We start from the raw sequence: 56,016 nt of genomic DNA, 5'->3' as shown, positions 1-56,016 counted from the left end.
CCTAACCAGCGCAATTTGCGATTTGCTTCTACTGTAATCACCGTAGGTCGAAAGATCATAATATCTGTACCCGGAGGCTGAAAGTGAACAGTTAGCTGTGCCCCTTCACTCAGCGAACCACTAATTTGACGAATAAACAGATTCCAATGTGGAAAACTGGCGAAATCAGTAAGTAAGTTCCATACCTGCTTATCAGATGCCTGAATTTCGATTTCAGTGTAGATTTTCATGGGTATGAGTTGATAGAAAAACCACAATTAAAACGGTTATTCCTGCTAAAAACAACCCCATGTATTCTAGTCCTAATAATCGACAAACCCAAAAATTACGAGTGAAGCCAGGCAGATAAAGCAGGGGAAGCAGGGGGAGAAAATAACTTGATTTTCCTACCATAAAATAAACCATGCAAAGTTTCTTTGGCGGACTACAAGAAAACTAGATTGTTTCTTGTAAAACATAATGAATACTATTGGTGGAAAACTCACGTTTTAACAGCAAAATTATGGCGGTTGGTAGACAGTTCTGAAGCAACTACTGACCTTGAACTACCAGGACGGAACATGGAGCATGATGAACGACGTGATTGCTCACACTTCCTGCTAAAAATTCGGCAAATCCTTTAAGTCCTCTCCGACCAAGCACAATCAAATCTGCTCCCCAACTCTGGGCTAAATCACAGATGTTAGTCCCAGGATCTCCTGTTTGATAACTGAATTCTGCCAGAATGCCTTGTGCTTTTGCTTTCTGATAGTAGAACCGCAGTAAACCCTGTGCCTGTTCTGTTTGTATTTTCAGTTCTACTAAGTTCATAGTAGCTTGACTAGAAACTACTAGCTCAATGCTGTGACTAATCATTAACTGAGCAGTTTCTCTTTGGGCTAATTCAAGTGCTTTTGTGAACACTGTTGCAGTTGCAGGTGAATCATCGACCGCCACCAAAATCTTCTTAAAGCTCATACACATATCCAATAATCAATTACTTCATTCATCCCTGTTGCCTTTTAGCTTGAGGGATAAATGTGATTCAAAAGTGAAAGGTGAGTAGGATAAATGATTTATTCACTTTTCATTCACATTTATCAGTAATCCTGAAATAGAAGCAGATAAGCGTAACTAATAGGCTCACAATCAAACTCAAGAACTCTAGTTTTTATTGTTTAGATATTAATAAAGTTTTGTTTTCAATTTACTTATTTTTATAGGAGATATTGTGATGAATTTCCATCCTTTTAAAAATGCCATAGGCATCATTTCTACCCGTGAAGCTGCAACACAGGTGCTTGATGAACTCAGAGCAATTGACTTTCCTATGCAGAAAATTTCTGTGTTTACTTTAGACTTTGAACACGAAAAGTTGCACGAAGATGCTAATACAGATAAACATCCCATAACTCCGATCGAAGGTGCTAAAGCTGGCGCAATTACAGGAGGAACAGCCGGGGGCTTCCTGGCACTCACAGCCGGACTTGGCGTATTAGTGATTCCCGGTTTTGGCACGGCATTAGCGGTTGAGTCTGTGCTGGGTACACTGCTGGCGGGTGGAGCGAGTGCAATTTTTGGCAGTGTGTATGGTGCTTTTCAAGGTTGGTTTGCTCCCGAAAGGCAACCTAGACTCTGTGAGCCAACTACCTTACAAGAAGAATTTTTGGTGAAGCTAGAGGGAACAGTAGATGAAATATGGCAAGCAGAATCGATTCTCCGTTACTGGGGTGTGCGAGAGTGGCATATTTATGAACTTAGCAAAAGATTCTCGTAATAACACCAATTTGAAAAAAAGAAAAGTACAGATTCAAACAGAGAAATCCAGATTAAATCTGATGATTCTTAATTACGAATTCGTTTAACGGTTACTGCATGGAGACAAAGATGGCAACAAATACGATCGCTACAAATACTTTTGCTGATTCCACAAAAGATTTACTCAACTATGAATGGCATACTCTGGCAGAACAGCAGATTGTGCAAATGTTAGCCAGCCATCCAGAAGCAGGTTTGACTCATAAAGAAGCTACCACGCGGCATCAACAGATGGGTGCAAATCAACTAACTACTAAAGATGGTAAAAGTCCTTGGCTAAAATTTTTAGAGCAATTTAATCAACCACTACTATATATTTTGCTGACGGCAGGAGTAGTAACGCTGCTATTGCAAGATTGGATAGATGCCGGAGTAATTTTTGGTGTCACCCTAATTAATGTCATCATTGGCTACATTCAAGAATCGAAAGCAGAAGGTGCGATCGCAGCTCTATCCAAAGCTGTCACTACCGAAGCAACTGTGATTCGCGATGGTCAAAAAACCCGTCTGGCTTCGATAGAACTTGTTCCGGGTGATTTGGTACTGCTAGCATCTGGGGATAAAGTACCTGCGGATCTGCGGCTATTAAGTGTGCGTGGGTTACAAGTTGACGAGTCTGGTTTAACAGGTGAATCCGTTCCGGTGGAGAAAGCAACTCCATCGCTGGCTGTCGAAACCCCATTAGCCGAACGGAGCAATATGGCGTATGCAGGAAGTTTCGTCACCTTCGGACAAGCAGAAGGGATTGTAGTAGCGATCGCAGATGCCACTGAAACCGGTCGGATATCACAGTTAATTGAAAGCAGCACAGGGTTAAAAACACCACTGACGCGAAATATTGACAAGTTTAGCAAAACCTTGTTGTATGTGATCTTAGGTTTGGCTGCCCTGACATTTGCAGTCGGATTAGGACAGGGCGAATCTTGGATTAATGTTTTCAAAGCAGCTGTGGCTCTGGTAGTCAGCGCGGTTCCCGAAGGATTACCTGTAATTGTCACAGTCACGTTGGCGATCGGGGTTTCCCGGATGGCACGACGTAACGCGATTATTCGCAAGTTACCTGCTGTGGAAACATTGGGAAGTACAACTATTATTTGCTCTGACAAAACTGGCACGTTGACCGAAAATCAGATGACAGTTCAGAATATTTATGCAGGTGGGCAACACTACACCGTTAGCGGTATTGGTTATGCCCCAGAGGGTGAAATCCTCATGAATCAGCAGCCTATTGATTTCAATGCAGATGGACATGTTGCTCTTTGGGAATCTTTGGAAGCGGGATTACTATGCAATGATTCTCACATCGAATGGCGAGACGGACAGTGGAACTTAGTCGGAACCCCAACCGAGGGAGCATTGATTACGGCCGCTAATAAAGCAGAATTGACGCAAGAGAATCTAGAGCAAGAATTACCCAGAATCGACACTATTCCCTTTGAGTCCCAATTCCAATACATGGCGACTTTGCATGAATTGGATATAAAGCGCTCGCTCAATGTGATTTATCTCAAAGGTTCTGTGGAAGCAATTCTCCAACGATGCGATCGCATGTTCGATGCTCAAGGGCAACAGGCTGCGCTCAATCCAGCCACAGTAGAACAGGAAGTTGCTGGCATGGCAAACCAAAGATTACGAGTGCTAGCTTTTGCTAGAAAAGAAGTTGCGGCTAAACGCTCTTTAAATCGCCACGATCTCGAGCAAGGACTGGTGTTTTTAGGACTTCAAGGCATAATCGATCCGCCCCGTGAGGAAGCGATCGCTGCTGTGGGTGCCTGTCAATCTGCTGGGATTCAGGTGAAGATGATCACTGGAGATCATGCACTAACGGCAGCTGCGATCGCTCGCCAAATGGGAATTTGCTCGACTGAAGAACAGGTTTTCACCGGACAGCAATTAACTCAGATGGATGAAAAAGAATTCGCCCAAGCGGCTGATCGAGGCATGGTATTTGCGCGAGTTGCTCCAGAACAAAAGTTGCGTCTGGTGAAAGCATTGCAACTCAAGGGCGAAATTGTGGCAATGACTGGAGATGGTGTCAACGATGCTCCCGCTCTCAAGCAGGCAGATATTGGTGTAGCGATGGGCATAGCCGGAGCAGAGGTTGCCAAAGAATCGGCGGATATGCTTCTAACTGACGATAACTTCGCCTCAATTGAAGCTGTTGTGGAGGAAGGGCGCGGGGTTTACCGCAACTTGCGAAAAGCGATCGCTTTCTTGCTGCCGATCAACGTCGGAGAATCGATGACGATTTTAATTGCCATTCTCCTGTCTACTGCACTTCCCATCTTACCAATCCAAATTCTCTGGCTGAACATGGTCAGTTCAGTAGGGTTGATTGCTCCTTTAGCCTTTGAGCCAAAATCTGGACAAGTGATGCAGCAACCACCGCGCAATCCTAGAGAAAAGCTTTTATCAGGTAGTTTACTCCAGCGCATCTTAGCGATTTCCGCCTTCAATTGGCTAGTAATTTTTGGGGTATTTCAATGGATACTTCAAACTACAGACAATCAAGCCTTGGCACGCACGATGGCGATTAATGGGTTAGTGGCAGCAGAAATCTTTTACCTATTAAGCATTACCCAGCTTTTACCATCTCTAGTTGCCAAAATCCAAGGTAAACGCACACGCATAGCCTATGCACCTGCGATCGGAATTGTGGTTGTGGTGATTTTACAATGTCTGTTTAGTCAGTGGAGCATGATGAATCAAGTATTTAACACCACACCTTTGACATTTACCCAAGCTCTCATTTGTATGGGTGTAGGTTTGCCAGTGGTGTTTATAGCTCTCATCTTGCAGCGTTTCGATCCGCTCAACTAAGGATAGTGCTAGAGAAGCTAGGAAAATTTAGATGAAGTCAAACAACCATCACTCTTTGTGGTGGTGTGGTAGGACAACTAGCTTGGGTAAAACTTTTCACTAAAGGAATAGCAGTTTCATACAACATCAGATGATTACGTTGGAGCCATACCTTAATAGATTAAAAATTCCATCGGTACATTTTGCTAGGTATGATATTTAATCTGTAAGCATTTACCTAGTAATAATCAGCTATGACCCAGAACTACCGCATTACTCTACTCCCCGGCGATGGCATTGGCCCTGAAATTATGGCAGTGGCGGTAGATGTGCTGAAAGTCGTAGGGAAGCAATTTGATCTAAAGTTTGAATTCCAAGAAGCTCTCATCGGTGGTGCAGCAATTGATGCCACAGGCGAACCCCTACCATCTGCCACTCTAGATACCTGCCGTAACAGTGATGCTGTATTACTTGCTGCCATTGGTGGTTATAAGTGGGATTCCCTGCCATCCAATTTACGCCCAGAAGCAGGTTTGTTAGGGCTACGTGCAGGTTTGGGATTATTTGCCAATTTGCGCCCAGCGAAAATTTTGCCCCAGCTAATCGACGCCTCGACTTTGAAACGCGAAGTTGTGGAAGGCGTGGATATTATGGTAGTGCGTGAACTCACTGGTGGGATTTACTTCGGTAAACCTAAAGGGATTTTTGCCACAGAAACTGGTGAAAAACGCGGTGTAAATACAATGGTTTACAGCGAATCGGAAATCGAACGCATTGGACGAGTGGCGTTTGAAGCAGCCCGCAAACGTGGCGGAAAACTTTGTTCGGTGGATAAAGCCAACGTATTAGAAGTATCTCAGTTGTGGCGCGATCGCATCACCCAACTTTCACAAGAATATCCAGATATCGAACTGTCTCATTTATATGTAGACAATGCTGCTATGCAGTTAGTACGCGCTCCCCAGCAGTTCGATACTATTGTCACAGGCAATTTGTTTGGTGATATTCTTTCTGATGCTGCTGCCATGCTCACAGGTAGTATTGGAATGTTGCCCTCGGCTAGTTTGGGTGCTTCTGGGCCTGGTGTATTTGAACCAGTTCATGGTTCCGCCCCGGATATTGCCGGACAGGATAAGGCAAATCCTCTGGCACAGGTTTTGAGTGTGGCGATGATGTTACGTTACGGTTTAGACCAACCACAAGCAGCAGATAACATCGAACAAGCCGTATTGCAAGTTTTAGAACAAGGCGATCGCACCGGGGATATAATTTCTCCAGGAAAAAACCTTTTAGGCTGCCGTGCTATGGGCGATGCACTGATTTTAGCTCTTGAAAAAAAATAATTAAAATGCCACTTGGGCAATTTGGCAACCTTTGCCATAAGTTTCGGGTAGACTAAAGGGAAATCTAGCAATCAAATAACAGTCGATAGTGTACGCATTACGACAAGGTCAAGTAAATTTTACCGCCCCGAAGAACCAATCGCCTTTGATTGATCCTGCTGTAATCAGAGCCGCCGGGCAGATATACTATACTCACTGTGAAGTACATCCCGAAATAGCTGGGCAACCTTCCGGTGTAGCAATTAATCGTGTGACTCATCGAGGTAAGGTTATTTTCACTAACCAACCAGTTCTTTTACCTCAAGAATGTTTTGTCCCCTTGAGTCAAATAGAATCGCACATGTATTAGTTATTGGTCAGTAGAGACGCGATTAACCCTTGTCTGTACATTGGTCATTGGTCATTAGTTCTCGACAAAGGACAAAAGATAAACGACAAATGACACAGGACAAATGACAAAGGACAAATGATTGTATGGACATTTTGTTCGCCATTTTGGCGAGTGTAATGGTCTTTGCTTTAGGTGCATCTATTGGCAGTTTTATCAACGTTATTGTTTATCGGCTACCTGCTGGGTTGTCAATTCTTTGGCCGCCCTCTCGTTGTCCTAAATGCTTAAACCAGCTAAAAGCTTACGACAATGTACCAGTATTTGGTTGGATTTCGTTAAGAGGGCGCTGTCGATACTGCAAAAGCAAAATTTCTGTCCGTTATCCTGTGGTAGAAGGGGTAACGGGCATAATTTTTTTATTAGTTTTTTTGGTATTCCAACTTTCGACTTTAACAATAGGCTATTGGGCTTTTTGTAGCTGGTTATTGGCACTATCGCTTATCGACCTAGATACAATGACCTTACCCAATCCACTTACTCAGTCGGGTTTGGTGGTGGGGATTTTGTTTCAAATGGTGGTTGGTTTTTTACCAGAGGATAGTTTCGTGGCATTGGTAAATCACCTGATGATGGCAATAGTCGGTGCAGTATTGGGCTTATGGTTATTTGATGCGATCGCTCTATTGGGTTCAATTGCCTTTGGTAAAACTGCAATGGGTGCAGGTGATGCCAAGTTAGCAGCTATGATGGGAGCCTGGTTAGGCTGGAAATATTTGCTCTTAGCTAGTTTTATTGCTTGTGTGCTAGGAGCGTTAATTGGCAGCAGTGTCATTATTATGCGTAGACGCAAAGCCGCGAGTCAAGAGACATCGCTACCAAAATTAGGACAAAAGATGCCTTTTGGCCCTTTTCTGGCTTTGGGATCTGTAATTACTCTATTTAGCGGCGAAGCCCTTTTGTCTAGCTACCTGCGGTTATTCTTCGCAGCATCTTGAACTGGGTGGGGAAGAGGCAGGGGAGCAGGGGGCACGGGAGACAAGGGGACAAGGGGACAAGGGGACTTAAATCAGAACTTGCAACAAGTGTTTCCCATTGTCCCCAATTCTCCTTGTCCCCAAGTCCTTTTCTCAATGCCCAATGCCCATTCATAATAAATATTTATAATTCGTGACTGTAACCAGCATTACCCCATCTACCCTTGATATTTTGATAATATTCAGCTTGTGACTTGTATTACCCTTATTAACTACCCGCCTGTCTAGACAGATGTAGTTCTTCCAATTCATCGGGAATACCCAAGAGAACTCCGTAGTTCTATTGGTCTAACATCCGTCCAAAGGCAGAAATTCTGATTCCCAAGACTCAAATCTTTTACCCATAGCTCTGCCCTACTCTTTCGGAGAAGCAAGCTACGCGTAGCGTCCCGTAGGGAAGGGTTTTCTTGCAACACATACCTGTAGGCTTGGTTTTCGCTTGTGGCATTGATGGTCAAGACACTAACTATAATATCCGAGAAATCGGTATTCCTTATATATCCTAGATGCAATCGTCATCAGCCGCTCATAATCTCCACCTTATGAATACATTGTTCGCGTTAGCGTCTTGCAGAGAAGGTGGGGACTTCCGTAATCCGTTAACGACGATTAACCGTTGGCAATCACAACTAGTGCAACAGATGCTGATTGGTCATAACCTAGCAATACAAATCATTGATTTGGGTAGGAGGGGGAAAGCATCTTATTTGGAGGTTGGTATTCTCATGGCTTTGTCAGTATGTCCATATAATTAAGTCTGCTGAAAAAAGAGCAAGGACTTGTATTGGCATAAGTATTTTCGTTAAGCTGGCAACCAAAGATGAAAATTAAAGTCTGAATTGCTTAAAAGCTTACTTTGACGATGTAGCTATTAGTCATTAATAAAGACAAATGACGAAAGGCTAAGGATAATTCGATACGGCTTGGCATGTTTTCGACCTCATACCCACTTAAAATAAAATAAAAAATGGCTAACAACGAAGAATCACGCGGTTTAAAGTCTCTATTTGATTGGTTTGCAAATCGACGGAAGTCAGGATCTACCAGCCTCGAACGCCAAGAACGCGAAATTGCTGATGGACTATGGCATAAATGTTCTAAGTGCAGTGTGTTGGCATATACAAAAGACCTGAAAGCCAACCAGATGGTTTGTACTGAATGTGGTCATCACAATCGGGTAGACAGCGATGAGCGCATCCGTCAATTGATAGATCATAATACCTGGAAACCGCTAGACGAGCATTTGCGTCCAACCGATCCGCTCGAATTTCGCGATCGCAAACCCTACAGCGATCGCCTGCGGGAAATGCAGGAAAAAATTGGCTTAATAGACGCGGTTAAAACTGGTTTAGGTCAAATCAATGGTTTGCCCATTGCCCTTGGGGTTATGGACTTCCGCTTCATGGGTGGTAGCATGGGTTCAGTCGTGGGAGAAAGACTCACCCGCATGATTGAGCAAGCCACTCAACGACGCTATCCTGTGGTTATCGTCTGCACTTCTGGTGGCGCGAGAATGCAAGAAGGAATGCTCTCCCTGATGCAGATGGCGAAAATCTCCGCAGCCCTACAGCGCCATAAAGATGCGCGATTATTATATATTCCTGTTTTAACCAATCCCACAACAGGCGGCGTTACCGCTAGCTTTGCGATGTTAGGCGATATCATTTTGGCAGAACCCAAGGCAACCATTGGTTTTGCCGGTCGGCGAGTGATTGAGCAAACCCTGCGGGAAAAACTACCCGATGATTTTCAGACTGCTGAAGATTTACTCCTGCACGGTTTTGTTGATGATATCGTACCCCGTACCCAATTAAAGAACACCCTAGCCCAGCTGATTGCCCTACACCAGCCTGTACTAACAACACCTCAGATGGTGTTGTGGGAAACAATGTCCTTGACTTCTACTGCCGCCGAATAAAGCAGGGGGAGCAAGGGGAGCAGGGGGAGCAGAGGGAGAAAATGCTACCTTATCCCCCTATCCTCCTCATGCTCTCTCCGGCTCTTTGACAAAAAGCAATGGAACAAGGGCTGCTAGTCGAAATAGACTAGAGAGGGCGAACAACCCCAGTAAGCCTCCAAACTGAGCAAATTGGATGATGAAGCTGCCTATAGTTGTGCCTAAAGCACCACTCCCTCCAGCAACGGCAGCTGCGATCGCAAAATAGATAGACTGATTTTTAACTGGTGCGATCGCTAACTGTATATTGTTGTTACACAAGTCAATCGCCGCCCAAGTACCTCCAGCCAAGATGTGTAACAGGGGTAACCACAACCAAATGTCAAGGCGATCAGCACCAATCCCCAGCCAAAGCAGTGGTGTGGCTGCAACTAAAATCCCAATACAGATCAGGATGGGACGATTGCCTATCTTGTCTGCTAATTTGCCCCACACGATGAGCATCACCAGAGTCGCCGCCGCTTGAAGGCTATTGTAGATAGTCACATAGCTCACGTCTAAATCGAGCGTGTCGAGCATATAGAGGTTGAAAAAAGGACTGCTGATATTAACAGCAAGCGCCCAGAAGCTGAAATACAGCAGAAATTTCAAAAAGTTAGAGTTTTTCCAGATGCTAGAAGCTGGCGCAACAGGGGGGGCCAAATCCTCATCTGAATTATCCCCCTTGCTCTCTACTCCCTGCTCCTTTGCCTCTTGTTCAATCTCATTTGTTTGAGGTAACTTGCCATAATAAGTGTTTTGCGATCGCGGATTCATATCCACCTGGAAATATTGACAGCCCAATCCCATAATCCCAAACACTATACCTATCAGCAGAACCACCCCATAGCCTTGAATACTTCCACCATACCAATGTGATACAACTAGACCGGCTATTGGTACGCAAACCAAATTGGTGAGACTAGCAGCACTATTGCGTATCCCAAAATACCTGCCTCGTAATTGCCGGGGAACTATCATTGCTACCCAACTTAGCCATGATGCCGCTCCTAGTCCTCCCAAAAGATTGCTGAATAGAACAATCAAGAGTGTCAATATCACTAACTGGTGAGTATTAATCACCCCCAAGTTGAGGCCGATAATACTGATTACTAGAACCAGCCATAGCAGCCGACCAATTCCGTGTGTCCGAAGAGAATATTGAAAGCGGCTAGTACTACGTTCAGACAAGTAAGCACCCAACGGCTGAATAAGATTGACCAACATGGGGATAGAGCAAAGCATCCCAAATACCACTGGACTAGCACCCAATTCCACCAAAAAATTGCTGAGTAAAATTCCGCCAGTTCCAAGGGAGTAAATCGCTGCTAAGACAGAATCTGTAGTGGAGGCTTTTAAACTAGTGCGAATCGCATCCTTGGGAATTCGAGAGGTTGGAGAAAGTGCTGTAGGCGGTAAGGCAATCTGGGGAATTTCTAGAGTCCGTGATGCAGTTGTTTCAACCTGAACAAAATCCATAATGTATGTTTATGAGTAAAACATCCTGACATAAATCCAGTTGTTGAGATCAGTATGCTTCCATCAGCATTTTTGATAAGTTTTTGTTATTTTAGCTTGCAATTTTCAACCAAAATTTCAAATAAGTAAAATATCACTCCTTAATAACACAAGGTACAAGTAATAAGAGAGACTGTTATTTGTCTGTGGTCAAGAAAAGATTACTTAATTTTTTGGGATTGGCGATCGCGATCGTCATTAGACCTCTTGCAAAAGTCCCTAACACCCCACCCCCAACCCCTCCCCGCTCTTCGGGCTACGGTGTACACACAAGTCTAATAACCCCCCTTAATCCCCCCTTATTAAGGGGGGAAAGAAGAAATCTAGTTCCCTCACGCCACATGCTTCAAGTCGGGCATTGCCCGCCCAACGCAGTGGCTCCCCTTTATAAAGGGAGGGTTAGGGTGGGGTAAAACCTTGGGTTTTTCAACTATTTCAGACTTGTGTATACACCGTAGGCTCTTCGGGAGGGGAGCGTTTGCCTCAGCAAATGCGGGGTGGGGTTCTTTATTTTTGATTTATGCAAGAGGTCTATTATTGGCGGTAGTTAACTACGCTACACCGTGATAGGTACACATTTTTGTTAGCAGTAGCGACTTTTCAAAGACGAACGGATTTGGGCAAAGGATGATTGCCCATAGCATAGTTCATGCCCCTTTCATCTTCATGATGCAGCAGTTTTTCGTTAATTTTCCTAAATGTAATTAATTAAGAGTTAAAAGTTCTTCCCCTGCTCTCCCTGCTCCCTCTGCTCCCCCCACTCCCCTTCCCGATTCCCAAACAGTATTTTGGGCAACAAATTGCACTCCTAACGTGATATTGGTATTACAGCGACTCAATCTCTATCTATCAGTTAACAAGCATTATGGGTTTTGCAGACCTATCAATCGCAGAGATAGCAGCCGACTACAGCGTTCCTGTAGAAAAAGTGTTTTCTCTGTGCAACCAACTGGGAATTCCTTACAAACACCAAAAGACTCGTTTGGCGTTAGAAGATGCAAAGGCAATTATTTCCCAAATATCGTCTGAAATAGGCCCAAAAGGTACTAGCGACTCGATGGACGATGATCGCGAGGATACCTGAAGGGTTATCTCGGACTTTGGCTAATCACTGATAACTAATGATAAAAAACAAAGAGTCATTAGCAATTAGCAGCTTGGAGATTGAGAATCGCTTTCTTAGCTGTGTTGAGCGTCAAAATCTTTAAGGGGAAACATGTTTAGAAGACTAATTGGCGTTGTTGTGGCTACTGTTTTACTCTCGTTTCAGTTGCTTGTTGGTAGCGCGACAGCAGTGGAACTCGACAAAGCTACCCGGACAGTGCCATTAAATGCTCAGGGTGATACTGTCGTACTTAGCCTTAAACAAGTCAAAGAAGGCAAACGCTTATTTAATTACGCTTGCGCCCAATGTCATGCTGGGGGAGTTACCAAAACAAATCAGAACGTAGGACTCACTCCAGAAGACCTGGCACTGGCAACACCCAACCGTAATAACATTGAAGGCTTGGTGGATTATCTGAAAAATCCCACTACTTACGACGGAGAAGAAGAGATTTCCGAAATCCACCCTAGTATCAAAAGTGCAGATATTTTCACAGCAATGCGAAATCTGACAGATGATGACTTGGAGGCGGTCGCCGGTCATATTCTTTTACAACCCAAAATCGTCGGCACTAAGTGGGGAGGTGGAAAAATCTATTACTAAATCCTGGAATTAGTGCTGAGTCATTGGGGCATAGGGCATAGGGCATAGGGTATGGCATTCCTTATTCCCCATTCCCCATTCCCCAGTTTTCACCAAAGTTTAGCTGCTTTCGTTCTTGCAGCAGCACAAAATATTCTTGTTTGGGTCACAAAAAATTCTTCAAAAGTCAAAATCTTCCTAAAGAAAAATAAAAATCTTTTATTTTACCGTTTGCCTTTATTCACAGGCTTTTTGGGCTATGGCAGTCTAGTATTTATTACTGATTGCCCAACTTTTTGCAATAAATTGCTCCCTATTTTGAAAAAAAAATTGTATCTATGACAGATTGTCATACTTTGGCGTTGATTTTATTTAAAATGAGAAAGGAAAAAAAAATTGTTTCTTAGGAGAGAGCCATGAAATTGATCTCGGCAAGCTGGAGACGTCTTAGTTTAGCTGTGTTGACAATCCTTTTAGTTGTTAGCAGCTTTGCTGTTTTTACTCCCAGTGCTTCGGCTGAAACCTACAAGGTGAAATTGGGTAGCGATAAAGGAATGCTGGCATTTGAACCGAAAAAGCTGACAATTAAACCAGGTGACACAATTGAATGGGTCAACAATAAAGTTCCTCCCCATAATGTTGTGTTTGATGCTGCCAAAAACCCCGCCAAGGATGCCGCTTTAGCAAAATCTCTGTCTCATAAGAATTTGCTGATGAGTGCTGGTCAAAAAGAAACAACCACCTTCCCCGCAGACGCACCTGCTGGTGACTACACCTTCTACTGCGAACCCCACCGTGGTGCTGGCATGGTTGGTACAATCACTGTCCAAGGCTAGAAACATCCTCATTCACACGAGATGATTTTCTGAGCTTTTATTCTCTGAAATTAGCTCATAGCAACACATCACACTCCTAGAGTGACGCATACAATGGATAAATGGTGGTAACGAGTCTTATCCTCCCTTAAGATGCTAAGTAACCTGTGGCAATAGAGGGGTAAACTCGTTACCGCCAATTTTGATCAAACTTGACTTAATCAGGCATTAATCGCGTTTATACTCTTGCTGGAGGCTTGTTGCGAGGAAATTCTGTTGAGAATACTTTTATTAATTCTACTGTTGGCGATCGCTCTATTCAACTTGATATTCATTAGTCCAGCACTAGCTGCCGAAATATCTAACGGTGCTAAAATTTTCGAGGCTAACTGTGCTTCTTGCCATATAGGTGGCGGTAATATCCTTATTAGCCAGAAAACTTTGAAAAAGGAAGCATTGTTAAAGTACTTAGAAAATTATGATAGCGACTCAATCGAGGCGATTATCCACCAAGTGCAAAATGGGAAAAATGCCATGCCTGCCTTCAGAGGCAAGTTGAGTTCTGAGGAGATTCTGGAGGTAGCTGGTTACGTTTTTCAGAATGCAGAACAAGGCTGGTAAAGAATGTTCCCGAATCCGCTTCAGTTTAGTTGCCAATAAAAATCAGCCTATCCCGCACTTTATTACTTGGGATGGGCTGAATAAAAGGTAACAATGCCAATGATTAGAAAGCACCAGCTTTCAAATAGCTATCTGGCGATTATTTTTCTGGATTAGACTTTTCTCTTTTTTCCTTCAACTCACGCAACCGTTCTACTAATTTTCCATCTGATTCGGTAGAGGGTGTCAGCTGACTCTTATTGACTCTTGGCAGCAATAATGATTCGGAAGTAGTAGCCGCCGATGAAGGCGTAAGCTGGTTATTTTTAATTTGCAGTTCAGGGAATGGTTTAGAAGTAATTGCTGGTGAAGTTGTAGGTTGATTGCTATTGTCTCCCGTTGCAGATAATGGTTTAAGAGTGCCTGTTGAAAAGGATGCAGGCTGGTTATTTCTGATTCGTAGTTCAGATAATGGTTTGGGAGCAGATGTTGGTGAGAACTTAGGCTGATTGCCATTAACTTCTGGTGCAGTTAATGGTTTAAGAATACCTGTAGATGAGGAACCAGGTTGATTATTTCTGATTCGCAATTCAGGAAATGGTTTGGGGGTAAGCTGATTGTTATTGATTCCCGGTGCAGATAATTGAGTAGCCCCAGTAGTATTGCTAATATTGTTTTGGAAACTTAGGTTAAATGGATAGGAACTAATCCGTTTATCTCCCTTGGGGGATTGCTTGTTAAAGTATTCTCTTGCTTCTGATTTCAATTCCGGGGAAACTAACTTGTCTTGAAACTTGATATCTAAGACTTTACCATCAGGATCTACCACTAATACACCCAAAACAGCACCTTCAAGATTCGGCTTCTTGGTGGGTAATGTTTGGCGGATGACTGGTTTTTGTTCAGCATTGGGGTATTGTTGCTGGACTTCTTTTCTCAGGTTTGCGTAGGAGTCTAGCTGTGCTATGGCCAGTTGAGTTCCTTTGGCAGATAAATCGGGTGCTTGTGACGCGGTTCCCCTCATTAAAGTTAAGCTATCCCCAGCCCTTGGAGCTTGTTTTAAAGAAGTTATCAACGGGTTTTGAGCAATTCTAGACGCATTATTAACCGATTGCGCCAATTGTGCTGTTGTAATGGGGTTAGTATCAGATAAGTTTGGAGATTGAGCACTCCGCAGAATATCATCAGGTATTTGCTGCGACTGCAATTGTGGCAATCTATTGACACCCAACGGTTTTTGCAGACTATCATCAGCTATTTTCTGCGATTGCAATTCTGGTAATCTATTTACACCCAACGGCACAGGTGCTTCGTATTTGGTATTACTGACATTTACACTAGGAACTGATCGAGAAAATTTAGGGCTGTTATTGAATTTAGAACTATCAAATTTAGAGGCGTCAAATCCCAAATTCCCACTAGGAATCATTCGCAAAGACTGCCTTGTAGGTAAGGAGGAAACTCGATAGTTATTCGATGATGCGGGTAGCGGAGGCAGTACTAGCTGACTGGATGGCGCTGGTGCCACTGGGGGCAATAGAGTTTGGGCGCTAAAGTTGGGGGCAGAAAGTGGCGCTATTGGAGGAAGTTGCTGTAAACCAACTTGGGGTGTGCTTTGTGGCAAACGGCTTTGGTCGGCTTGGCTCAATTCCAAAAGTCCGACGGTTTTTGATGATGCTGTATCTTTGGGTTTGCTAGAATCCATAGGCATCAATGGCACAATCATCGCGATCGCACCGTGGATGCCAAGAGAAGCTATAGCTGCTATCCCAATTGGCTGGCTTAAAAGTTCTGGTATATTTCTAAACAGGGAGACGTAAGACATAGCTGTTATCGTTCACTCTACTCAGTTGCAGTTGACTAGCGTTTTATCTTTTTGATTATCTTGCAAGATATTGCGAGATATGCATCCCACTAAAGAAATAATAACTTCATATCCTGGCAATAAAAACGCCAAAATTGCCATTTATTCAAGTTTTTAATCGATCAATGACGCTGTATCATGTGTTCCAATTTGAGCTTGCTAAAGAAATATTTTAAAAACTACTACTTTTGATTTCTTTTCTTATTGTTATGACGCACACAATTAGAATTAATATCTCGGATATTTATTAAAGTTTAACTGAAAGCAAGTTTGAGCAGATAACAACATCTCTTGAAGTTGCTTTGTTTTTTCTCCTGTTTTCTACTCAACTACACTTCTGTAACAGATGCCACACTTACTTAATCCTATGACTAGCCCCTATGTGAAAATACTACCACATCAGCAGTCCCTAAATCTGTTGCAAATTGTACAATTTTACTGAAATTTTAGCCCTAACCCCACCAAAGCTATTTGGGTTTTTATAAAAAGAGTCAGTTGTGTGATCGCAATTCTAACTTTTGACTACTTCTTCGTCAAAAAAGTTCAAACCCTTATCAATACATTGCATCCAAAATTTAAAATGCCGTTACCAACAGTTATTGTACCTGGATATCTAGAAAGCGCGATCGCTTACCACCAACTAGAACAATCCCTACAACAGTTAGATTTTCCAACTGTTACAGTACCACTGCGACGGCGTGACTGGCTACCCACTATTGGAGGAAGACCTGTAACGCCAATTTTGCAACAACTTGATCTTACAATCAAGCAGACATTAGAGCAACATAATGCTACTCAAATTAACTTAATTGCTCACTCAGCAGGAGGTTGGATATCCCGCATCTACATGGGAGAAAAGCCTTATTTAGGGCGCGGTAATGTCAAACCATCTCTCTGGGAAGGTCATCCACTGATTGCTACTCTCATCACCTTGGGTACACCCCATATTAGTCAAGAACGCTGGACGCGCTCTAATCTAGATTTTGTCACCAATAACTACCCAGGAGCTTTTTACAAAAACGTTAATTACGTTTGTGTGGCTGGCAAAACTATCTTTGGACAAAGGCGACGCGGTAGTTGGTTAGCTTACAATAGTTACCAATTAACTTGTGGTAAGGGCAACACTTGGGGAGATGGAATCACACCCATTGAAGCTGCTCACCTGGAAGGGGCAGAAAATCTGGTGATTGAAGGTGTGAGGCATTCTCCCAGAAGTCCCGGGATTTGGTATGGTTCCGCAGAACCCTTAAAAACTTGGGCGCAATATTTGATTTAACTGATATCTGATGCTAGTCCCAACAATCGCCTAGTAATTCATTGCTAGGCTATGTATAAAAATAACTAGTAAACAATTTCAGTCCACTTGAGTGGACTTGGGCTATTAGCCTCAGACTTGAGTTTGAGGCAAGCTAGTTAGCTCATCAAGAATTGTTTAATATATTTAATTTAAAAATTTGAGTAGTGCAACATTTATTAATATTTATTAGCTAAAATTGTAATAGTAATAAATACTTACTTAAGAACAGGAGGGGTGAACTATGCAAAGCACCCAGTTCGATAGGATTCTGCGACGAGTAGCAACGATAATATCGGTCGTGATTCTGACTTTTTGCTTAATTTATATCTCTACCGGAGTTCTGCTGTCTTTTTACTATGAACCAACAGCAGGCGGAGCTTATAACTCATTGAAGATGATTAATACACAACTGCCATACGGGTGGTTGTTTTGGAGAGCGCATGATATTGCTGGTAACGCGGTAATTGCGATCGCTCTGATTCAAATTGTAGTGATGTTTTTAGGTCGGCAATTTCGCAAGAGTTGGTTGGCTGCTTGGATTAGTGGGATTTTGTTGACCCTAAGTGCGATCGCACTGAATTGGACAGCGATGATTCTAGATTGGACTCAGGAGGGATACTGGCGTTTTAACATTGAACTAGGAACCATCGAAGCCATTCCTTTTATTGGTGGGCAACTCCGCGAAATCCTAACTGGCGGTGGAGCCATTAACACAACTACTATCCAACACCTTTACACAATTCACAGTTATCTGATTTCGGTGGCGACCCTAATTCTTGCCATAGTGCATTTATCTGCTTTACTGTGGCAAGAATGGGAAGTGTATCAAGAAACGCCCAGACCAGAAATTGATAATTCGCAACAATCACCAGGAAGCGAATTTATTCCTTCCCAAAGCTAATAAAGAGGAAAGGGGGCAGGGGGCAGAGGAAGAAGGCTCTAAATTTATTTATGGGCTTGATCTTGGACGCATTATTTCTTGTGCTATCCATCTTGAAATAAATTTATTTGCTTTAAAATCCCTATTGCGTGGAAATTACAGCATTTTCTCCCCTGCTCCCTGCTCCCCTGCCTCCCCTGCCTCCCCTGCCTCCCCTGCCTCATCCCCCAGGAGCCTCACTAGCTGACAATTGAGGTAATTGGGAAAGGGATAGGTCTTCAACCTCTGGTAGCTTTTCTAGAGCGAGGGGAGTGGATTGGGTAGCACCAGATAAGCGTTTTAAAAGGCTAGGTCTGGGGTCATGCAACAGGTAAATAATGCGATCGCCAATTTCCCACTCTTGGTTAGCTGGCATTACCTGTAAGCGTTCTTCTCGTTCTATCAATAGCGGTATTAATACTCCAGTCCGAATTTTTTCTTGGATGCGATCGCATTGAGTAGAAAACTCCAACTCATCTAGCGTAGTTGTCCCTAGCTTGACGCGCCCATCATTCAAATATTCATTCCAAGTTTTAATTGCTAAATCTGGGATAAAAGCTTGATTAACTTTATTACTAACCGAAATATTCGCTTGCGGATCGCGGGGGAAAACAGCTAAGACGCGCGGCGGCTTAAATTCCTCAGCTGCTCGTTGAGCCAAAACAAAATTCACCTCGCCATTACTAGTCATAGCCAAAAAAGTACCGATAGAGGCAAGTCCTGCCTCTTCCAAAACAGCAGCATCTAGCCCACTGCTAGCAATCACCCGCAGATTTTGCGCCTCGGCTTGTACAAGACATTCAGGGTCAGTATCAATCATGACCACGTTTTCCCCCCGTTCTTGAAAGAAGCGGGCAATCAAAAGACTTAACGGATTACAACCTACAATCACCGCCCCAGTTACGTCTTTGGAAGTGATTTGCAGCCATTTAGCAACCCAGCCAGCTGTTAGTCCTTGGCAGACAACAGTCATGATAATTGTCAAGAAAACTAAAGCTTTGATGGAATCACCGCCGTTAATGCCTCGCTGTGTCAGCGAAATTGCAAAAAAAGAAGCAACAGAGGCAGCAACAATTCCTCTAGGAGCAACCCAGCTTAAAAACAGTTTTTGTCTCCAGTTTAAGTCACTGTTCCAGGTACACAAGAGGATATTAATTGGGCGAACGACAAACATTAATACCAAAACAGTGAATAAACTACCCCAACCCAAAGCCAACACACTGGCAATAGATAAATCAGCAGCTAATAAGATGAACAGCACCGAGACGCTGAGAATTGTCAGCTGACCCTTAAAGCTCCTTAACAGGCGTTCTTCTGGGACTGAGGAGTTAGCAAAAACTGCTCCTGCAACTACCGTTGTCATTACTCCCGATTCACTGCGGATTATTTGCGATAAGGTAAATAGGCTCCAAAGTATCGCCAATACCACTAAGTTTTTTAGCTCGAATGACAGAAAACTGGCGCGTTTGAAAATCAAACTCATCAGATAACCGCCAGCACCACCAATTGCTGCACCAACACCCAGACGTATCAACAAACCGACGATCGCATTAATGGGGTCAGCATCGCCGTTTAAAATCGTGTCAAGGACGACGAAGGCGAGGATAGCCCCTACAGGGTCAATTAAAACCCCTTCTCCTTCCAAGAGTGTTGCTACTTGCCGATCTACATTGATTTGTTTGAGCAACGGCCCAACAACAGTTGGGCCTGTTACCACAACAATAGAAGCATAGAGAAAAGCTATCTTCCAGGGGAATTCACCCAGCCAGTGAGCAGCCATACTTCCACCAACCAATGTGATCAGTGTTCCTAGAGTGACGAGCAATTGCAGGCTAACTGAAACTCTACCTAACTCTCGCAGATCCAAGTTAAGTCCGCCTTCAAACAAAATGATTGCCGTTGCTAGGGCAACAATAACTTCTAGTCCAGTGCCTAGTAAATGGGGATGCAACAGCCCGATGCCATCAGAACCAAAGAGAATGCCCAACAACAATAACAAAACGATGCTGGGTATCCGAAAGTATGCAGCCAGCACTTGAGCGCTAATGCCTGCAAGGACGGCGATCGCCATCTGTAAGGTAATTTCAAAAGATGCTTCCATGTTGGAGATTTTGAGCGATTTATTTCAAAATCTTTTATAAAAAACCGTAGATATTAACTTTACACGGTACAACATCATACCCTCTGCCATTGCTGAATTTAGCTTTTCTATTTAAGCGTCTCTTTAAATTCCCAATGCCGGACGCTGATGAACCCTGCGGCTTGCCACAAAAGTATCTACAGAATTCTTTTGGTATCTCCATGTATTTCTATCCTCTTCAAGCTCTTGCCTCCACCCAGTTTAGCCGCCACAAACTTTTTTTGGCAAAAGCTATTGACAAAGGCTAAGAAATTAGTTACCTTATAAAAGGTCTGAGTCCGATGCCCCCATCGTCTAGAGGCCTAGGACACCTCCCTTTCACGGAGGTAACGGGGATTCGAATTCCCCTGGGGGTACTTAAAAACAATCAAAAAGCAAAAATACTTTTTGCGAGAAATGTATAAATTAAATCATCATCCAGAGAAAAGACTGGATGATGATTTAACTATACATAAGGTTCTTTGCTGGCTAACTCTTCTACACGTTGGTGAATAGCGAGAAGATTTAACTGTAAATCTTTGCTCAGTCGGTTTTCAATGATTCCCACTGGCATAGTGAGTTTAGGCCAAACTTGAATTGTGTAGCATAGATTTGTTCCGACATACTCACCGAAAGAATAAGGCTCTAAGCACCAGCTACCAGAAAAGCCTTTAAAATCTCCCTCCACCATGCGGAAGTTAATTTCCTTGGGAAAGTATTCTTCCAAATCCAGAACTACCCGCGCACTAAAATTGAAACTTAGTAAGCGCTGGGAGCCTACTTGCTCTAGTCGAATACCACCATTAGGATGCTCGATTAGACGACTTTTGGCGAGGTTGGGGAGAAAGTCAGGTAAGGCTTCATAATCTGTCAGAACCTTCCAGATTTGTTCTACTGGTTGGGGAATTTGGACTTTGGCGGTGATTTGTCGCTGTCGCTCTGCTATTTTCTCAATTTGAACTTCTACCTTAGCTGCCACGACTGCATCAGCAGTCAAATCCCCTTCGAGGTTGATGTCATCACTAGGAGACTGGAAATCAAGGTTCTCTGTTGTGTTCTGTTGTTTAGTCACTTTCAGGATTATGATTTGCTTTCGTCAGAAAATTGGGGCAGAGTTAGGGTGAAGCAAATTTCGCTCTGTTCAGAATCCGAAATTGGGAGACTTTCAACTGCGATCGCTCCATTCAAATGCTGCACTAAAGACTTGACTAAAGCAAGTCCCAAGCCAGTCCCTGGAGTCCAGCGCCCTTTTCCGCGACGGAACTTGTCAAAGATATAAGTCGCTTCTTCTTGAGAGATGGCATGCCCTGTATTCGTCACCTTCATGATAACTTGATCAATTTGTCGATCAACTTGGTGAGAGGCTTTCAGGTGGACAATGGTATCATGCTCTGAATATTTACAGGCATTTGTTAACAATTCTTGCAGGATGCGGTCAAAACTCTCCAGTTCCGTTTGCAGTTTTAGTGATTCCTCTGGTAAATCTATAGAAATCTTTAATCCTTTCTCTGCGAGTTTTTTCTCGAAAGATGCTGCTATATTCTGAATTCTAGTATTTAAATCTATAGATTCTAATTGCGGGGCTTCGTGAGACGACTCTAGTTTCTGGAGTGTTAACAAGTCATTAATCAAGTTAATTTCTTTTGTACATTCCTGCTCTAAGATATCCATGTATCGAACCTGACGCTCTGGCGCAATTCCTGGCAAACGTAAGTTCCGAATTGACATCAGCATGTTTGTCAAAGGATAGCGTAAGCGATCGCTCATGTTGCTCAAGAATTCATCTTTGAGTTCATTGAGTTTCTGTAGTTGCTCTACATACTGCCGGGTTCTTTCATGCAACTTTGCCTGGAGTTCCAGACTACTCTGTAGTTTCGCTGTCCGCTCATCTACCAAAGTTTGCACTTGGCGCAATGTCTGTGACTGAATTATGGCATTACTTACTTGAGCACAAACCAGTTCCACAAGATTTAATTCTGCTGCTTGCCAACCGCGAGTTACAGCTTGCTGTAGCACCAAGAATCCTAAAATTTTACCTTGGTTCTCTAATGGTACTAATAAGACCGCAGGGAATTGCTCTACTGCAAATAATGCAGCAGATGAGGAAGTATCATTTTGCTCTGTGTAATTATCAAAGATTACTGGTTTAGCAGAATCTATGAAGGCACGCTGGCATAAACCACACTCTGAAAGCAAGAAAGACTCATCTTCTAAGGTATCTGGTTTAGTAGTGCGAGAAATTTGTGTTTCCTTAGCCCATTCACCAACCACTCTAGCCTTCGCTTTCGGAATTTGTTTTTTAGCTTGAGTTCTAAATAGTGGGTCTGTATATTTTAGTAATATAAGCAAACCCCGATCTGCCTGTAGAGATTCGGCAGTAGAGGCGATAACTAACTGGAGCATTTGGTTAAGCTCCAAGTTGCTACGGTTCAGTAATGTTAGTTGCTTGATCAAGCTTTGATACTGATTGCTCTTTTGCAGATACTCTTGTTGATGAGCAATTAGTTGGGCTTGTGCTACGCGAGAAAAAGCGATCGCGCAAGCCGATTCCACCTGTTTTAGCAGTTGTTTTTCTGATTCACTCCAATCATAGGGTTGGAATTTTATCAGATTAATCACGCCATTATTATTGTCACCAAACCGGGTGGGAATTGCCAAAACTGCTTTTATCGGTAGTGGCAAATATTGACACCCAATTACCAGACTGTTCTGAATGATGGAAATATCTTCAATAGTCAATGGTTCAGCAGCACATTGCAGCACTGGCGAGTGCATAAGCAACTGTTCCATCGAAAACATCTGTTCTTGTTGTGGTAACGCTAGATATTCATCAGCACACCAATTACTAGTAATCGCTTCGTCGGATGTCTCACCCGTTATTGAAACTAAGCAGCAGCAATCTACTTGAAAGACAACTCCTAGCAATTTGGCAATATCATGCAGCATCAAGGCCGTAGTGGAGCTATTGGCAATGATTTGGTTAATCTTTTCTACCAACTTGTGGGCAGGTTCTTCCTGATGCTGCATCAGCTTGACTTGGTAAGGTTGTAGTCGATCTATGTCATCTACATAATGTGGCGGCGACGATAAAGGCTTTTTCATTCTTGGCACGCCCTCAGATAATAACTCCATTGTTTTTGCACCCAACTGGTTGGCATATTCTTCACCGTTAGTTGTGTTGCTCCACCTTGATAATTGACAATTCTTGTATGAATACTTTCTCTCACCTGTTATAGCCCTTTTCTATAGAAGATGGCCAAGTTCTCGTTATATTAAGCAAATTGCTACATAGGTAGTGAGACACTTAGGATATTCTAAAATGTCCCAGCCTGATTATTTTGGCTGGTTTATCTTATTAATATTGAGATAATTAACTAACTGTGACTTAGAATATCCTGTCTGTAAGTATACATAAACCGTAATTTCTCTGGAATCTCAGGGAAAATCACTAAAATATAACCGTAAAAATACTGGAGCTATTTTAAATATTTTGTAAAATTTTATTTTTCTCTTAATTTGAACATTCTTAACAATAAGTTTTATTTCTTAGATAAAATCAAGCTAAATACTGAATGCAGCCCAATTATTTAGCAAAAATAACTGAGCTGCATTGCCTGAATATAAGACTATCCAGCCAAACTTTCGACACTCAGAGGAACCATATCGCCATTCCTGGTCAGCCCTAACAACATCGGTTCTTGGGGTTGAATTAGTTGACCTGTGAGTACACAGCGTTCTTCTTGCTGAGCTGTGGCAGCGATGCTAGCTCGAATGTCGGTTCGGGAAAATCGAGGCTTCCATTCACCTGATTTTTGCTGGACATAATTCCAAAGGATATCTCGGATCAAAGCTTGATATCCCTGATTGCCAGCTATTTCTTTGAGCTTATCTTTTAGTTCCCGTTCTAGGCGGATGCTGGTAACTTCCATATCGGTGGTTGGGGTGCGAGCGATCGTATGCATCACTATTTCTCCTTAAAGGTATAGACAAGATAGTAATACAAGTGTAGTATGTTTAAAGCGATATTCAATAGGTGAAATTTTCTGTGAAATCCATTTACCCCATCTCTACTTCAATTTTGTGTGCCACCAATTGCCGAACCGGTTGGGAATCGGCTGCTATGGAAGTGGAGTATTTATTTATGGGCGATGGTAGCCGAAATCAGGGGCAAATCACAGAGGGTAATTATGACTTTAGACATCTCAGCATTAGTGCGCTGATTGCAAAACCAGAACTAGATCAACAAAGCGGGGGGTACAGACAAAGGAATACTGTACCGATATAAGACCAGAAAATTTTCTGGTCAATTCTAACCCCCGCTTCACCGAAAACTTGAAGCGGGGGTTTTTTTATAAGGAGTTAAGCTGTGACGATATCTTCAATGCGCGGCGCGAACGCAATGCAAGTGTTAGAGCAATCTGTGGTGGTGTTTTCTCAAAATTACTTGCCACTATGTCGGATCAATATCAAGCGGGCGATTGTGCTGTTACTAACAGACAAAGCTCAACCGCTAGGTTTTACAACAGAAGGCGGATGGCGAGTTCACTCACCTAGTTTGGTAATTGATGTGCCAAAACACATTCGCTTAACAGTTACTTCTAATGAGCGGATGTGGAAAGTTCCGCCAGTGAATCGCCGGGAAGTGTTGCGACGAGATCATCACACTTGCCAATACTGCGGTAGCGGCAAATATCTAACGCTAGATCATGTGATGCCGCGATCAAGAGGCGGTTCTCACACTTGGGATAACGTAGTCACAGCTTGTGAGAGATGTAACTCCCGTAAAGGCGATCGCACCCTGTTTGAGGCTGGTATGCAACTGCGTACCAAGCTAAAAGCACCAATCCACCCTGCGATTTCTTTTGCCGAACAGTTTTGGATAGATATGCAAGGAAGCCTGGAATAACAGGAGAGCATAAGGAATGCTGAAATTAACTTACACCGAAAGTAGTTTTTATTTGGAATGTCTCACTCTGTCGCTAGAAGAATGGGTAGCGCAGCGAGTGATTTTAGCCCTGCGAGTTGGGCAAAGTTTATGCATTGAACCCAGTACCGCTTCCTTTTTGCTTCCTATCGATTTGCCAGGAGTAGAAGTGCTTAAGGCTGAGGTAAAAAGGGATGACGGAGAAATTATTGCCCTCTCTGCCTGCGATGCCGAATATATGGAAGTCACCCTACGGGGTTCTTGGCTATTAGATAGCTCTAAGGATGCTGTAGGTGTGTTTTTCACCACTATGAGCGATCGCGCTGAGTTCTTTTTGCACAAACTCTGGCAGGAATCTCAAGCTTGTGCTTCTGTCATGAGCGAATAAATGAAATAGTAGGGTGGGTTAATTTTGGATTTTAGATTGAATAATCCAAAATCCAAAATTTAAAATCTAAAATTCGGGGAGTAATTATTTCTCCCCATTTATTGCGCCATTTTTAACAATTCGGGAATTGTCACAAATCGGTAGCCTTGCTGTTTGAGTCCACTGATGATTTGTGGCAATGCTTGTACAGTTCTTTGGCGATCGCCACCACCGTCATGCATCAAAACAATAGAACCTGGTTTTGCACCTTTCAATACATTATTGACAAATGCTTGCGGTTTGGCATGAGGATCTGTATCGGCTGAAGTTAGCGACCACATAATTACAGCGTCTTTCTGGCTTTTGGCGTAAGCGGCTAGTCCGTTGTTTAAAAAGCCTCCAGGAGGACGAAACAGAGCAGTTTTGACTCCTGTAGTTTTGTATATCAGATCGGCTGTGCGATCAATTTCACTCTTAGCTGTGGCTTCATCCATTCGTCGATACCAATGATGCCAAGTATGGTTGCCAATGGCGTGTCCCTCAGCTACCTCACGCTTGGCTAGGTCGGGATTTGCTTGTAAAGCTTGTCCTACCCAAAAAAATGTTACCTTAACATCATTTTGCTTCAGGATATCCAGCATTTCTAGGGTTGTCTTCGGCCAGGGCCCATCATCAATGCCTAGAGCAATAACCTTCTCGTTATTCCTGGGATGCACCTGATAAACTGTTTTTCCCTGAAATTTAGCTGGGACTGTAAAGGTAGGGTTTTCTACTTTGGCTGGCGGTAGTTGGGCATTAATTTGGCCCTTTGCTGGATGAGCTTGAACTTGTGCAATAGGGATTTTGCTTAAAGGCTTGTTCAAACCCAATTCTGGGGTCATACTACAAGCTGTAATCGTAGAGGCGATCGCAACAAAACCAATTATCTGTTGTCGCTTGAGGAAGTTGTTTGTCACGTCAGGCTTTTCAGGCTTTTAAAGATTCACCCAATCATAAACTGTAGTTTGACTTTTCAGAGGGTTTAGCAAGCTCAAATATAAGTGCAAAAGCTTTTATAGACAATTTCAAAAAATTTTTCTGAAACCCCTTGACACCTTTTGTAGTATTTTGTAGTATAAATGTAGTGAAGCCAAAGACAAAGCTTCTCAAGGGTCAAAGTCATGTTCTACATACAATTAAAAGACAGGCGTTGGAATAAACCACAGTCCCCAGTCAACAAAGCTGTTCCTACTTGCAAACCATCGGTAGTAGAGGCAAAAAACGAAAAAAGCTCTAAATTTGCACTCATCAAAACCACTGAGTACATCCGTAATACACAACAGGTTTGCTACCTAGAATTTTGGTTGTTTTCCTAACAGTTAAAAGTCAATTATCTGAACCTTGAAAACTAAATAAGAAATGGGCAAGTTCACCAAAATTCTGTGCCTAAAAACCTAAAAGTTTAGGCACAGATTCCAAAAAATCGGGGTGTAGCTCAACTGGCTAGAGCTTTCCGTTGTCTGCGGAAATGTTGCGGGTTCAAATCCTGTCACCCTGGTTGTAGTCCTGTAGGCGAATAGTTGAAGCCGTCAGTTTCTCAAACTGAAGATTGCGAGTGCGAATCTCGTCAGGACTCCCAAATGGTCAGGTAGCCAAGTGGTTGAAGGCGTTGGTCTGCAAAACCGATTAGCGCGGGTTCAAATCCCGCTCTGACCTCTGTCGCAGTGTAGCTTAACCAGCAAAGCCCCAGGTTCATACCCTGGTATATGCGGGTGCAAATCCCGCCACTGCCACCAAATGCAGGGATGGTGTAACGGCAACACCTCGTGACTCCAAATCCGATGTTCTGGGTTCAAATCCTAGTCCCTGCGTCAATCATGCCCCTGTGGACGAATGGTTAAGTCGCTGTTCTTTCAAAGCAGAAATTGCGGGTTCAAGTCCCGTCAGGGGAATCATTATGGGTCGGTGGCCGAGTCTGGTTGAAGGCGACAGTCTGTAAAACTGTTCTTTTTTGCACGCAGGTTCAAATCCTGCTCGACCCACTGTGGAGAGGTGGCTGAGTGGCTCAAAGCGTCCTCCTGCTAAGAGGAAACGGGTAGTTAATATCCGTCGCAGGTTCAAATCCTGTTCTCTCCGTTTTGAGAGTGTGGTGTAACTGGATAACATCTCAGTCTACGAAACTGAAGACGTGAGGGTTCAAATCCCTCCACTCTCGTTACATGGGAGAGATGATGGAGTGGCTGATTCGAGTTGAATTAAACCAGTCCACTGGGTAAAACCCATCTCTCCTCCTCATACCAATTCTCCTCTCATCAAACAACAGATATAAACCCTCAAACCCTGGTATTATCTGAATTTCTTAATTTTGAATTTTGAATTGATATTATCCCCCGGTAGCTCAGTTGGTAGTAGCGCCTGTCTGAAGAACAGGAGGTCGTCGGTTCGATTCCGACCTGGGGGGCTTCGTTGCCTCATAGCTCAATGGTAGAGCAAGCGGCTGTTAACCGCGCGATTGTAGGTTCGAGTCCTACTGAGGCAGCCATTCATTGCCGGGTGGACGAATTGGTAAGTCGCATCGCTCTGAACGATGAGGTTGCAGGTTCAAACCCTGCCCTGGCAATAAAGCCCTGTGGTGTAATTGGCAACATAGCGCCCTTTGAAGGCGAAGATTCCAGGTTCGACCCCTGGTGGGGCTGCCAAACTCTGCTCTTGTAGCCCAATTGGAAGAGGTGGCAAACTTAAAATCTGTTTGCTTGTGGGTTCGACTCCCACCAGGAGTACTAACGGGATGTAATTCAGTGGCCAGAAGCCATGCTTTGGGAGCATGGAGTCGCAGGTTCAAATCCTGCCATCCCGATATGCCCTTGTAGCCCAACGGAAGAGGCGCTTCGCTTAGAACGAAGAGGTTGCTGGTTCAAATCCAGTCAAGGGTATTGGTGAATATGCGGGGATAGAGCAACGGTGGCTCGTCAGACTCATAACCTGAACATCGGCAGGTTCAACTCCTGCCCCCGTCACCAAAACAGTGCTGGTGTAGCTCAATTGGCAGAGCAACTGACTTGTAATCAGTAGGTTACAGGTTTAATTCCTGTTACCAGCTTGATGCGGGTGTGATGTAATCGGTAGCATCTGAGTGCGCCATACTCAGCGCGTGGGTTCAAGTCCCTCCACTCGCTTGCGTAGTCCTGTAGCTCAACGGTAGAGCAGTTGCCCTACAAGCAAAGGGTTGCAGGTTCAATTCCTGCCAGGACTACCAAATATTGGGAGTGTAGCTCAATGGAATAGAGCTTCGAGCTTCTACCTCGAAAGTTGTGGGTTCAAGTCCTACCATTCCCGCCTAAACAAGTCAAAAGTCAAAAGAATGAATTTAATTATTTTTGTTTCTTTTTAGTTTTTACTTGTTTGATGGGGTCATAGCTCAAATGGCTAGAGCGCCTGCCTTGCAAGCAGGAGGTTATGGGTTCAAGTCCCATTGATTCCACTGATGGTGTCTGAAGCCAAAGTGGTCGAGGCGCTGGTTTGTGGAACCAGTCATAGCGGGTTCAAGCCCCGTCAGATACCTTTGAATTAATAATGGAGGTTATGATATCAAGATATTTTTGAGAGCTAGATTTATTAAATTTTTTTTGTTGAGAAGAGTTGATAAAAGTTAATTCAATTTTATTTTCTAAACAGGCTTGAAACTTGTGTTTATCATTATTTTGAATAGACGCTAGTTTTTCGGCTCCGTAAATTGGCTCGTAATGGAAAATGCCATTTAACTCAAAAGCTAAATTTAGGGAGGGTATGTATATATCAAGCTCTGCATTGATGGCATCTCTTCGATTGAAATGAATTTCCAACTCTGGATAAAGCTTTGAAAGCTGCTCGTCAAGACAATATTCAAGCTTAGATCGTCTATTCCCATGATTCTTATGGAAATTTCTATAAGTGGCTGCACAAGAATTTGAACAAAAATCAAGTTTACCTTGTTTTATGCGATGCCTTTGTTTAGAAAAAAATTTCCTACAGTTACAACAAATTACTTCTTTCGCTAGGATGGGTTTTACAAATAACGGTAAGCCAGAAACTTTCAAAGCATTATTCCAACTTCCAAACTTTCTAATAATTGTATTATGCGCTACTGGGCAAGGAATACTTTTATCTCTAACTTTATTTAATGCAGGAATCTTACCATGAGACTGATAGTATTCTTGGAACCATTCTATTAATTTTTCTTCAGTGATTTGCATGAAAATTATACGCCCTTCAATGGAAGATGCTGCTGAATGGACGGCAACCAAGCTTGAACCTTGGAGTACGGGCAACTGTAGGGGTACCCTACGGGAAGCAAGCTACAATTCCTCCATCTTCCTCTTTTCCACCTGAAGCCGAAAAGCGAGGCGCTGTGCTGATAACACAGAAATAGGAGGGGCAGTACCTCCCCGGTGGATTTATATCTAGTGTTGGTGTTAACAACGCTTGCGATCTAAATGTACGATCGCACTTGCTCATTTCTTATTTAAATTAACTAGGGTGGTTGGCATAACGGCTGTGCAGCGAGCTTTTAACTCGCAGAAATAGGTTCGACCCCTATACCACCCATTAAGCAATTCAAAATTCAAATTAAGAAATGCAATCCTAGCCAGCCTTTTGACAATTACTAATATGCAAATTGAACGCATTAGGTTATGAATAGGAACTAGCGATCGCTAGTTGAGCATGTTGCAATAATATATCTTTATCCAAAGCATTTACGGGATATTGCGGTGTTACTGCCAGCAGTTTATCGATTCTTTCTTTGGCTGCTTCCACTACTGATTCGTCTAAGCTACCCTTGCTAAGGGAATCAACAAAATCTTCAGCAATCTGATAAGTTCTTTCAATAGATGATGAATTAATATTGCGCGAGACAATAAATAGGTCACAACCTGCATGAAATGACCGCGCCACAGTTCCAGATTTCATAAACATATCTGAAATTGCTTTCATATCCAAGTCGTCAGATACAACTACTCCCTCAAAGCCAAGTTCCTCCCTAAGTATGTTTTTCAGAATAGCCTGGGAAAGCGTTGCTGGCACATCAGCATCTATCTTAGGAAATAAAATATGGGCAGTCATGATTAAAGGAATCTGTACTTCGATTAGGGCTTTGAAAGGTATGAGTTCTCGAAGTCGCAGTTCATCTAAAGTTAGATTCAGTATTGGTAGCTCAATATGAGAGTCTTTGCTGGTGTCTCCATGTCCGGGAAAGTGTTTGGCGCATCCTAAAATTCCTGACTCTTGAAGTCCAAGGTAATACTCACGCGCATCTTTTGCAGCAATTTCGGGAGTGTTACCAAAGGCACGAGATCCAATAACGGGGTTGTGGGGATAGGAAAAAATATCTGCTACAGGTGCCCAAGATAAATTTATTCCTAGTGATTTAAGTTCTACTGCTGTGGCTTTTGCTACTTCGCGGGCGTGCGATCGCAGCAATAACGCATGAGGAAATCGCGTAATCGGCAGTGGTGTACGAATGACACGACCTCCTTCATGATCCAAAGTCATAAACATCGAATCACGTTCAGTATATTCTCGTATCTGATTGTTTAAATCTTTGAAGCTTTCTAGCCAAACCTGATATGGGGTGCTATCCAAAAAGTTTTTAGCAAAAAAGATCGCCCCAATCGGCTTTAATTCATTGAGTGCGCGTTTATCATCATCGCTTAATGTCGTGCCGGAAATACCCAAAATCAGGTGATGTCCAAAGCGTTTTAGCTCTTGCGATACACTCATAATTTTTTACCTATAAGTTCTGCGGTAAACAACTAAGTTGTTCAACCTAAAGCATATAAACTTTTATCCTACATCCTTATGGGGAGTGAAAAGCTTTCAAAGGAAGGTTTTGATTCTGGTTGGGGAAAGTAGGTAAGCTCTAAATTTGCCTTGATTTTTACATTGTCAATTTATCCATAGAAGGAAATTTTATAGGAATTAACTAGTAATTTTTAAGCACTACCTTAGATATTTTTCAGAGTAGATACACTGATTAGCAAAGAAATCAACTAGTTTAGTACCACGTTTGAGATTACTTATTTTCAGTCAAAGGAATTACTTTTGTTTCCCTAAATTTCCTGCATATAAATCTAGATGAAATGTTCGCCAAAACCTATTATCAACAATGGTGTTGGCAATTTTGTTGGGTAGGTGCGCGTAGGTAAAATTCCCTTTGGCAAAAGTTTTTTGGGAGAGCGATCGCACAATAAATGCCAAATGTTACGGTTTGCAACGTATAATGAGAATCGACAAAACCATTAAGAAATATTGAAGGGCATTAGGGTTAAATGCGAGTAGCGATCGCGGGTGCTGGTCTAGCAGGACTTTCCTGCGCGAAATATCTCACGGACGCAGGTCATACTCCCATTGTCTTGGAAAGCCGGGACGTACTGGGTGGTCTGGTTGCGGCGTGGAAAGACTCTGACGGCGACTGGTACGAAACCGGGTTACACGCCTTCTTTGGGGCATATCCGAATATGCTCCAAATGCTCAAGGAGTTGGGCATTGAAGATAGACTCCAGTGGAAAGAGCATACACTGATTTTCAATCAACCAGACAAGCCTGGAACACTCTCACGTTTTGATGTTCCAGATATTCCATCTCCTTTCAACGTCATTGCATCGATTCTTCGCAACAAAGACATGTTGACTTGGGAGCAGAAGATTCGATTTGCAGTTGGACTCCTTCCGGCAGTAGTTAGGGGTCAGAAGTATGTCGAAGACATGGATAAGTACAGCTTCTTAGAGTGGTTGAAAAGGCAAGGTGTTGGCGAGCGGGTGACTAGTGACGTTTTTATCGCCGCGTGTAAAGCACTTACCTTTATCAATCCTGATGAAGTTTCGTCAACGATTCTCCTAACTGCACTGAATCGCTTTTTGCAAGAACGATATGGCTCCAAGATTGCATTTTTAGATGGTTCTCCCACAGAACGTCTATGCACCCCAATCGTAGATTACATCACAGAACGCGGTGGAGAAGTACGATTGAATGCCCCCTTGAAAGAGATTTTGCTCAACGCCGATGGCACGGTAAAAGGATACTTGATTCGAGGGTTGAATGGGGCAGAAGATGAAGTTATCACAGCAGATGCTTATGTATCTGCCATGTCGGTTGACCCCTTGAAGGTCATGTTGCCTAAACCTTGGAAGCTTATGGAGTTTTTCCAGAAGCTAGACGGTTTGGAAGGAGTACCAGTGATTAACCTGCATCTGTGGTTTGACCGGAAACTTACAGAAATTGATCACTTGCTTTTTTCGCGATCGCCCCTCCTAAGCGTTTATGCTGATATGAGCAATACCTGCCGTGAATACGCCAACCCCAATCGCTCAATGCTGGAATTAGTTCTAGCTCCGGCAAAAGATTGGATTGCCAAATCTGATGAGGAGATTGTGGCTGCAACGCTTGCTGAATTGGAAAAACTTTTCCCCGATCACTTTGGGGGAGACAATCCAGCAACATTGCTAAAATCTCATGTGGTGAAAACGCCGCGTTCAGTTTACAAAGCGACACCTGGCCGCCAACAGTACCGCCCCGCACAAGTTACGCCCATTGCCAACTTCTATCTCGCCGGAAGTTATACCATGCAACGCTACTTAGGCAGTATGGAAGGTGCCGTACTTTCTGGTAAGCTGACAGCGCAGGCCATTTCTGAGGCTCTCCCGGTAGCAAATTCCTCAAACCTGCAAACGCTCACCCGACCGCCCGCAACGAATGCTGCAACTGCCTGATTCCCCCCCGCGCATGAAAACGCTGGTCTCTGTAGACGAGTCATACAAACTTTGCCGACATCTCACAGCAAAGTATGCCAAGACTTTTTACCTGGGTACTTTGCTCATGAGTCCGGTAAAACGTCAATCTATTTGGTCAATTTACGCTTGGTGTCGCCGTACAGATGAATTGGTGGATGGGCCCGCATCTGCTATTACCACGCCAGAAACCCTAGACCTATGGGAACAGCAGCTGGAATCGATTTTTGCGGGACAGCCATTAGAAAATTACGATGTCGCTTTAGTTGATACCCTCCAGCGCTTTCCGATGGACATTCAGCCCTTTCGGGATATGATTGCCGGTCAGCGCATGGATTTATATCGCAGCCGTTATGAAACCTTTGAGGACTTATACCTCTACTGTTACCGCGTTGCTGGCACTGTTGGCTTAATGTCAACAGCCGTTATGGGTGTAGATAGCACCATATACACCGCTCCGTGGCAGCAGAACAAACAACCTTATGTTCCCATAGAAGAAGCGATCGCTTTGGGAATTGCCAATCAACTCACCAACATCCTGCGGGATGTAGGAGAAGATGCCAAACGGGGGCGAATCTACATTCCCCTTGAGGACTTGGAAAAATTCAACTACACCGAGCAAGACTTCTTCAAAGGTGTGGTAGATGATCGTTGGCGGGCGCTGATGTGCTTTCAAATCGAACGGGCCCGCCAATTCTATAGCAAATCCGACCAGGGAATTACTTATTTAGCATCCGATGCTCGTTGGCCTGTGTGGGCAGCATCAATGCTATACGGTCAGATCCTGGAGGTGATTGAACGCAACGATTATGATGTGTTCAGTCAACGGGCTTACGTTCCCCAGTGGAAAAAGTTACGCACTTTGCCCCTGGCTTGGATGCGATCGCAAGTCCTTTAAAAAATTAGTCATTTGTCCCTAATCCTTAGTCCTTAGTGTTTCATAAATAACTAACGGCTAATGACAAATGACTATTGACTCCCCCAAACAAATCTGATAACATTGATATTCGTGAGTCATGGAGAGGTGGCTGAGTGGTCGAAAGCGGCAGATTGCTAATCTGTTGTACGGCAGGCAACTCCGTACCGAGGGTTCGAATCCCTCCCTCTCCGTTTTCCAGTTTTTGATAGATACTTTTGATACACAGACTATGTTCTGTGTCGAAAAATAATACTAATCTAGTGTAAATATTTCTACTCCCAAAGATGGATGATATGATTTATCTTTTGGAGTCCTGATAAGATAAAGCTAATTTAAAAATCTAGTTTGAATCTTACTTTTAGGCTCCTAAATATCTGAGGAGTCAAAGTTACTTATGAAAAAGATTAGCGCCGCCTTAACCTTCAGTATAGCTACCCTAGCAATTGGGTTCCTAGTTGGGGCTTGTGGTGATAATAGTACCCCCAATGGCACAGCTAACACAGGAAATACCGCTACTCCAGCAGCAAACTCAACTACTACAAGCACTGCTCAAGGGCTAAAAATTGGTTCTCTACTACCGACAACAGGCGATTTAGCTTCTGTTGGACAGCAAATGTTAGGTTCTGTCCCTTTACTTGTTGATACCGTCAACGCCTGCGGTGGGGTGAATGGCGAACCAGTTACCTTGGTGCAAGTAGACGACCAAACCGACCCTAGAGCGGGTGCAGCCGGTATGACCAAACTAGCAACTTTAGATAAAGTAGCAGGTGTAGTTGGTTCCTTTGCTAGTAGCGTTTCTAGTGCAGCAGTCTCCATTGCCACACCGAATAAAGTCATGCTGGTTTCCCCTGGTAGTACCAGTCCTGTCTTTACTGAAAAGGCCCAAAAAGGCGACTATAAAGGCTTTTGGGCGCGTACTGCTCCCCCTGATACTTACCAAGCACTAGCTTTAGCTCAACTTGCCAATAAAAAAGGTTTTAAGCGAGTTTCTACAGTCGTAATTAATAACGACTATGGCGTTGGCTTTGAAAAGGCATTTGTGCAAACTTTTGAAAAATTGGGTGGAACCATCGTTAATAAAGATAAGCCTGTCCGCTATGACCCGAAAGCCCAAACATTTGATACAGAAGCGGCGGCTGCTTTTGCTGGTAAACCAGATGCAGTCCTAGCTGTACTGTATGCTGAAACTGGTAGTTTGTTCCTGAAAGCAGCCTATCAGCAAGGTGTGACGAAGGGAGTGCAAATTTTACTGACAGATGGAGTTAAATCACCTACTTTTCCTGAACAAGTTGGCAAAGATGGTGATAAGTATATTTTAACCGGAGCGATCGGTACAGTACCTGGTTCTGATGGTAAAGCACTAGAAGCTTTTAACAAGCTGTGGAAGGATAAAAAGGGTGGTGCGCCAGGAGAATACGCTCCTCAAGCTTGGGATGCGGCTGCTTTATTGACGTTGGCTGCACAAGCTGCTAAACAAAATACAGGTGTTGGTATAGCTAGCAAAATCCGTGAAGTGGCTGATGGGCCTGGTACGGAAGTTACCGATGTCTGCGAAGGATTAAAGTTGCTTAAAGATGGTAAAAAGATTAACTATCAAGGAGCCAGTGGCAACGTAGATGTTGATGCTAACGGCGATGTAGTCGGTGTTTATGATGTTTGGACAGTAGGAGACGATGGGAAAATCAAGGTAATTGATAAAGTTACCCCCAAATAGAAAATTAGGAGAGACGCGATTAATCGCGTCTGTACAGGAGTTATCAGTGAAACATTACTAACTCATAACTCCTAACTCTTAAAAGCCAGTGAAGTTGTAACCAACTCCTAACAATAAGCCTATATCAGTTTGATCAAAAAATCCGGCATTTACAGCAGCCGTTGCAGTGAATTGAGGAGTTAGAGGCACATCAATGCCACCAGTTAGCAAAAAGGCAAATTGCGAATCATCACCAGTTTTGTAAGCTCCACCCACTCCAACGTAAGGTGCGATCGCTAACGGTTCGCTAAAAGCATCTGCTGGCTTGAAGGCAAAATCATAGGTGACAGGAAGTAAAATTGTGGTGTTGTCCCCAAATACAGCTGAGGGTCGCACCGATATAGCATTTGTCAGTCCGATTTTGCTGACTACCGCGAAGTTACCGTCACCCAAAGATGTATCACCACCACTTAAACCAATGTTAGCAGCGATGCCAATATAACTGCTGCCACCACGAGTAGTTCTACCTAAATCAATATCCGATTGCGCCACTTTAGTAGCAGATGGTTGAGAACTAGTTTGAGAAGTAGTTTGAGGAGTCGGTTCTACAAACTCAGAGGTAAGTGTTGCAGATGAGGTTGCTACTGTACCTGGAATGGGTGTAGGCGTTACATTGGCGTTTTCTTGTATCGCAGGGTTTGAGAACTGCTGTACTTTAGCTAAATTTGTTGCTGTAAATGTTTCAATTGTTTCTGTAGAGAGATTTTGGCTTACAGTGTCTAGTTCTGTACTAAACTTGTTGGGAGACGCTACGGTTGCGGAAGGGTCAGTTAATGTTTGACTATTCACCTTGTCAACTGTCTGGGCACTTACGGATAAGCCGCTACTCAGGACTGTAAGAGCAGCTATACTTGGCAAGCAAAAAACACCTTTACGAAAAAAAATAGTATTCACGTTCACTCCTAAAACAATATTGCCACGAAAAATAAAAGGTTTTGTTGATTAAAGTCAACAAATTCGGGCAATACTCAAAATTTAACATCAAAAAATTGGTTTTTCCATTCTGACTTACTGGATTTATCTAGTTAATATTTACTATCAAAAAATTAAATACTATATTCTAAATATCTAGAATTTGGCAGATGACAAAAATTATTTTTGCTTTAGACAAAGAGTCTATTTTTTAAGGAGTTCATTCGGATTGCGAAAACTTTTAACAAAAAACTGAGCTTATATCAACACCTAGCTATCTTAGTTTTTGTTCTAACTCCGTAGTACAAGAAAAAAGGAGAATTTCAAGTAACCACTATAAAAGAAGGACTTCCCGTAGCCTACGGTTGGTGTATTTCTGTCATACTGCACTAGAAATTGCGCTTTGTAACAAAAAAAATCGATTATGAAGTTATATTACGAAGCTTGCAAAAATATTTAGAAATTGTCTACAAGGCAAACATAGTTCTAACGTAGAACCTATTAGGAGAGACTTGAGGCAAATGTGATGAGCGGAAATAATACTCAAAAATATCGGTTTGTCTGTACCCTGACTTTCGGTGATATCTACGGTCAAATAATTGTTTGGTTGATTACAATTACCCTAAGTTTGGCATCAGCTTTGGCGCTTATGGGTGCCAAGCGGCCCGTGTACGCTTTAGCAACAGCTGGCCTTGTCGTTCTGCTATCGCTACCTTTCTTGTTGTTTGCGTTTGTCACTACCTTGTTAAATCATATTGAAGTCACTCCTGTAGGGCCTGAAACAAAAATGGAACCCATACCAGGTAATGTGTCTCAGCAACAACCTGTACAAGCGACTAGCTGAAGAGTTAGGAGTAGAGACGCAATTAATCGCGTCTGTACAAAAGTTAGGAGTAGAGAAGCGATTAATCGCGTCTGTTATGAATGAAGACCTAACTCTTCATTGTTAACTTTTCACTCCTAATATCAAAATTTGTAATAGCATCCTTGTCTATAGGCAAGGATTTTTTTGTAGAGATGTAACGTACTACCTGATTAATCACCTCTCTACAATAGAACAGCAGGGGTTTGCAATCAGGGGCTAATTATGCTGGAACATGATGTGATTATTGTCGGGGGTGGATTGGCGGGGTGTCGCGCTGCTGTAGAAATTGCCCGCACTGACCCTAATTTAAATATTGCTGTGGTTGCTAAAACCCACCCAATTCGATCGCACTCGGTGGCGGCTCAAGGTGGTATGGCTGCATCGCTAAAAAATGTTGATTCAGAAGATACTTGGCAAGCACATGCTTTTGATACTGTCAAGGGTTCTGATTACTTGGCAGACCAAGATGCTGTGGCAATTCTCACCCAAGAAGCGCCAGATGTGGTAATTGATTTGGAACACATGGGTGTTTTGTTCTCTCGCTTATCTGATGGGCGCATTGCTCAACGGGCTTTTGGCGGACATTCCCATAACCGCACTTGTTACGCGGCTGATAAGACTGGTCACGCGATTTTGCATGAATTGGTTAACAACCTGCGGCGTTATGGGGTGCAAGTTTATGAAGAATGGTATGTGATGCGTCTCATTTTGGAAGAAAATGAGGCGAAGGGTGTGGTAATGTTCCATCTTTTGGATGGACGTATAGAGGTGGTGCGAGCCAAGGCGGTGATGTTTGCCACAGGGGGCTATGGTCGCGTTTATAACACCACCTCTAATGATTACGCTTCTTCAGGTGATGGTTTGGCAATGACTGCGATCGCAGGTTTGCCCCTGGAAGATATGGAATTTGTCCAATTTCATCCCACTGGCTTATATCCGGTAGGGGTACTGATTTCAGAAGCGGTACGGGGTGAAGGGGCGTATCTAATTAACAGTGAAGGCGATCGCTTTATGGCGAACTATGCACCCAGTCGCATGGAACTGGCTCCTCGTGATATTACCTCACGAGCGATCGCTTACGAAATTCGCGCAGGTCGTGGTATTCATCTCAATGGTAGTGCTGGTGGCCCCTTTGTCTATCTCGATCTCCGCCACATGGGCAAAGAAAAAATTATGAGTCGCGTTCCCTTCTGTTGGGAAGAAGCACACCGTTTGGTAGGTGTTGACGCGGTAACTCAACCGATGCCAGTCCGTCCGACAATTCACTATTGTATGGGTGGTATCCCAGTTAATACTGATGGGCAAGTCCGCAGTAGTGGTGATGGTTTAGTTGATGCTTTCTTTGCTGCTGGCGAAACATCTTGTGTTTCCGTACATGGTGCTAATCGCTTGGGGAGTAATTCTCTGCTGGAATGTGTCGTTTATGGCAAGAGAACTGGGGCTGCGATCGCCCAATTTGTGCAAAAACGTAAGTTGCCCTCTGTGGATGAGCAACGCTACGTAACAGAAGCCCAGCAACAAATTCAAGCTTTGTTAGAACAACCAGGAAAGTATCGTATTAACCAAGTCCGTCAAGCCTTCCAGGATTGTATGACTGATTACTGCGGTGTTTTTCGCACTGAGGCATTAATGAGTGAAGGGTTACATAAATTAGAAGAAATACAACAAAAATATCCACAAATTTATTTAGATGACAAAGGTAGTTGCTGGAATACGGAACTTGTGGAAGCTTTAGAATTGCGAAGTTTGATGGTAGTGGGACAGACTATTTTAGCATCAGCGCTGAATCGTCAAGAAAGCCGTGGCGCTCATTTCCGCGAAGATTATTCCGAACGAGATGATGCTAACTTCCTCAAACACACAATGGCTTACTATTCACCAGCCGGAATTGACATTCAATATCGACCGGTGGCGATTACTATGTTTGAGCCAAAAGAGCGGAAATATTAGCCAAAAGTAAATTTATGCGAGAAATCGAGGGGACTACAAAAATTTTGTCCGCCTCGATTAAAAATATGAAATAATTAAGTTATTAATCAGAACTTAGTTGTTTCTGAATCACAGCTATTATCTTTTCTTCCCAAGCCGGATCATTTAATTGTATTGCAGCATCACGATTACGAGATTTTCGTCTATCCATGTAAGCATAAAAGGCTTCCTTATCATCCTTGTGGGCAAGAAAGTAACTCTTTAGCTCTTGGTTGCTCATTGCTGTATAGTTTACCTGATTCATGGTTCTATACTACCATCTGGCTTAATTTCTAGCTCTATTCCTTCATCTTGCCCAGTTAATATAAATATATTGAGCGATCGCTCATCTAATCGCACGATGTGAATTGGCTGAAACATCACATTTGTAAGTTGAGGCTTAGATAAATAGGCTAGGTGAAACCTTAAAGTAATCACCAAGCATTTTGGCTTGTGCTTTGCTAATAGAACGTTTACCATTAACAACCTCAGATACCACACCGCTTGATCCAATAACGCCTACCAAATCAGCTTGACGGGTTCCGCTTGCTTCCATGATGTGTTGAAGTATCTCATGAGGTACAGATAAATCCATCGGGTAGTTCTGTGTTTCATATAGTTCAATCAGCTTCACCAGCAATTTATGTAGAACTCGCTGCTCTGGAGTGCGATTTTTCGCAAAGGTTAGACGCTCTACCACTGTCAACACACGTTCATATTCTTCTTCCGTCTCAATTACCTTGGGAGCAACTTCAGCTACTAGATTGCGATAAGCAGTTTCGTCAAAAGTAAAAGTCATTTTTCCATTTGCCTTTATTGTATTCAGTATGTGTAAGAAAGTATTTGTAGTAAACTACCTGGTCTTCATAATCAATACCGACAATTAGGCGATAGTCATTACCCTTTATATTGAAAACAGTGAAGTTTCCAACTGCTTCAGCATCCTTGTAAATCTTACGAACGTCCTCTAAGTTCTGCCATTCCGTTTTCTTCACAGTTGCATACCAGTTGTTAATCTGTTTCTTGACATCGGGATACTGAGCGGTATCAGCGCGAAGGGTGCGAATTGCAATTAAATGCATCTGTTTCTAGCTTTTTTGCCATATATTTTCAATGCAAAATCAATTACTCTTATAATCTCTCAAAATGAGAGCAAAAAATCAAGAGTACTTATTTGGATTGCGGGTTAGTTCAGGCTAATCCAGCATTGAAAAAGGTGGTGACAATGATGGCTCACTGGTGTGAGATCCTAGAAACAGTCAATGGAGGCTGAACACAATGGAACAACATCACAAGCCAACGGTTGTAATTACAGGTGCTTCTTCAGGGGTCGGTTTGTACGCTGCCAAGGCTCTTGTTGAAAGGGGATGGTATGTAGTGATGGCCTGTAGGGATATAGCGAAGGCTCAACTTGCAGCCCAATCTTTGGGAATCCCCCACCAGGGCAGTTACACCATCATGCATATCGATCTCGGCTCTTTGGATAGCGTTCGACAATTTGTGAAGAACTTCCGAGCAAGCGGTCACTCCCTAGATGCTTTGGTGTGCAACGCCGCAATTTATATGCCCTTAATAAAGGAGCCTTTACGCAGTCCAGAAGGTTACGAGTTAACTGTCACCACAAATCACCTCGGACATTTCCTTTTGTGTAACCTAATGCTTGAGGATCTCAAGAAGTCATCTTTAGAGCCAAGGCTCGTAATTTTGGGAACTGTCACCCACAATCCAGACGAACTGGGTGGGAAGATTCCGCCGCGTCCCGACTTGGGCGATTTTCAAGGCTTTGCAGAAGGATTTAAAGAGCCAATCTCGATGATTGATGGCAAGAAGTTTGAACCCGTCAAAGCTTACAAAGATAGCAAAGTTTGCAACGTGCTAACCATGAGAGAACTGCATCGGCGCTATCATGATTCAACTGGTATCGCCTTCAGCTCTCTCTATCCTGGATGTGTTGCAGAAACGCCGCTATTTAGAAACCACTATCCTCTATTTCAGAAAATCTTCCCATTATTCCAAAAGTACATCACTGGAGGATATGTGTCTCAAGAGTTGGCAGGAGAACGGGTTGCTGCGGTAGTTGCCGATCCTGAGTACAATCAATCTGGTGCTTATTGGAGTTGGGGAAATCGTCAGAAGAAAGATGGCAAATCCTTTGTTCAAAAAGTCTCTCCTCAAGCCCGCGATGATGAAAAAGGCGATCGCATGTGGGAACTAAGCGCCAAATTGGTTGGACTAGCATGATCGAACAGGATGCAATAATTTGATTTTTACTTGATAATGACCTCTAAAGGTGAGGTGAGTGATGGCAAGAATAAAACGTAGCGTTGGAGATGGTTTTGGTTTACCGTTCCACTCAATGCTGATAAATCAATAAAACATCGCAAAATTTACATACTAGAACGCGAGACTACATCTCTGAGAAAATTAATACCTCCCAATTCTTAGAATCCGTAAGGTGCGTTACATTCTGTTAACGCACCGATGTTAATCGTAAAGATATGCGAGAAATTATCTAACCATTTCTAATGGAAACTGCCATGTCTTCCCTAAAGGCGCATTCCCAAACGCTATATGACACGGATTACTTGCAATGGATACAAACGACTGTGAAAAAATTGCAAAGTCACGACTATGCGAACGTGGACTGGGAAAATCTCATCGAAGAAATTGCCGACATGGGAAGGAGTGAGCGTCGGAGCCTCAAGAGTAATCTGATTGTAATTCTGGTGCATTTGCTCAAATGGCAATTTCAGCGTGAAAAGAGAAGCGGTAGCTGGGAAGGAAGCATCATTGAACATCGTAGACGTGTCAAAGAAGCTCTAGATGATTCGCCTAGCCTCAAATCCTATCTTGAGAGCATCTTTATAGAGTGTTATGCACAAGCAGTTAAGCAAGCAAAAGCTGAAACTGGTTTGTCAATAGAATCCTTTCCTGTGGTGTGTCCATATCAGCTACCAGAAGTCACAAATGATGAGTTCTTACCTCAGTAAGTGCTGAATCAGGCTTATGTGCGCTTCGTTCTCTGTACAGTTATACCTCTGGATTTCCTACTCTTGACTTCTACCTGTAAAAAATGTATAGTTGATCTGCATAGAAGGGGAGTAGCTAGCTGGCAAAAAACATAAAAGCCAGTACATCTGAATCAACATACTGGCGATGAGCCTGGTTCAGGTGGCGAATAATAAATATTTGAAAGCGAGACCTTCACTAAGTTCACACCGAAAAGTGTAAACTTGGTGAGGTCTTTTGGTTCTCATCAAGCTTCACATCGGTCAACGATTTTTCAGGAGCTTGAGAGAGTGTTAACAGCTTTTACCGCAGGTTTATTATTAATTACAGTTTCCGAATTAGGCGATAAAACATTTTTTATTGCTGTTATTTTGGCAATGCACCACTCGCGGCGGCTTGTATTTATAGGCGTGACAGCCGCTTTAGCGGCGATGACAATCCTTTCGGTGCTATTTGGACAAGCGGTATCTTTGTTGCCAAAAAGTTATATTCATTACGCCGAAATAGCTTTGTTTATTGCTTTTGGTCTCAAGCTGTTATATGACGCTAGTAAGATGTCCTCGGCTGCTTGTGATACAGAAGTTGTAGAAGAAGCCGAAGCTGCGGTGAAAAAAGCAGATTTGGAGTTACCAAAGCAAAAGACTTCCTTGGCAATTATCATAGAAGCCTTTGTGTTGACATTTATGGCAGAGTGGGGCGATCGCACCCAAATTGCCACCATTGCCCTAGCCGCAGGTAATAATCCCATTGGAGTGACAATAGGGGCAATTTTAGGACATGCCATTTGTGCTGCGATCGCAGTTATTGGCGGCAAAATGATTGCCGGACGAATTTCTGAGCGTCAACTCACCTTAATTGGCGGATGCCTGTTTCTAGTTTTTGGTGTCGTTGCTGCCATTGAGGGAGCGTGAGGGGATTGAAGTAGGGAGGCATAGAGCAGGGGAGAAATCAATTCAAAATTCAAAATTCAAAATGAAAGAACTTCTGCCCCATGCCCCATGCCCCTATTTCGGAGTACTTTTCAATGGAGGGGCGGGAGATGCAGCAGGATTAGGGAGGGGGGAAACCGTTGCTGCATTCTTAATTTCGTCTTTGTACTGAGCAGGTGCTAAAGCTGCGGCGTTATCAAATAAAAGTTTTGCATCTGCGTCTTTGCCCTGTTGCTTTAAGAGCATCGCTTTGGCCACAACAGGACGAAAATCCTTAGGATCTTTCTTAATTGCTTGGTCATATACAGAGCTAGCTTGAGCGTAGCGTTTTTGGGAAGCATGAACAGAACCTAACAACACCTGCACGGCTACTGTATCTACACTTCCAGGCTGAATTTTATTCGCCTGAGCTGCGTTAGAGAGGGTTTCTTGCAGCAAACCAATGGCTGCTTCCGGGCGTTGCTGACTGATTAACAAAGCCACCATTCCTTGCAAAGCTTTCAAATCGCCTGGTTTCGTCTCCAAAATCGAGCGATAAGCTTGAGCTGCTCCTTCGCGATCACCAATTTGTTGTTTGGCTTGAGCCAGTAGCACTGAATATTCTGATTGTTCGGGATTCAGCTTGGCTAGCTTTTCTAAAGGTTCAATGACAACTTGGATATCAGCTGGTTTAACCTCACTTTTTTCTTTTTGACTCAGTAATTGTAGCCGCGCTTGTAATAAGCCTTTAAGCGCAGTCTGATTTTCTGGTTCTCTTTGCAAAACCAGTTCATAACCCCGTACTTCGTCTTCCAGTTTTGATTTTTGTTCAGCAGAGGTCAAAGTGCCTCTAGTGCTAGCAGTATTCTGGTTTGAGGGTGGCGTATTATTAAATGCTCCAATTATGGGAATCACCGAAACACCCACAAAAGCAAGAATTGCCAGCGCCAAGACGATTTGAACTATCCAACGATTGCGCGGTTGAGACACAGTTTTGTCTTTCTCCTAAATTTTAATGACATTATCATTTACACAAATCGTAAAGTTAAAAATTTCCAAAACTTTGCGGAATACCGTCAATTGCCTGTGAATTTTATAACAATTAACTATTTACACTGCTAAAGTAAGTGATGACTTTAGGAGGAGCCATCAGAATTGTAGCTATGATATGCTTCCGAAACTAGTGTAAAGGCGCTAAATTACACGTTTAGTGTTTACACACTCAATTTAGCGTCTTTAGTATTGTTATAGAGTACCCTAGTGTGACTTTGTTAAAAGCAAATATACTTTCATCAGTCGCACAAATGCTCTTTCCAGCTGCCTTTGTAAAATCCCACAATGGGATGTGTCTCCGCCGCAAGGAGTTTTTATGAATTCCGACCTGATGCCGTTGCCTGAATCCTCCAATTCTTCTGCCTCTAACCAGGGCCCAACTAACATAGAGGCAGCCGCTAATGTTCATATAGCAGCCAAGTCCTCTAAGCCTGAAAATTCGCCTGTTAACCCCATTGAGACTGACTCAAATGGGAACTTAATCAATCGACAGCAACCGATTCCGCCTCCTAGTGAGCCGATGCAATATCGAGCGATCGGATTGGTCAGGGGTCGCTATCATGCTAGCAGCGAACAATTTACTCAAGGTACGCTGCTAACCACAGATGGTGTAGAACTCAATGCCGTCCTCCTAGGCCGGATTATGAGCTTAGTCAAGAATCATCTAGACTTAGAAAAAGAACACTTGTGGGTAGTATATCCACGTACAAGACAAGAGAATGATACCTTGCACATCCAAATCGTCGGAGTTTGGGAGCCAGAAAATCTGGCAAAAAACTCAACAGATGAAGACGAGTCAGACTTGGAGTTGCAAGAGTTACAGACACCCGATGATGGCTTATCCGAAAACTCTGAACTAAGTACAATTCCCTCATCAGAAGTTGCAGATGGTGGTTTTTCTGTTCGTGGTGAGGTAGTATACCAATCTTTTGATGCTAAGAGCTTGGTAGTCAAAATTAGACAAGCTGCACGCAAACCAACTGAGAAACCCAAGTATTTTAAATTGAAATTAAGGGGTGTGCTGACCACCAAAGCAGTAGGAAAGTTCTGGGACTTCCAAGCCAAGCGAGAAGCTGACGTTTTAATAGTAGAAAAAGCTGAGGCGATCGCTGACTTGCCCAAAAAACGCAAACCACCATTCAAAGGTGGCCCTCGTGCTGGCGGTGGCGGTGGTGCTGGTGGTAGAAAACCATTCCCCCCCAGACGCAGTGGCGAAACCCCACGTCCTATCAAGAAAACAGGTGTAGGCGGCGACACCTCTGTGGTGTCAAAACCTATACCAAAAATGCCCGTTCCTAAGCCCATCAAGCGACCGAAACCGACTCAAGAGTAAGGGAATAGGGCATGGGAAAGAGGACTTGGGGACAAGGAGAATTGGGGACAAGGGGAAAGACTTGTTGGAAGCTCTAAACTTTTGTCCCCTTGTCCCCTTGTCCCCTGTGCTCCCCTGCCTCCCCTGCTCACCCTACTCCCCAGTCCCCAATATCAAAAATCCGTCCGTCGGTCTTGGGGTAGAAAAGATCGCTCCATCGGAATTGGAGAAACTGGTTCTGTCAGGGTAAACGTACCTGCTTCGATCCACTTTTTCAACTCCAGAGCGACTTGCCTAGAAAAAAACAAACTCGCTAAGGGGGCAGAGCGTACAGCTTTGCCCTCAATAGTGATCCGCCCAGATTTGAGTTGGGCGTAACTCACTAAACCAAAGGTGGGACGGACACGCCGGGGAATGGAAAAATCCACTATTGGTGCTACTAAGTCTTGATCTTGGACGGCGCAGTGTTCAACTACTTGTTCATTTAATACAGGTAGTGGTACACCAACACCTAACATCAATGAGGGGCCATAACTTTTGAAGTAACATCCCCGTACCCAATGAGCATCCATTTGCTTGGCATCACCAATTAAAGCTAAAGTGGCGGAAGGCCCAATCGGTGTACGATTAGCTAAACGCTTTTGTAAGGGGAAATGCTGAGTGCCTTCCCAAGCAACATAGCCAATACCACCACCTAAAAAAATTCGAGTACCTATACCAACGAGTTGTAAATCGGGATCGTTGAGTAAGGGGGAAATAGCACCGGGGTTAGAGTAAACGGCATTTCCCAGACGTGGTTGTAAAGGGCCGAGATAGGTGAAGAGGGAGCGATCGCCACCATTTACCCCAACAATAAAATTTTGATAAAGATTGCGCGGATTGAATAAATAAAACTGATTAATCGTTTCATTAGTAATTGTAGTTTCAAAATTTGCTCTGGGATAACAATCTGTTACTTGTCCTTGTGCTTTTACATGTATAGGTTTACCAGCGATCAAATCCTCGATTACATGACCGCCGCCCCGTTCTCTAACTTCTTCCCCGTCCGTCGTCTCCACAGCAGAACTCGCACCCAAATATAAATCAACTGCACCAAAACCAGAGTATGCTGGCACACCATCTAACCAGCACCGGCGAATTTTTATCGGCGGGTCAGTGTGTCCAAGATTGATAATTGCACCACTTGATTCCATCGGCTCAAATGTGCCAGTGGTAATTACATCAACTTCTTTAGCTGCTTTAATAACACCGATTTCTACAACTCGTGCTTTTAATTCTTCAGTTGTCAACACTACCGCACGTTGGCGGCTGATTTTCTCATTAATTTCTGCAATTGTTCGCATTTTATCAGTGCTAGCGCTTCATGCTGTCTTCCTTTTTGAAGGATATCTTGATAAATCACAAACTCTTGCATAATTTATTCTCAAAATATTTGTCACCAATCTCTGCGCGATAGCTTACCCCGGATAGGGTTAAAATTCCCAAAAAAGTAATTCAAGTACTGCAAAGTCCAAATCATATATTTTTTGGAGACTGCACGCTACCTGTGTCCGAAATATTTTTTATGCCTGAACTGATACCGTTGATGAAATATTGCTTAACTCAGTTTCTGTAAATGCACTCGTAAGGGTTTTCTCGCCAGATGCTCATTGATTTGGCACGATTTTTGCACAAGAGTATTGTGACCTCTCCATAGCTCACAAAATATCACTAGAGACTTATGCAAAAACAGCGAAAACCGAGTAATAAGAGTTTGCGATCGCTTGATTACTTGAATGTATTTCTCGCAGATGTGCGCGATGGTGTTGGGCCATATCTGAGTATTTATCTGAAAGCCTCAGCAAATTGGAACCCGGCTCAAATTGGATTGGCGATGTCAGCTTCGGCAATTGCCACAGTTATTGCTCAAACACCAGCTGGTGCATTGGTTGACAGGCTACGTCAAAAACGGATGTTGATTGTACTGGCGGCTGTGTTTGTTTCTATCGGCTCTATTGCTATGGGCTTGTTCCCCAACTTGCCTGTTGTCATTGGCTCTCAGATTATGATTGGGATTGCTGCTGCAATTTTCCCACCTGCGATTGCTGCTATTACTCTGGGACTCGTAGGACATGAGAGATTAGATAGGCGAGTAGGTCGTAATGAAACATTTAACCATACAGGAAATCTGCTAGCTGCTACTCTCGCTGGTTTAGTAGGTTACTTTATTGCCCGCAAGGCAATATTTTTCTTGGTTGCAGCTATGGCTGTGGGCAGTATTATTTCAGTGAGGATGATTCGTGAAAGAGAGATTGACCACGAATTAGCGCGTGGAGATAGAGAAGAGGGTGAGGAGGAAGCTAAAGAAGAACATCAACAGCATCATGAAGGCATATTGCAATTATTGAGCGATCGCCGAATCTTATTCTTTAGTATTGCAGTAGTTTTGTTTCACTTTGCCAATGCTGCTATGTTACCGCTAGTTGGTCAAGAATTGGCACAGGGTAAAGGGACAAGTGACACAGTTTATATGTCTGCTTGTATCATTGTGGCTCAATTAGTGATGATTCCAGTATCTAACTTGGCTGGGCGTTTCGCACATACAGCCCGAAAACCTATATTTTTGCTGGGCTTTGCCGTCTTACCGATTCGAGGAGTGCTGTATACGTTTTCGGGCAATCCCTATTTTCTCGTTTCTGTGCAAATTCTGGATGGTATTGCAGGGGGGATTTTTGGTGTGCTTTCCGTGTTAATGGTAGCTGATTTGACTAAAGGCACGGGACGCTTTAATGTTACCCAAGGAATGCTCAACACTGCTATTGGCATTGGTGCGGGTTTGAGCAACGTGCTAGCTGGATTTGTGGTTAAAAGTGCTGGTTACAATGTTGGTTTTTTGATTTTAGCAGCGATCGCAGTTGTGGCTTTAGCAGTTTTTTGGTTCTGTGTACCTGAAACAAAAACAGGAGTTAATAGAAAAGCATCACCTCAAACCGCTTAGGGCAGTCATTAATTATTAGTCATTAGTCATTAGTCATTAGTCACTTGTACTGAGCGTAGTCGAAGTATTAGTCCTTAGTCATTAGTCCAAAATAAACCCGTTCACTCCTTAACATGGTTTGAATTAGTCTCATAAAAGACAAATTTTTTCCACCCACAAGAGGCGAGGTATGCACTAAAATCCAATGACAAATGACCAATGACAAATGACCAATGACTACTTAATCAAAAGCATCTAGCAAAATCATGATTGTTTTCAGATACATCATCATTGGACTGACTTATATCGGTTTGGGTTTAGGATATCTCCCTGGTTTGCGGATGAACCGAGCCAGTATTGCTTTAGTTGGTGCATCTTTGCTGATGGCATTCGGGGTATTAGACCTCAAAGAAGCATGGCAAGCGATAGACTATAAAACGCTGATTTTCCTGTTTGGCATGATGGTAATCAGCACAAACTTAGCTTACGCTGGTTTTTTTCAACTAACCCTTGATACAGTTACACACTTCACCCGCAGCCCTCTAGGTTTGCTAATTGTTTTAACTTTTGGCAGTGGAATTCTCTCCGCTTTTTTTCTGAATGATACCATCGCTCTAATTTTGACTCCTTTGGTTCTCGGTTTAACCCAAACTTTGAACCTTAATCCGATTCCTTACTTACTTGCCTTAGCGGGAGCAACTAATTTGGGTTCAGTAGCTACCTTAAGTGGTAATCCGCAAAATATTTTGATTGGTTCCTTCTCTGGTATCAGCTATCTCGATTTTGCGAAAGCATTGACTCCCATCGCATTAGTAAGTTTGTTAATCCAAATTGGGTTATTGTGGTGGCTTTATCCTGATGTTCGTTCTACTAAATCTTGTTTGAGTGTAACCCCCGTGCGTTACCGCATATTTAAACCGTTGCTTACTAAAAGCCTATTGATAACAGGAGGACTATTAATTGCATTTTTAATTGGGATACCTCCAGCCCAAGCAACACTTGTAGCTGCTGCTTTACTGTTTATTACTAGGCGAATCAAACCGCAACGAGTTTTAAATAAAGTAGATTGGGATTTACTGGTGATGTTTTCTGGACTATTTGTTGTGACTGCTGGAGTGGAAAAATTAGGAATATTGAATTTGTTTGGCGGTTTAGTTTATACTCCCCTGAATATATTAGGAATTACTGCTCTCCTGTCAAATTTAGTTTCTAATGTTCCAGCAGTATTATTACTACAACATTTAATTCCCCATCCAGACACAAGAACCTGGTTATTATTAGCAGCAGGATCTACTTTAGCTGGTAATTTAACTTTGTTAGGTTCAGTTGCTAATTTAATTGTTGCTGAGGCTGTTGCAAAACTTGGTTATCAGTTGTCATTCTGGGAACATCTACGTTTTGGTCTACCGTTAACTATCGTGACTCTTATCTTGGCTTATTTTTGGATTTAGTTATTTTTCATTTGTCATTGGTCATTGGTCATTGGTCATTTGTCATTTGTCATTTGTCAACAATCAAACTTAAAATTTCAGGCTCAAGGGTGCAACGTTCAGAGGATGTCTGAAAACTTTTTGGTGTTGTATTTGAGACTTGTAGATCCCCCTAAATCCCCCTTAAAAAGGGGGACTTTGATTCCGGTTCCCCCCTTAAAAAGGCAGGGCTGTTTCATTCCATTTCAAACAGGATTTGTCAAGATGGTTAGCGAGAAAATTGTAAGTAAGGGCGACGATGAGATGAACTTTTAAGCACTTAAATATCAGTAAAATAGTTCATTTTCTCGGCACGCTGGTAACAAAATAACTAATTTTTCTTTGCTAGAACCCTTGATTTTTAAAGCTCTTTGGGAATGAAACAGCCCTGCCTTAAAAAGGGGGGCTAGGGGGGATCAAGCGAAATATTTAATACTTCTCAGACATCCTCTCAGGTTCAAAGGTGCAACGTTCACCTTCAAAGGCGCAACTTCCAGGCTCAAAGGCTCAATGTTCAGGTTCAAAGGTGCAACGTTCACCTTCAAAGACGCAACTTCGAGGCTCAAAGGTGCAACTTTCACCTTCAAAGGCGCAACGTTCAGGCTCAAAGGCTCAATGTTCACCTTCAAAGGCGCAACTTTCAGGTTCAAAGCCGCAACGTTCAGGTTCAAAGGTGCAACTTCGAGGCTCAAAGCCGCAACGTTCAGGTTCAAAGGCGTAACGTTCACCTTCAAAGGCTCAACTTTGATAATTCAAGAGACTTCCTTGCTTTTTGGATCTTGCTTCCCATCTTTTTATCAGTCAACTTACGCTGATGTGATGACTTTATTCCGGCAATTTTACGGTATTTTGTGACTGTTCTGCGAGTAATTGGCAGAGAAAATTGGATTTTCAAAAGCTGGGCTAATTGCTCATCAGTATGAGGATTGGCGGGTGATTCTTCTGCAATTAACTGTAATAGCATCTGTTGGATTTGTTGAGGAGTACGTCCGCCTACTCCTACAGGAACACATAGTGAATGCAACGGAATTATCCGACTGGGTTGATTGCAAACTAATATATACCGTCCCCGCACAATCCGACTGACTGTAGAGTTACTAAGTCCCACCGATTGAGCTACTAATTGCTGAGGGGTAGATACTAAGTCTAATTTATCCCGACTCTGCAAAAAAACTTGCTGACGCTCAACTAAAAATGTCCCAACTTTGAGCAGATTTTCCTGCCATTGTTGCAAAGCTGTAAGTAAATTTCTAGCTTTTTGTAATAATGCTTCCAGTTGTTGGGTATCTCGCCTTGCTTTTGGTGATTCCTGCAAAAGCTTAATGGCTTCGGAATTCAGACAAAAACGTTGTTTGACTTCATAAGCTAAAGAAATTTGCCAACTTTCAGCGATTAGCTCAACTTTTAAATCGGGGGTGACGATGGGAGCATCGCTACCACCGAAGTTTCTGGCGGGACGGGGTTCTAATTCTTGAATCTTTTGAATAGCATCGTTGATTTTATTGATGTCAACATCAAGATTTTGGTGATTTCGACACAATTTTTGTAATAGCGCTTGAAAATTTTGCTTTGACTCTGAAGAATTACCAACACAATTTGCTATGTCTTCTAAATAATTTTGAACTAGTAGAAAAGTTAGACTTTCAGGGTGGTCTTTAAGTTGTATTAACAGACATTCTTGCAGGGTTCGTGTACCAATTCCAGGTGGATCTAAACTTTGCAGTAGAGGCACAACAGCTTGTAATTCTTTTGCACTCCAGATACTATCATCTGCCCACACTTCTGGAGTTTCTTCTAAGTAACCTGAATTTGATAACCACTGAGTTAGATAGATTAAGGCTTCACGTTGTTTGTATGGTATTGACAAAGCTGATATTTGTCCAATAAGATGCTCGCTTAAACTTAATTCCTGGGCGATGGGACTATACCAATTAGGTAGAATATCATCTAAAAGTGCTTCGTTGGTATGGAAATCAGAATTTTCTATTATAAATGGATTGTGTTTACATTCTTCTCTAAGATGGTCGAATATTCGTTTACCATCCCACGGTAAGAAGCGAACTAAATACTGTAGAGTTGGGTAAATAACAGTTTGAGTTTCTAGGTGGGTTTCTAATGTAGATGCTGAGTTTAAAGAATTCATTAGTTAGGAATTAAGAGTTAAGAGTTAGGAGTTTTATCTCGTTCCCATGCAGAGCATGGGAATGCTTATCTATAGGCTCTGCCTATAGTCCAAGGAGGCGCTTGGCAGAGTCAAGGAACGAGAAAACGAGAAGTTGAAAGTTTTGCTATAAATTCCATTGTTTCTTTTTTTGCTCAAAGTTTTCAACAGAAATTCCTAATGCTTTGTGGGGTTCTTGGGGATAAAGTGCTAAAGCATGGCGGATAAAGTTTATTTCTAACTGAGCGATCGCTTGTTCTAAGTTCAAATTCATCTGATATTTTTGATTAAAAATGAGATGTTCTGAAAGAATGGTTCTTCCTCCAGAAAAAACTGCTGCTCTCTCTAAAGTATTTTGCAGTTCTCGCACATTCCCCGGCCAAGCGTAATCTCTGAGTTTTTCTAGGGCGGTTGAGGTAATTGCTAAATTTTTAATTCCATTTCTGAGAGCAATAGAACTTAAAAAATGTTGGGTAAGTTGTTCTAAATCTTCGGGGCGATCGCGCAAAGGTGGTAGTTCAATTCGTACTACATTGAAGCGATAATAAAGGTCTTCTCGAAACTGATTCAGGCGTACCAATTGTTCTAAATTCCGATTGGTGGCAGCTAAAATGCGAACATCTACAGTTTTGGTTTGGTTACTACCCAAGCGCTCGAAGGATTTATCTTGTAATACTCGCAACAATTTTCCTTGAATTATCTGGCTCAACTCTCCGACTTCATCCAGAAAAATTGTGCCGCCATTGGCTTGTTCAAAGCGACCAATTCGCAAGTGATTCGCTCCAGTGAAGGCTCCTTTTTCGTGACCAAATAATTCTGCTTCTAATAAATGTTCTGGGAGGGCTGCACAGTTAACTTTTACTAAAGGGCCACGACTGCGAGGGCTAGCATTATGCAGTGTGGAAGCAACTAACTCTTTGCCCGTACCTGATTCGCCGACAATCAAAACTGTGGTGTTTCCTTGGGCAAGTCTACCAATGAGTTTAAAAACTTCTGCCATTTTAGGCGATCGCCCCAACAATTCTTCTGGCTGTCCGAGATTTTGGATATTTGCTTCACCAATTTGCTCGGCGGATGCTTGGGAATGAGCTAAAGCTTTTTGCGCCAAGTTGACTAAATCTTCTAAATCGAAGGGTTTAGTTAAATAATCATAAGCTCCCAATTGCATCGCTTCAATGGCTGTACGACTTGTTCCATAAGCTGTCATCACAATTACTGGCAATTCAAACAACGTTTTGCTACCTAAAGCCTTCAGAACAGCATTACCCTGAGTTTTGGGCATTTTTAAATCTAGAAACACCAAGTCAGGACGAGATGTAGCATCTTGTTGAATCATCTTCAGTCCTTGCTCTCCGTCTCCCGCCTCTATTACGTCGTGGCCTTCATCTTTTAAAATCTGCGCCATCGCCTGACGCAAAGCTTTTTCATCATCAATAATCAAAATCTTAGCCATCGTTGTGATTCTTCGGTAAGTAAACGCTAAAAACGGTGCAACCCGGTTGAGATTTCAAATCAATATGCCCTCCGTGTCGGGTGACAATCTCGTGGCTAATTGCTAAACCTAAACCTGTTCCTTGGGGTTTTGTGGAATAAAAAGGATCGAAAATGCGATCGCGTTCTTCTGGTGCTAAACCTGCGCCAGTGTCTTTTACCCAAGTCACTAAGTAATCTTGCTCTTGGCTGATACCAACTTCAACTTCGCTTTCTGGTGGACTTGCTTGGATGGCATTTAAGATTAAGTTAATCATCACCTGTCCTAACTCTCGGTGGCGTAGTGGTACTTGGGGCAAAGGTTCAGCAGCAGAGCGATAAAAAAGGGTTACTCCCTGTTCTTCGGCTTTGAGACGTAATAGAGAAACTGATTCAAAAGCGATCGCTTCTAGGGAAGTTGTTACCATTTCTTCTTGCTGATTTTGGTCAAAATACAATAGCCGTCGCACCAACATCTCTAAACGGTCTACTTGTTCTAGTAAACTAGCGATCGGTAAAGTCGTAATTCCCTGCTTTTTTAATTGCCGTTCTGTATATTGCAAATTGAGGCGCATACTAGCTAAGGGATTACGGACTTCATGAGCTACCCCCGCCACCAATTGTCCCAGAGAAGCCAAGCGCTCAACTCGGTGCAAGCGTTGCTCTAACTCTTGGCGATGGTATTGCATACTATTAATTGCAGTTCCCAACAGTCCCATTTCTGCGGGTAGCGGCGGAATTAGCGAAGCTTTATCCTCTTCCATTGCTTTAATACTTTGCTGGAGTCGCTGCACTCCCCACTGTAGTTGTAAGGCAATATAAAAAGTCCAAACTCCTACGACTAAAATTCCTAAAACTACAAAAACACTTAAAACTTTTTGATTGCTATCTTCTAGATGAGGCATACGTTTCATCGTCCACACTGCTCCCCACAGAGGTAGAGGATCAGCACGCAGTACCAAGAGATCAAGACCGGGGTGCAATACTAATTCCTGGGGTAAACCTTGGCTTGTGGCTCTGCGAGTCAATTGCAAAATTGTGTCTCGTTCAGCAGGAGGAATATCTTTTTTGGGGACAGGGCCCCCGTGGGTAGGATAGGCATAGCCTAAAAGCTGGTCTTGTTGAAGCAGATAAAATCCCCCTTCTACCCTTGGAAAAGAAGTTAGGGCATCGTTTGAAAGTTCCGCCAACAGTTTGCTTGACTGCTCACTTGGCTTTGGTGCTTGCCCAAGGTTTGATTCCCAAAACAGCTTAATTAGTCTGGTGTTAGCAAAAGCTAATTCTCTCTGATTTCTGGTAACAACAGCACCTTCCAGACTTTCAAATAGTTGTACCACTAACCACAAAGCAGCTCCACTTAAACCTAAAAAAAGGATGCTGAGGATTGTTAGCTGTCGCCGGAGTGTCCAACGTTGAGATAACACAATAGGTTTCATGGAATAAGGGTTAGAACTTCTAAAAGTGCAAAAACTATGCCAAATTCCAGTTGCTCATCCAAGAAGGGAATAGGGAATAGGGAACAGAGAATAGGGAACAGGGAACAGTTTTTTCTATTTCCTGTACCTGGAGGGAGTAAAAGATCCCTACAACTATCAAGAAACAAGGTTATGCGTTGGTTTTAAATCCCCATACATTACATTCTGTTCCCTGTTCCCTCTTTAATTTTCATCCTGCCTTACTAGCTAACGAGTGTCTTGTATCTATGGCACGAGTTTTGCACTTCTAAAAGTTCTAGTTAGCAATTAAATTGAATTAAAGCAGATGAATAACTCTAAAGTTCGCATTCCAAAAGAAATTGCTGCCGATGTTTTCGCTCAAGCAGCTCAGTTGTATGCTCAAGAAAATCAGGATTATTCTTTAGAAGAAATTATGCAGGCTGGAGCAGAAGTACAAATTCCTCCAGAAATGATTCAACAAGCAATACAGCAGATTCAAGCCAAGCAAATCCGAGAGCGCGATCGCCAACGCAAGTTAAAGTTAATTTTAACTAGTGGCGGCATCGGAGCCGCGATCGCACTTTTCGGTTTTTGGACGTACAATACTGTTGCTAGTAATGCTACACCAAGCGGGCGATCGCTAGAAGCTAATCTCCCAAGTGCCAATTTAGCCAATGCTAATCCTCTAGATATTCCCCCAGCACCCCCACCAGAATTACCCCCCACAGCCGGA

At 43.0% G+C, this 56,016-nt stretch carries 52 protein-coding genes and 26 tRNA genes (2 of these 78 cut by a window edge); 55 read left to right on the top strand and 23 right to left on the bottom strand.

The window, feature by feature from the left end; genetic code table 11:
• A protein-coding gene (locus RMY00_RS03410) for an SRPBCC domain-containing protein (protein WP_322646203.1) crosses the window boundary here: on the bottom strand, positions 1-230 show its beginning. 235 nt of this gene lie to the left of the window's left edge; the window shows 230 of its 465 coding nt (coding positions 1-230); it begins with the start codon at positions 228-230; its stop codon lies off the left edge, out of view.
• 301 nt (positions 231-531) lie between these two features.
• Positions 532-957, bottom strand: coding sequence for a universal stress protein (locus tag RMY00_RS03405; protein WP_322646202.1), 426 nt, complete (start codon positions 955-957; stop codon positions 532-534).
• Between the two features lie 256 nt (positions 958-1,213).
• Between RMY00_RS03405 and RMY00_RS03400 the strand changes: the two genes are divergently transcribed.
• From RMY00_RS03400 to accD, 7 genes are all read left to right on the top strand, one after another.
• Positions 1,214-1,756 (top strand): hypothetical protein, encoded by a 543-nt coding sequence (locus RMY00_RS03400; RefSeq protein ID WP_322646201.1) that lies wholly within the window; start codon positions 1,214-1,216, stop codon positions 1,754-1,756.
• Positions 1,757-1,866: 110 nt separating this feature from the next.
• On the top strand, positions 1,867-4,617 hold the full coding sequence (locus RMY00_RS03395) for an HAD-IC family P-type ATPase (protein WP_322646200.1): 2,751 nt from the start codon (positions 1,867-1,869) through the stop codon (positions 4,615-4,617).
• A gap of 233 nt (positions 4,618-4,850) precedes the next feature.
• Positions 4,851-5,939, top strand: a complete 1,089-nt coding sequence (gene leuB / locus RMY00_RS03390; protein ID WP_322646199.1) for a 3-isopropylmalate dehydrogenase — start codon at positions 4,851-4,853, stop codon at positions 5,937-5,939.
• Positions 5,940-6,027: 88 nt separating this feature from the next.
• Positions 6,028-6,288 (top strand): hypothetical protein, encoded by a 261-nt coding sequence (locus tag RMY00_RS03385; RefSeq protein ID WP_104908437.1) that lies wholly within the window; start codon positions 6,028-6,030, stop codon positions 6,286-6,288.
• A 125-nt stretch (positions 6,289-6,413) separates the two neighbouring features.
• Positions 6,414-7,265, top strand: a complete 852-nt coding sequence (locus RMY00_RS03380) for a prepilin peptidase (RefSeq protein ID WP_322646198.1) — start codon at positions 6,414-6,416, stop codon at positions 7,263-7,265.
• A gap of 581 nt (positions 7,266-7,846) precedes the next feature.
• On the top strand, positions 7,847-8,059 hold the full coding sequence (locus tag RMY00_RS03375) for a hypothetical protein (protein WP_322646197.1): 213 nt from the start codon (positions 7,847-7,849) through the stop codon (positions 8,057-8,059).
• Positions 8,060-8,271: 212 nt separating this feature from the next.
• A complete protein-coding gene (gene accD, locus RMY00_RS03370) occupies positions 8,272-9,222 on the top strand; it encodes an acetyl-CoA carboxylase, carboxyltransferase subunit beta (protein ID WP_229453450.1) in 951 nt (316 codons plus the stop codon).
• Positions 9,223-9,288: 66 nt separating this feature from the next.
• Here accD and RMY00_RS03365 read toward each other — a convergent pair whose 3' ends face one another.
• The gene (locus tag RMY00_RS03365; protein ID WP_322646196.1) at positions 9,289-10,719 is read right to left on the bottom strand and encodes an MFS transporter; all 1,431 of its coding nucleotides are present in this window, start codon (positions 10,717-10,719) and stop codon (positions 9,289-9,291) included.
• Positions 10,720-11,623: 904 nt separating this feature from the next.
• Between RMY00_RS03365 and RMY00_RS03360 the strand changes: the two genes are divergently transcribed.
• The 4 genes from RMY00_RS03360 to petJ all read left to right on the top strand — a co-directional run bounded on the left by RMY00_RS03360 (position 11,624) and on the right by petJ (position 13,881).
• A complete protein-coding gene (locus RMY00_RS03360) occupies positions 11,624-11,842 on the top strand; it encodes a hypothetical protein (RefSeq protein WP_322646195.1) in 219 nt (72 codons plus the stop codon).
• Between the two features lie 132 nt (positions 11,843-11,974).
• Positions 11,975-12,466 carry a photosystem II cytochrome c-550 gene (psbV, locus tag RMY00_RS03355; RefSeq protein ID WP_322646194.1) on the top strand — a complete coding sequence of 164 codons (492 nt, stop codon included), beginning with the start codon at positions 11,975-11,977 and terminating at the stop codon, positions 12,464-12,466.
• Positions 12,467-12,861: 395 nt separating this feature from the next.
• A complete protein-coding gene (petE, locus tag RMY00_RS03350; RefSeq protein ID WP_322646193.1) occupies positions 12,862-13,281 on the top strand; it encodes a plastocyanin in 420 nt (139 codons plus the stop codon).
• Between the two features lie 255 nt (positions 13,282-13,536).
• A complete protein-coding gene (petJ, locus tag RMY00_RS03345; protein ID WP_322646192.1) occupies positions 13,537-13,881 on the top strand; it encodes a cytochrome c6 PetJ in 345 nt (114 codons plus the stop codon).
• A gap of 139 nt (positions 13,882-14,020) precedes the next feature.
• On the opposite strand, the gene RMY00_RS03340 is transcribed toward petJ, so the two are convergent.
• Positions 14,021-15,685: a hypothetical protein gene (locus tag RMY00_RS03340; protein WP_322646191.1), complete on the bottom strand. Its 1,665-nt coding sequence runs from the start codon at positions 15,683-15,685 to the stop codon at positions 14,021-14,023.
• Between the two features lie 619 nt (positions 15,686-16,304).
• Between RMY00_RS03340 and RMY00_RS03335 the strand changes: the two genes are divergently transcribed.
• Together RMY00_RS03335 and RMY00_RS03330 are read left to right on the top strand one after the other, a co-directional pair.
• Positions 16,305-17,000 (top strand): lipase, encoded by a 696-nt coding sequence (locus tag RMY00_RS03335; protein ID WP_322646190.1) that lies wholly within the window; start codon positions 16,305-16,307, stop codon positions 16,998-17,000.
• 262 nt (positions 17,001-17,262) lie between these two features.
• Complete coding sequence (locus RMY00_RS03330) at positions 17,263-17,922, top strand: cytochrome b N-terminal domain-containing protein (RefSeq protein WP_322646189.1); 660 nt, start codon at positions 17,263-17,265, stop codon at positions 17,920-17,922.
• 199 nt (positions 17,923-18,121) lie between these two features.
• Here the strand turns inward: RMY00_RS03330 and RMY00_RS03325 are convergent, their stop codons facing one another.
• A complete protein-coding gene (locus RMY00_RS03325) occupies positions 18,122-20,041 on the bottom strand; it encodes a cation:proton antiporter (RefSeq protein ID WP_322646188.1) in 1,920 nt (639 codons plus the stop codon).
• Positions 20,042-20,363: 322 nt separating this feature from the next.
• Between RMY00_RS03325 and RMY00_RS03320 the strand changes: the two genes are divergently transcribed.
• A tRNA-Glu gene (locus RMY00_RS03320) sits at positions 20,364-20,436 on the top strand.
• Positions 20,437-20,525: 89 nt separating this feature from the next.
• On the opposite strand, the gene RMY00_RS03315 is transcribed toward RMY00_RS03320, so the two are convergent.
• From RMY00_RS03315 to RMY00_RS03305, 3 genes are all read right to left on the bottom strand, one after another.
• Positions 20,526-21,131, bottom strand: a complete 606-nt coding sequence (locus tag RMY00_RS03315) for an SRPBCC family protein (RefSeq protein ID WP_322646187.1) — start codon at positions 21,129-21,131, stop codon at positions 20,526-20,528.
• 8 nt (positions 21,132-21,139) lie between these two features.
• A complete protein-coding gene (locus RMY00_RS03310) occupies positions 21,140-23,161 on the bottom strand; it encodes a GAF domain-containing protein (RefSeq protein ID WP_322646412.1) in 2,022 nt (673 codons plus the stop codon).
• A gap of 524 nt (positions 23,162-23,685) precedes the next feature.
• Positions 23,686-24,021 (bottom strand): hypothetical protein, encoded by a 336-nt coding sequence (locus RMY00_RS03305; RefSeq protein WP_109011785.1) that lies wholly within the window; start codon positions 24,019-24,021, stop codon positions 23,686-23,688.
• Between the two features lie 71 nt (positions 24,022-24,092).
• Between RMY00_RS03305 and RMY00_RS03300 the strand changes: the two genes are divergently transcribed.
• From RMY00_RS03300 to RMY00_RS03290, 3 genes are all read left to right on the top strand, one after another.
• Entirely contained in the window at positions 24,093-24,344 is a 252-nt protein-coding gene (locus RMY00_RS03300; RefSeq protein WP_322646186.1) for a hypothetical protein, read from the top strand.
• Between the two features lie 114 nt (positions 24,345-24,458).
• Positions 24,459-24,965: an HNH endonuclease gene (locus RMY00_RS03295; RefSeq protein WP_322646411.1), complete on the top strand. Its 507-nt coding sequence runs from the start codon at positions 24,459-24,461 to the stop codon at positions 24,963-24,965.
• 16 nt (positions 24,966-24,981) lie between these two features.
• The gene (locus RMY00_RS03290) at positions 24,982-25,371 is read left to right on the top strand and encodes an alr0857 family protein (RefSeq protein ID WP_322646185.1); all 390 of its coding nucleotides are present in this window, start codon (positions 24,982-24,984) and stop codon (positions 25,369-25,371) included.
• A 98-nt stretch (positions 25,372-25,469) separates the two neighbouring features.
• Here the strand turns inward: RMY00_RS03290 and RMY00_RS03285 are convergent, their stop codons facing one another.
• Positions 25,470-26,306 carry a polysaccharide deacetylase family protein gene (locus RMY00_RS03285; RefSeq protein WP_322646184.1) on the bottom strand — a complete coding sequence of 279 codons (837 nt, stop codon included), beginning with the start codon at positions 26,304-26,306 and terminating at the stop codon, positions 25,470-25,472.
• Between the two features lie 204 nt (positions 26,307-26,510).
• Between RMY00_RS03285 and RMY00_RS03280 the strand changes: the two genes are divergently transcribed.
• The 24 genes from RMY00_RS03280 to RMY00_RS03165 all read left to right on the top strand — a co-directional run bounded on the left by RMY00_RS03280 (position 26,511) and on the right by RMY00_RS03165 (position 28,890).
• Positions 26,511-26,705, top strand: a complete 195-nt coding sequence (locus tag RMY00_RS03280) for a hypothetical protein (protein ID WP_322646183.1) — start codon at positions 26,511-26,513, stop codon at positions 26,703-26,705.
• A 108-nt stretch (positions 26,706-26,813) separates the two neighbouring features.
• A tRNA-Asp gene (locus tag RMY00_RS03275) sits at positions 26,814-26,887 on the top strand.
• A 4-nt stretch (positions 26,888-26,891) separates the two neighbouring features.
• Positions 26,892-26,968 (top strand) — tRNA-Glu (locus tag RMY00_RS03270).
• A gap of 3 nt (positions 26,969-26,971) precedes the next feature.
• Positions 26,972-27,045, top strand: a tRNA-Cys gene (locus RMY00_RS03265).
• A 4-nt stretch (positions 27,046-27,049) separates the two neighbouring features.
• Positions 27,050-27,125: transfer RNA gene (locus tag RMY00_RS03260), tRNA-Met, on the top strand.
• A 3-nt stretch (positions 27,126-27,128) separates the two neighbouring features.
• Positions 27,129-27,200, top strand: a tRNA-Trp gene (locus tag RMY00_RS03255).
• 9 nt (positions 27,201-27,209) lie between these two features.
• Positions 27,210-27,281, top strand: a tRNA-Glu gene (locus RMY00_RS03250).
• Between the two features lie 7 nt (positions 27,282-27,288).
• Positions 27,289-27,371: transfer RNA gene (locus RMY00_RS03245), tRNA-Tyr, on the top strand.
• Between the two features lie 4 nt (positions 27,372-27,375).
• Positions 27,376-27,465: transfer RNA gene (locus tag RMY00_RS03240), tRNA-Ser, on the top strand.
• Between the two features lie 4 nt (positions 27,466-27,469).
• A tRNA-Arg gene (locus tag RMY00_RS03235) sits at positions 27,470-27,544 on the top strand.
• Positions 27,545-27,716: 172 nt separating this feature from the next.
• Positions 27,717-27,790: transfer RNA gene (locus RMY00_RS03230), tRNA-Phe, on the top strand.
• 6 nt (positions 27,791-27,796) lie between these two features.
• Positions 27,797-27,871: transfer RNA gene (locus RMY00_RS03225), tRNA-Asn, on the top strand.
• Positions 27,872-27,876: 5 nt separating this feature from the next.
• Positions 27,877-27,949: transfer RNA gene (locus tag RMY00_RS03220), tRNA-Gln, on the top strand.
• Positions 27,950-27,952: 3 nt separating this feature from the next.
• Positions 27,953-28,028: transfer RNA gene (locus tag RMY00_RS03215), tRNA-Gln, on the top strand.
• Between the two features lie 6 nt (positions 28,029-28,034).
• Positions 28,035-28,109 (top strand) — tRNA-Leu (locus RMY00_RS03210).
• A gap of 4 nt (positions 28,110-28,113) precedes the next feature.
• A tRNA-Pro gene (locus RMY00_RS03205) sits at positions 28,114-28,186 on the top strand.
• A 3-nt stretch (positions 28,187-28,189) separates the two neighbouring features.
• Positions 28,190-28,262: transfer RNA gene (locus RMY00_RS03200), tRNA-Leu, on the top strand.
• Between the two features lie 10 nt (positions 28,263-28,272).
• Positions 28,273-28,349 (top strand) — tRNA-Met (locus RMY00_RS03195).
• A 7-nt stretch (positions 28,350-28,356) separates the two neighbouring features.
• A tRNA-Thr gene (locus RMY00_RS03190) sits at positions 28,357-28,429 on the top strand.
• 4 nt (positions 28,430-28,433) lie between these two features.
• Positions 28,434-28,505 (top strand) — tRNA-Gly (locus RMY00_RS03185).
• Between the two features lie 5 nt (positions 28,506-28,510).
• A tRNA-Val gene (locus RMY00_RS03180) sits at positions 28,511-28,585 on the top strand.
• 6 nt (positions 28,586-28,591) lie between these two features.
• A tRNA-Arg gene (locus RMY00_RS03175) sits at positions 28,592-28,665 on the top strand.
• Between the two features lie 71 nt (positions 28,666-28,736).
• Positions 28,737-28,810 (top strand) — tRNA-Ala (locus RMY00_RS03170).
• A 6-nt stretch (positions 28,811-28,816) separates the two neighbouring features.
• Positions 28,817-28,890 (top strand) — tRNA-His (locus RMY00_RS03165).
• On the opposite strand, the gene RMY00_RS03160 is transcribed toward RMY00_RS03165, so the two are convergent.
• Positions 28,872-29,561, bottom strand: a complete 690-nt coding sequence (locus RMY00_RS03160) for a homing endonuclease associated repeat-containing protein (RefSeq protein ID WP_322646182.1) — start codon at positions 29,559-29,561, stop codon at positions 28,872-28,874. The genes RMY00_RS03165 and RMY00_RS03160 overlap by 19 nt on opposite strands.
• A gap of 281 nt (positions 29,562-29,842) precedes the next feature.
• On the opposite strand from RMY00_RS03160, the gene RMY00_RS03155 reads away from it, so the two are divergent.
• Positions 29,843-29,913 (top strand) — tRNA-Lys (locus RMY00_RS03155).
• A gap of 84 nt (positions 29,914-29,997) precedes the next feature.
• On the opposite strand, the gene nagZ is transcribed toward RMY00_RS03155, so the two are convergent.
• A complete protein-coding gene (gene nagZ / locus RMY00_RS03150; protein ID WP_322646181.1) occupies positions 29,998-31,086 on the bottom strand; it encodes a beta-N-acetylhexosaminidase in 1,089 nt (362 codons plus the stop codon).
• Positions 31,087-31,401: 315 nt separating this feature from the next.
• Positions 31,402-31,563, bottom strand: coding sequence for a hypothetical protein (locus RMY00_RS03145; RefSeq protein ID WP_322646180.1), 162 nt, complete (start codon positions 31,561-31,563; stop codon positions 31,402-31,404).
• Between the two features lie 71 nt (positions 31,564-31,634).
• Between RMY00_RS03145 and pds the strand changes: the two genes are divergently transcribed.
• The 4 genes from pds to RMY00_RS03125 all read left to right on the top strand — a co-directional run bounded on the left by pds (position 31,635) and on the right by RMY00_RS03125 (position 35,725).
• On the top strand, positions 31,635-33,074 hold the full coding sequence (pds, locus tag RMY00_RS03140) for a 15-cis-phytoene desaturase (protein ID WP_322646179.1): 1,440 nt from the start codon (positions 31,635-31,637) through the stop codon (positions 33,072-33,074).
• Entirely contained in the window at positions 33,058-33,990 is a 933-nt protein-coding gene (crtB, locus tag RMY00_RS03135; RefSeq protein ID WP_322646178.1) for a 15-cis-phytoene synthase CrtB, read from the top strand. Before pds ends, crtB begins: the two co-directional genes overlap by 17 nt.
• Before the next feature lie 120 nt (positions 33,991-34,110).
• Positions 34,111-34,202: transfer RNA gene (locus RMY00_RS03130), tRNA-Ser, on the top strand.
• A 203-nt stretch (positions 34,203-34,405) separates the two neighbouring features.
• Positions 34,406-35,725: an ABC transporter substrate-binding protein gene (locus RMY00_RS03125; RefSeq protein ID WP_322646177.1), complete on the top strand. Its 1,320-nt coding sequence runs from the start codon at positions 34,406-34,408 to the stop codon at positions 35,723-35,725.
• Positions 35,726-35,803: 78 nt separating this feature from the next.
• On the opposite strand, the gene RMY00_RS03120 is transcribed toward RMY00_RS03125, so the two are convergent.
• Positions 35,804-36,658: a hypothetical protein gene (locus RMY00_RS03120; protein ID WP_322646176.1), complete on the bottom strand. Its 855-nt coding sequence runs from the start codon at positions 36,656-36,658 to the stop codon at positions 35,804-35,806.
• Between the two features lie 544 nt (positions 36,659-37,202).
• Here RMY00_RS03120 and RMY00_RS03115 point away from each other — a divergent pair.
• Complete coding sequence (locus RMY00_RS03115; protein ID WP_109011795.1) at positions 37,203-37,520, top strand: hypothetical protein; 318 nt, start codon at positions 37,203-37,205, stop codon at positions 37,518-37,520.
• 243 nt (positions 37,521-37,763) lie between these two features.
• Positions 37,764-39,491 carry a succinate dehydrogenase/fumarate reductase flavoprotein subunit gene (locus RMY00_RS03110; protein WP_322646175.1) on the top strand — a complete coding sequence of 576 codons (1,728 nt, stop codon included), beginning with the start codon at positions 37,764-37,766 and terminating at the stop codon, positions 39,489-39,491.
• 82 nt (positions 39,492-39,573) lie between these two features.
• On the opposite strand, the gene RMY00_RS03105 is transcribed toward RMY00_RS03110, so the two are convergent.
• Genes RMY00_RS03105 through RMY00_RS03095 form a run of 4 tightly spaced genes read right to left on the bottom strand, consistent with a single transcriptional unit; the run spans position 39,574 to position 40,591 of the window.
• The gene (locus RMY00_RS03105; protein WP_322646174.1) at positions 39,574-39,774 is read right to left on the bottom strand and encodes a DUF6887 family protein; all 201 of its coding nucleotides are present in this window, start codon (positions 39,772-39,774) and stop codon (positions 39,574-39,576) included.
• On the bottom strand, positions 39,771-39,989 hold the full coding sequence (locus tag RMY00_RS36050; protein ID WP_416212027.1) for a DUF6888 family protein: 219 nt from the start codon (positions 39,987-39,989) through the stop codon (positions 39,771-39,773). The genes RMY00_RS03105 and RMY00_RS36050 overlap by 4 nt, the downstream gene beginning before the upstream one ends.
• Positions 39,910-40,308 carry a transcriptional regulator gene (locus RMY00_RS03100; protein ID WP_322646173.1) on the bottom strand — a complete coding sequence of 133 codons (399 nt, stop codon included), beginning with the start codon at positions 40,306-40,308 and terminating at the stop codon, positions 39,910-39,912. Before RMY00_RS03100 ends, RMY00_RS36050 begins: the two co-directional genes overlap by 80 nt.
• On the bottom strand, positions 40,292-40,591 hold the full coding sequence (locus RMY00_RS03095) for a type II toxin-antitoxin system HigB family toxin (protein ID WP_322646172.1): 300 nt from the start codon (positions 40,589-40,591) through the stop codon (positions 40,292-40,294). Before RMY00_RS03095 ends, RMY00_RS03100 begins: the two co-directional genes overlap by 17 nt.
• Positions 40,592-40,787: 196 nt before the next feature.
• On the opposite strand from RMY00_RS03095, the gene RMY00_RS03090 reads away from it, so the two are divergent.
• The 3 genes from RMY00_RS03090 to RMY00_RS03080 all read left to right on the top strand — a co-directional run bounded on the left by RMY00_RS03090 (position 40,788) and on the right by RMY00_RS03080 (position 43,429).
• The gene (locus RMY00_RS03090) at positions 40,788-41,750 is read left to right on the top strand and encodes a protochlorophyllide reductase (protein WP_322646171.1); all 963 of its coding nucleotides are present in this window, start codon (positions 40,788-40,790) and stop codon (positions 41,748-41,750) included.
• A 284-nt stretch (positions 41,751-42,034) separates the two neighbouring features.
• Positions 42,035-42,499: a DUF29 domain-containing protein gene (locus RMY00_RS03085; RefSeq protein WP_322646170.1), complete on the top strand. Its 465-nt coding sequence runs from the start codon at positions 42,035-42,037 to the stop codon at positions 42,497-42,499.
• A 309-nt stretch (positions 42,500-42,808) separates the two neighbouring features.
• Entirely contained in the window at positions 42,809-43,429 is a 621-nt protein-coding gene (locus RMY00_RS03080; RefSeq protein WP_322646169.1) for a TMEM165/GDT1 family protein, read from the top strand.
• A gap of 93 nt (positions 43,430-43,522) precedes the next feature.
• On the opposite strand, the gene RMY00_RS03075 is transcribed toward RMY00_RS03080, so the two are convergent.
• On the bottom strand, positions 43,523-44,416 hold the full coding sequence (locus RMY00_RS03075; protein WP_322646168.1) for a tetratricopeptide repeat protein: 894 nt from the start codon (positions 44,414-44,416) through the stop codon (positions 43,523-43,525).
• A gap of 379 nt (positions 44,417-44,795) precedes the next feature.
• On the opposite strand from RMY00_RS03075, the gene RMY00_RS03070 reads away from it, so the two are divergent.
• Positions 44,796-45,812, top strand: a complete 1,017-nt coding sequence (locus RMY00_RS03070; protein WP_322646167.1) for a hypothetical protein — start codon at positions 44,796-44,798, stop codon at positions 45,810-45,812.
• Between the two features lie 152 nt (positions 45,813-45,964).
• On the opposite strand, the gene RMY00_RS03065 is transcribed toward RMY00_RS03070, so the two are convergent.
• Positions 45,965-47,134, bottom strand: a complete 1,170-nt coding sequence (locus RMY00_RS03065; RefSeq protein WP_322646166.1) for a homocysteine biosynthesis protein — start codon at positions 47,132-47,134, stop codon at positions 45,965-45,967.
• A 377-nt stretch (positions 47,135-47,511) separates the two neighbouring features.
• Here RMY00_RS03065 and RMY00_RS03060 point away from each other — a divergent pair, with 377 nt between their 5' ends.
• Together RMY00_RS03060 and RMY00_RS03055 are read left to right on the top strand one after the other, a co-directional pair.
• Positions 47,512-48,768 carry an MFS transporter gene (locus RMY00_RS03060; RefSeq protein ID WP_322646165.1) on the top strand — a complete coding sequence of 419 codons (1,257 nt, stop codon included), beginning with the start codon at positions 47,512-47,514 and terminating at the stop codon, positions 48,766-48,768.
• A gap of 245 nt (positions 48,769-49,013) precedes the next feature.
• Positions 49,014-50,198, top strand: coding sequence for an anion transporter (locus RMY00_RS03055; RefSeq protein ID WP_322646164.1), 1,185 nt, complete (start codon positions 49,014-49,016; stop codon positions 50,196-50,198).
• A gap of 434 nt (positions 50,199-50,632) precedes the next feature.
• Here RMY00_RS03055 and RMY00_RS03050 read toward each other — a convergent pair whose 3' ends face one another.
• From RMY00_RS03050 to RMY00_RS03035, 4 genes are all read right to left on the bottom strand, one after another.
• Positions 50,633-50,929 (bottom strand): hypothetical protein, encoded by a 297-nt coding sequence (locus tag RMY00_RS03050; RefSeq protein ID WP_322646163.1) that lies wholly within the window; start codon positions 50,927-50,929, stop codon positions 50,633-50,635.
• A 17-nt stretch (positions 50,930-50,946) separates the two neighbouring features.
• Positions 50,947-52,359, bottom strand: a complete 1,413-nt coding sequence (locus RMY00_RS03045; RefSeq protein ID WP_322646162.1) for an RNA polymerase subunit sigma-54 — start codon at positions 52,357-52,359, stop codon at positions 50,947-50,949.
• Positions 52,360-52,504: 145 nt separating this feature from the next.
• Positions 52,505-53,830 carry a sigma-54 dependent transcriptional regulator gene (locus RMY00_RS03040; RefSeq protein WP_322646161.1) on the bottom strand — a complete coding sequence of 442 codons (1,326 nt, stop codon included), beginning with the start codon at positions 53,828-53,830 and terminating at the stop codon, positions 52,505-52,507.
• Positions 53,823-55,283, bottom strand: a complete 1,461-nt coding sequence (locus RMY00_RS03035) for an ATP-binding protein (RefSeq protein ID WP_322646160.1) — start codon at positions 55,281-55,283, stop codon at positions 53,823-53,825. Before RMY00_RS03035 ends, RMY00_RS03040 begins: the two co-directional genes overlap by 8 nt.
• A 325-nt stretch (positions 55,284-55,608) precedes the next feature.
• Between RMY00_RS03035 and RMY00_RS03030 the strand changes: the two genes are divergently transcribed.
• Positions 55,609-56,016 carry the beginning of a hypothetical protein gene (locus RMY00_RS03030; protein ID WP_322646159.1) on the top strand. It continues 555 nt past the right edge of the window, so the window shows 408 of its 963 coding nt (coding positions 1-408); the start codon lies at positions 55,609-55,611; its stop codon lies off the right edge, out of view.

This window comes from Nostoc sp. ChiVER01 (assembly GCF_034531155.1).
Lineage (GTDB): Bacteria > Cyanobacteriota > Cyanobacteriia > Cyanobacteriales > Nostocaceae > Nostoc.
The sequence above is the reverse complement of the archived record's forward strand: the minus strand, read 5'-3'. Positions and strand labels throughout refer to the sequence as shown.

Bases quoted from the DNA above. Each gene is read 5' to 3' on its own strand.
- RMY00_RS03405 (WP_322646202.1), bottom strand. From the start codon at position 957: ATGAGCTTTAAGAAGATTTTGGTGGCGGTCGATGATTCACCTGCAACT.
- RMY00_RS03400 (WP_322646201.1), top strand. From the start codon at position 1,214: ATGAATTTCCATCCTTTTAAAAATGCCATAGGCATCATTTCTACCCGT.
- RMY00_RS03395 (WP_322646200.1), top strand. From the start codon at position 1,867: ATGGCAACAAATACGATCGCTACAAATACTTTTGCTGATTCCACAAAA.
- leuB (WP_322646199.1), top strand. From the start codon at position 4,851: ATGACCCAGAACTACCGCATTACTCTACTCCCCGGCGATGGCATTGGC.
- RMY00_RS03380 (WP_322646198.1), top strand. From the start codon at position 6,414: ATGGACATTTTGTTCGCCATTTTGGCGAGTGTAATGGTCTTTGCTTTA.
- RMY00_RS03375 (WP_322646197.1), top strand. From the start codon at position 7,847: ATGAATACATTGTTCGCGTTAGCGTCTTGCAGAGAAGGTGGGGACTTC.
- accD (WP_229453450.1), top strand. From the start codon at position 8,272: ATGGCTAACAACGAAGAATCACGCGGTTTAAAGTCTCTATTTGATTGG.
- RMY00_RS03365 (WP_322646196.1), bottom strand. From the start codon at position 10,719: ATGGATTTTGTTCAGGTTGAAACAACTGCATCACGGACTCTAGAAATT.
- RMY00_RS03360 (WP_322646195.1), top strand. From the start codon at position 11,624: ATGGGTTTTGCAGACCTATCAATCGCAGAGATAGCAGCCGACTACAGC.
- psbV (WP_322646194.1), top strand. From the start codon at position 11,975: ATGTTTAGAAGACTAATTGGCGTTGTTGTGGCTACTGTTTTACTCTCG.
- petE (WP_322646193.1), top strand. From the start codon at position 12,862: ATGAAATTGATCTCGGCAAGCTGGAGACGTCTTAGTTTAGCTGTGTTG.
- RMY00_RS03340 (WP_322646191.1), bottom strand. From the start codon at position 15,685: ATGTCTTACGTCTCCCTGTTTAGAAATATACCAGAACTTTTAAGCCAG.
- RMY00_RS03335 (WP_322646190.1), top strand. From the start codon at position 16,305: ATGCCGTTACCAACAGTTATTGTACCTGGATATCTAGAAAGCGCGATC.
- RMY00_RS03330 (WP_322646189.1), top strand. From the start codon at position 17,263: ATGCAAAGCACCCAGTTCGATAGGATTCTGCGACGAGTAGCAACGATA.
- RMY00_RS03325 (WP_322646188.1), bottom strand. From the start codon at position 20,041: ATGGAAGCATCTTTTGAAATTACCTTACAGATGGCGATCGCCGTCCTT.
- RMY00_RS03310 (WP_322646412.1), bottom strand. From the start codon at position 23,161: ATGAAAAAGCCTTTATCGTCGCCGCCACATTATGTAGATGACATAGAT.
- RMY00_RS03305 (WP_109011785.1), bottom strand. From the start codon at position 24,021: ATGCATACGATCGCTCGCACCCCAACCACCGATATGGAAGTTACCAGC.
- RMY00_RS03295 (WP_322646411.1), top strand. From the start codon at position 24,459: ATGCAAGTGTTAGAGCAATCTGTGGTGGTGTTTTCTCAAAATTACTTG.
- RMY00_RS03290 (WP_322646185.1), top strand. From the start codon at position 24,982: ATGCTGAAATTAACTTACACCGAAAGTAGTTTTTATTTGGAATGTCTC.
- RMY00_RS03280 (WP_322646183.1), top strand. From the start codon at position 26,511: ATGTTCTACATACAATTAAAAGACAGGCGTTGGAATAAACCACAGTCC.
- RMY00_RS03160 (WP_322646182.1), bottom strand. From the start codon at position 29,561: ATGCAAATCACTGAAGAAAAATTAATAGAATGGTTCCAAGAATACTAT.
- nagZ (WP_322646181.1), bottom strand. From the start codon at position 31,086: ATGAGTGTATCGCAAGAGCTAAAACGCTTTGGACATCACCTGATTTTG.
- pds (WP_322646179.1), top strand. From the start codon at position 31,635: ATGCGAGTAGCGATCGCGGGTGCTGGTCTAGCAGGACTTTCCTGCGCG.
- crtB (WP_322646178.1), top strand. From the start codon at position 33,058: ATGCTGCAACTGCCTGATTCCCCCCCGCGCATGAAAACGCTGGTCTCT.
- RMY00_RS03125 (WP_322646177.1), top strand. From the start codon at position 34,406: ATGAAAAAGATTAGCGCCGCCTTAACCTTCAGTATAGCTACCCTAGCA.
- RMY00_RS03115 (WP_109011795.1), top strand. From the start codon at position 37,203: ATGAGCGGAAATAATACTCAAAAATATCGGTTTGTCTGTACCCTGACT.
- RMY00_RS03110 (WP_322646175.1), top strand. From the start codon at position 37,764: ATGCTGGAACATGATGTGATTATTGTCGGGGGTGGATTGGCGGGGTGT.
- RMY00_RS03105 (WP_322646174.1), bottom strand. From the start codon at position 39,774: ATGAATCAGGTAAACTATACAGCAATGAGCAACCAAGAGCTAAAGAGT.
- RMY00_RS36050 (WP_416212027.1), bottom strand. From the start codon at position 39,989: ATGGTAAACGTTCTATTAGCAAAGCACAAGCCAAAATGCTTGGTGATT.
- RMY00_RS03100 (WP_322646173.1), bottom strand. From the start codon at position 40,308: ATGACTTTTACTTTTGACGAAACTGCTTATCGCAATCTAGTAGCTGAA.
- RMY00_RS03095 (WP_322646172.1), bottom strand. From the start codon at position 40,591: ATGCATTTAATTGCAATTCGCACCCTTCGCGCTGATACCGCTCAGTAT.
- RMY00_RS03090 (WP_322646171.1), top strand. From the start codon at position 40,788: ATGGAACAACATCACAAGCCAACGGTTGTAATTACAGGTGCTTCTTCA.
- RMY00_RS03085 (WP_322646170.1), top strand. From the start codon at position 42,035: ATGGAAACTGCCATGTCTTCCCTAAAGGCGCATTCCCAAACGCTATAT.
- RMY00_RS03070 (WP_322646167.1), top strand. From the start codon at position 44,796: ATGAATTCCGACCTGATGCCGTTGCCTGAATCCTCCAATTCTTCTGCC.
- RMY00_RS03065 (WP_322646166.1), bottom strand. From the start codon at position 47,134: ATGCGAACAATTGCAGAAATTAATGAGAAAATCAGCCGCCAACGTGCG.
- RMY00_RS03060 (WP_322646165.1), top strand. From the start codon at position 47,512: ATGCAAAAACAGCGAAAACCGAGTAATAAGAGTTTGCGATCGCTTGAT.
- RMY00_RS03055 (WP_322646164.1), top strand. From the start codon at position 49,014: ATGATTGTTTTCAGATACATCATCATTGGACTGACTTATATCGGTTTG.
- RMY00_RS03045 (WP_322646162.1), bottom strand. From the start codon at position 52,359: ATGAATTCTTTAAACTCAGCATCTACATTAGAAACCCACCTAGAAACT.
- RMY00_RS03040 (WP_322646161.1), bottom strand. From the start codon at position 53,830: ATGGCTAAGATTTTGATTATTGATGATGAAAAAGCTTTGCGTCAGGCG.
- RMY00_RS03035 (WP_322646160.1), bottom strand. From the start codon at position 55,283: ATGAAACCTATTGTGTTATCTCAACGTTGGACACTCCGGCGACAGCTA.